The 55,198-nt window shown below is 61.4% G+C and carries 57 protein-coding genes (2 of these 57 running past the window's edge); 17 read left to right on the top strand and 40 right to left on the bottom strand.

What is annotated here, in order from left to right; genetic code table 11:
• The 4 genes in view from hpaD (C6W91_RS13180) to C6W91_RS13165 are tightly spaced (at most 42 nt apart) and all read right to left on the bottom strand, a layout consistent with a single transcriptional unit that may run on beyond the window.
• A protein-coding gene (hpaD, locus tag C6W91_RS13180; protein ID WP_065271610.1) for a 3,4-dihydroxyphenylacetate 2,3-dioxygenase crosses the window boundary here: on the bottom strand, positions 1-157 show its start. It extends 824 nt beyond the left edge of the window; only the first 157 of its 981 coding nucleotides appear in the window; its start codon is at positions 155-157; the stop codon falls past the left edge of the window.
• 25 nt (positions 158-182) lie between these two features.
• Positions 183-1,034: a 3,4-dihydroxyphenylacetate 2,3-dioxygenase gene (hpaD, locus tag C6W91_RS13175; RefSeq protein WP_065271609.1), complete on the bottom strand. Its 852-nt coding sequence runs from the start codon at positions 1,032-1,034 to the stop codon at positions 183-185.
• Positions 1,035-1,076: 42 nt separating this feature from the next.
• The gene (gene hpaE, locus C6W91_RS13170) at positions 1,077-2,585 is read right to left on the bottom strand and encodes a 5-carboxymethyl-2-hydroxymuconate semialdehyde dehydrogenase (protein ID WP_065271608.1); all 1,509 of its coding nucleotides are present in this window, start codon (positions 2,583-2,585) and stop codon (positions 1,077-1,079) included.
• Entirely contained in the window at positions 2,585-2,977 is a 393-nt protein-coding gene (locus C6W91_RS13165; protein WP_065271607.1) for a 5-carboxymethyl-2-hydroxymuconate Delta-isomerase, read from the bottom strand. The genes hpaE and C6W91_RS13165 overlap by 1 nt, the downstream gene beginning before the upstream one ends.
• A 119-nt stretch (positions 2,978-3,096) precedes the next feature.
• Here C6W91_RS13165 and hpaR point away from each other — a divergent pair, with 119 nt between their 5' ends.
• Positions 3,097-3,531, top strand: a complete 435-nt coding sequence (gene hpaR, locus C6W91_RS13160) for a homoprotocatechuate degradation operon regulator HpaR (RefSeq protein ID WP_065271606.1) — start codon at positions 3,097-3,099, stop codon at positions 3,529-3,531.
• Between the two features lie 27 nt (positions 3,532-3,558).
• Here hpaR and C6W91_RS13155 read toward each other — a convergent pair whose 3' ends face one another.
• Both C6W91_RS13155 and C6W91_RS13150 read right to left on the bottom strand, forming a co-directional pair.
• The gene (locus tag C6W91_RS13155; protein ID WP_065273601.1) at positions 3,559-4,815 is read right to left on the bottom strand and encodes a glycerate kinase; all 1,257 of its coding nucleotides are present in this window, start codon (positions 4,813-4,815) and stop codon (positions 3,559-3,561) included.
• Positions 4,816-4,908: 93 nt separating this feature from the next.
• On the bottom strand, positions 4,909-6,459 hold the full coding sequence (locus C6W91_RS13150) for a sulfatase-like hydrolase/transferase (RefSeq protein WP_065271605.1): 1,551 nt from the start codon (positions 6,457-6,459) through the stop codon (positions 4,909-4,911).
• Positions 6,460-6,646: 187 nt separating this feature from the next.
• Between C6W91_RS13150 and C6W91_RS13145 the strand changes: the two genes are divergently transcribed.
• The 8 genes from C6W91_RS13145 (at position 6,647) to C6W91_RS13110 (ending at position 16,050) form a co-directional block, all read left to right on the top strand.
• Entirely contained in the window at positions 6,647-7,447 is an 801-nt protein-coding gene (locus C6W91_RS13145; RefSeq protein ID WP_065271604.1) for a DeoR/GlpR family DNA-binding transcription regulator, read from the top strand.
• 15 nt (positions 7,448-7,462) lie between these two features.
• Positions 7,463-9,139, top strand: coding sequence for a Na/Pi cotransporter family protein (locus C6W91_RS13140; RefSeq protein WP_274839992.1), 1,677 nt, complete (start codon positions 7,463-7,465; stop codon positions 9,137-9,139).
• 58 nt (positions 9,140-9,197) lie between these two features.
• On the top strand, positions 9,198-10,049 hold the full coding sequence (locus tag C6W91_RS13135; RefSeq protein WP_274839991.1) for a DMT family transporter: 852 nt from the start codon (positions 9,198-9,200) through the stop codon (positions 10,047-10,049).
• 290 nt (positions 10,050-10,339) lie between these two features.
• Positions 10,340-11,464, top strand: coding sequence for an extracellular solute-binding protein (locus C6W91_RS13130; protein WP_065271601.1), 1,125 nt, complete (start codon positions 10,340-10,342; stop codon positions 11,462-11,464).
• Positions 11,465-11,615: 151 nt separating this feature from the next.
• On the top strand, positions 11,616-12,728 hold the full coding sequence (locus C6W91_RS13125) for an ABC transporter ATP-binding protein (protein ID WP_065271600.1): 1,113 nt from the start codon (positions 11,616-11,618) through the stop codon (positions 12,726-12,728).
• Between the two features lie 12 nt (positions 12,729-12,740).
• Complete coding sequence (locus C6W91_RS13120) at positions 12,741-13,661, top strand: ABC transporter permease (protein WP_065271599.1); 921 nt, start codon at positions 12,741-12,743, stop codon at positions 13,659-13,661.
• Positions 13,658-14,938: an ABC transporter permease gene (locus C6W91_RS13115; RefSeq protein WP_274839990.1), complete on the top strand. Its 1,281-nt coding sequence runs from the start codon at positions 13,658-13,660 to the stop codon at positions 14,936-14,938. The genes C6W91_RS13120 and C6W91_RS13115 overlap by 4 nt, the downstream gene beginning before the upstream one ends.
• 152 nt (positions 14,939-15,090) lie before the next feature.
• On the top strand, positions 15,091-16,050 hold the full coding sequence (locus C6W91_RS13110; RefSeq protein WP_065271597.1) for a cation transporter: 960 nt from the start codon (positions 15,091-15,093) through the stop codon (positions 16,048-16,050).
• Between the two features lie 73 nt (positions 16,051-16,123).
• Here C6W91_RS13110 and C6W91_RS13105 read toward each other — a convergent pair whose 3' ends face one another.
• From C6W91_RS13105 to dctP, 12 genes are all read right to left on the bottom strand, one after another.
• Positions 16,124-16,897, bottom strand: coding sequence for a DeoR/GlpR family DNA-binding transcription regulator (locus C6W91_RS13105; RefSeq protein WP_065271596.1), 774 nt, complete (start codon positions 16,895-16,897; stop codon positions 16,124-16,126).
• Between the two features lie 48 nt (positions 16,898-16,945).
• Positions 16,946-17,839: a TIGR01459 family HAD-type hydrolase gene (locus tag C6W91_RS13100; protein WP_065271595.1), complete on the bottom strand. Its 894-nt coding sequence runs from the start codon at positions 17,837-17,839 to the stop codon at positions 16,946-16,948.
• Positions 17,836-18,738: a glycerophosphodiester phosphodiesterase family protein gene (locus C6W91_RS13095; RefSeq protein WP_065271594.1), complete on the bottom strand. Its 903-nt coding sequence runs from the start codon at positions 18,736-18,738 to the stop codon at positions 17,836-17,838. Before C6W91_RS13095 ends, C6W91_RS13100 begins: the two co-directional genes overlap by 4 nt.
• A 9-nt stretch (positions 18,739-18,747) precedes the next feature.
• Complete coding sequence (locus tag C6W91_RS13090) at positions 18,748-19,827, bottom strand: sn-glycerol-3-phosphate import ATP-binding protein UgpC (RefSeq protein WP_065271593.1); 1,080 nt, start codon at positions 19,825-19,827, stop codon at positions 18,748-18,750.
• Positions 19,828-20,676 carry a sn-glycerol-3-phosphate ABC transporter permease UgpE gene (gene ugpE, locus C6W91_RS13085; protein WP_274830339.1) on the bottom strand — a complete coding sequence of 283 codons (849 nt, stop codon included), beginning with the start codon at positions 20,674-20,676 and terminating at the stop codon, positions 19,828-19,830. It lies immediately after the preceding gene.
• A complete protein-coding gene (ugpA, locus tag C6W91_RS13080; protein ID WP_065271591.1) occupies positions 20,676-21,557 on the bottom strand; it encodes a sn-glycerol-3-phosphate ABC transporter permease UgpA in 882 nt (293 codons plus the stop codon). The genes ugpE and ugpA overlap by 1 nt, the downstream gene beginning before the upstream one ends.
• An 81-nt stretch (positions 21,558-21,638) precedes the next feature.
• Positions 21,639-22,952 carry a sn-glycerol-3-phosphate ABC transporter substrate-binding protein UgpB gene (ugpB, locus tag C6W91_RS13075; protein WP_065273600.1) on the bottom strand — a complete coding sequence of 438 codons (1,314 nt, stop codon included), beginning with the start codon at positions 22,950-22,952 and terminating at the stop codon, positions 21,639-21,641.
• Positions 22,953-23,398: 446 nt separating this feature from the next.
• Entirely contained in the window at positions 23,399-24,916 is a 1,518-nt protein-coding gene (locus tag C6W91_RS13070) for a malonyl-CoA synthase (RefSeq protein WP_274839989.1), read from the bottom strand.
• Between the two features lie 3 nt (positions 24,917-24,919).
• The gene (locus C6W91_RS13065; RefSeq protein ID WP_065271589.1) at positions 24,920-26,176 is read right to left on the bottom strand and encodes a malonyl-CoA decarboxylase; all 1,257 of its coding nucleotides are present in this window, start codon (positions 26,174-26,176) and stop codon (positions 24,920-24,922) included.
• A complete protein-coding gene (locus C6W91_RS13060) occupies positions 26,173-27,489 on the bottom strand; it encodes a TRAP transporter large permease (protein WP_065271588.1) in 1,317 nt (438 codons plus the stop codon). The genes C6W91_RS13065 and C6W91_RS13060 overlap by 4 nt, the downstream gene beginning before the upstream one ends.
• Before the next feature lie 3 nt (positions 27,490-27,492).
• On the bottom strand, positions 27,493-28,038 hold the full coding sequence (locus tag C6W91_RS13055; protein ID WP_065271587.1) for a TRAP transporter small permease: 546 nt from the start codon (positions 28,036-28,038) through the stop codon (positions 27,493-27,495).
• A 69-nt stretch (positions 28,039-28,107) separates the two neighbouring features.
• Positions 28,108-29,094 carry a TRAP transporter substrate-binding protein DctP gene (gene dctP / locus C6W91_RS13050; RefSeq protein ID WP_065271586.1) on the bottom strand — a complete coding sequence of 329 codons (987 nt, stop codon included), beginning with the start codon at positions 29,092-29,094 and terminating at the stop codon, positions 28,108-28,110.
• 136 nt (positions 29,095-29,230) lie between these two features.
• Here dctP and C6W91_RS13045 point away from each other — a divergent pair, with 136 nt between their 5' ends.
• Complete coding sequence (locus C6W91_RS13045) at positions 29,231-29,887, top strand: GntR family transcriptional regulator (RefSeq protein ID WP_065271585.1); 657 nt, start codon at positions 29,231-29,233, stop codon at positions 29,885-29,887.
• A gap of 16 nt (positions 29,888-29,903) precedes the next feature.
• Here the strand turns inward: C6W91_RS13045 and speB are convergent, their stop codons facing one another.
• The 9 genes from speB to hmgA all read right to left on the bottom strand — a co-directional run bounded on the left by speB (position 29,904) and on the right by hmgA (position 38,204).
• Positions 29,904-30,860, bottom strand: coding sequence for an agmatinase (gene speB / locus C6W91_RS13040; protein WP_065271584.1), 957 nt, complete (start codon positions 30,858-30,860; stop codon positions 29,904-29,906).
• Between the two features lie 52 nt (positions 30,861-30,912).
• Complete coding sequence (maiA, locus tag C6W91_RS13035; RefSeq protein ID WP_274839988.1) at positions 30,913-31,554, bottom strand: maleylacetoacetate isomerase; 642 nt, start codon at positions 31,552-31,554, stop codon at positions 30,913-30,915.
• 81 nt (positions 31,555-31,635) lie between these two features.
• A complete protein-coding gene (locus C6W91_RS13030) occupies positions 31,636-32,178 on the bottom strand; it encodes a VOC family protein (RefSeq protein ID WP_274833316.1) in 543 nt (180 codons plus the stop codon).
• Positions 32,175-32,387, bottom strand: coding sequence for a DUF2783 domain-containing protein (locus C6W91_RS13025; protein WP_065271581.1), 213 nt, complete (start codon positions 32,385-32,387; stop codon positions 32,175-32,177). The genes C6W91_RS13030 and C6W91_RS13025 overlap by 4 nt, the downstream gene beginning before the upstream one ends.
• A 5-nt stretch (positions 32,388-32,392) precedes the next feature.
• Positions 32,393-34,006: an FAD-dependent oxidoreductase gene (locus C6W91_RS13020; RefSeq protein WP_274839987.1), complete on the bottom strand. Its 1,614-nt coding sequence runs from the start codon at positions 34,004-34,006 to the stop codon at positions 32,393-32,395.
• 202 nt (positions 34,007-34,208) lie between these two features.
• Positions 34,209-35,159, bottom strand: a complete 951-nt coding sequence (locus C6W91_RS13015) for an MBL fold metallo-hydrolase (RefSeq protein ID WP_065271579.1) — start codon at positions 35,157-35,159, stop codon at positions 34,209-34,211.
• Positions 35,160-35,163: 4 nt separating this feature from the next.
• Positions 35,164-35,520: a VOC family protein gene (locus C6W91_RS13010; protein ID WP_065271578.1), complete on the bottom strand. Its 357-nt coding sequence runs from the start codon at positions 35,518-35,520 to the stop codon at positions 35,164-35,166.
• A gap of 3 nt (positions 35,521-35,523) precedes the next feature.
• A complete protein-coding gene (fahA, locus tag C6W91_RS13005; RefSeq protein ID WP_065273599.1) occupies positions 35,524-36,780 on the bottom strand; it encodes a fumarylacetoacetase in 1,257 nt (418 codons plus the stop codon).
• Positions 36,781-36,848: 68 nt separating this feature from the next.
• Entirely contained in the window at positions 36,849-38,204 is a 1,356-nt protein-coding gene (gene hmgA, locus C6W91_RS13000; protein WP_065271577.1) for a homogentisate 1,2-dioxygenase, read from the bottom strand.
• Between the two features lie 71 nt (positions 38,205-38,275).
• On the opposite strand from hmgA, the gene C6W91_RS12995 reads away from it, so the two are divergent.
• Positions 38,276-38,716 carry a MarR family winged helix-turn-helix transcriptional regulator gene (locus C6W91_RS12995; RefSeq protein ID WP_065273598.1) on the top strand — a complete coding sequence of 147 codons (441 nt, stop codon included), beginning with the start codon at positions 38,276-38,278 and terminating at the stop codon, positions 38,714-38,716.
• A gap of 89 nt (positions 38,717-38,805) precedes the next feature.
• Positions 38,806-40,032, top strand: a complete 1,227-nt coding sequence (locus C6W91_RS12990; RefSeq protein WP_065271576.1) for an adenylate/guanylate cyclase domain-containing protein — start codon at positions 38,806-38,808, stop codon at positions 40,030-40,032.
• A 42-nt stretch (positions 40,033-40,074) separates the two neighbouring features.
• On the opposite strand, the gene C6W91_RS12985 is transcribed toward C6W91_RS12990, so the two are convergent.
• The 4 genes from C6W91_RS12985 to rplS all read right to left on the bottom strand — a co-directional run bounded on the left by C6W91_RS12985 (position 40,075) and on the right by rplS (position 43,590).
• Positions 40,075-40,884 carry a division plane positioning ATPase MipZ gene (locus tag C6W91_RS12985; RefSeq protein WP_065271575.1) on the bottom strand — a complete coding sequence of 270 codons (810 nt, stop codon included), beginning with the start codon at positions 40,882-40,884 and terminating at the stop codon, positions 40,075-40,077.
• A 193-nt stretch (positions 40,885-41,077) separates the two neighbouring features.
• Positions 41,078-42,796, bottom strand: a complete 1,719-nt coding sequence (locus tag C6W91_RS12980) for a sulfotransferase (RefSeq protein ID WP_370570915.1) — start codon at positions 42,794-42,796, stop codon at positions 41,078-41,080.
• Positions 42,797-42,985: 189 nt separating this feature from the next.
• On the bottom strand, positions 42,986-43,207 hold the full coding sequence (gene rpmE / locus C6W91_RS12975; protein ID WP_065271573.1) for a 50S ribosomal protein L31: 222 nt from the start codon (positions 43,205-43,207) through the stop codon (positions 42,986-42,988).
• A gap of 11 nt (positions 43,208-43,218) precedes the next feature.
• On the bottom strand, positions 43,219-43,590 hold the full coding sequence (gene rplS, locus C6W91_RS12970) for a 50S ribosomal protein L19 (protein ID WP_065273597.1): 372 nt from the start codon (positions 43,588-43,590) through the stop codon (positions 43,219-43,221).
• A gap of 403 nt (positions 43,591-43,993) precedes the next feature.
• Here rplS and C6W91_RS12965 point away from each other — a divergent pair, with 403 nt between their 5' ends.
• On the top strand, positions 43,994-46,081 hold the full coding sequence (locus C6W91_RS12965) for a hypothetical protein (RefSeq protein ID WP_065271572.1): 2,088 nt from the start codon (positions 43,994-43,996) through the stop codon (positions 46,079-46,081).
• Between the two features lie 39 nt (positions 46,082-46,120).
• Here the strand turns inward: C6W91_RS12965 and trmD are convergent, their stop codons facing one another.
• Positions 46,121-46,918 (bottom strand): tRNA (guanosine(37)-N1)-methyltransferase TrmD, encoded by a 798-nt coding sequence (gene trmD / locus C6W91_RS12960; RefSeq protein ID WP_065271571.1) that lies wholly within the window; start codon positions 46,916-46,918, stop codon positions 46,121-46,123.
• A gap of 55 nt (positions 46,919-46,973) precedes the next feature.
• Here trmD and C6W91_RS12955 point away from each other — a divergent pair, with 55 nt between their 5' ends.
• Positions 46,974-48,029: a phosphotransferase family protein gene (locus C6W91_RS12955; protein WP_082996038.1), complete on the top strand. Its 1,056-nt coding sequence runs from the start codon at positions 46,974-46,976 to the stop codon at positions 48,027-48,029.
• 31 nt (positions 48,030-48,060) lie between these two features.
• Here the strand turns inward: C6W91_RS12955 and rimM are convergent, their stop codons facing one another.
• The 7 genes from rimM to ffh all read right to left on the bottom strand — a co-directional run bounded on the left by rimM (position 48,061) and on the right by ffh (position 52,784).
• Positions 48,061-48,564: a ribosome maturation factor RimM gene (gene rimM, locus C6W91_RS12950; protein ID WP_065271570.1), complete on the bottom strand. Its 504-nt coding sequence runs from the start codon at positions 48,562-48,564 to the stop codon at positions 48,061-48,063.
• 129 nt (positions 48,565-48,693) lie between these two features.
• Entirely contained in the window at positions 48,694-49,350 is a 657-nt protein-coding gene (gene bluB / locus C6W91_RS12945; protein ID WP_065271569.1) for a 5,6-dimethylbenzimidazole synthase, read from the bottom strand.
• Between the two features lie 4 nt (positions 49,351-49,354).
• Positions 49,355-49,732, bottom strand: a complete 378-nt coding sequence (gene rpsP / locus C6W91_RS12940; RefSeq protein ID WP_065271568.1) for a 30S ribosomal protein S16 — start codon at positions 49,730-49,732, stop codon at positions 49,355-49,357.
• A gap of 58 nt (positions 49,733-49,790) precedes the next feature.
• Positions 49,791-50,090 carry a chorismate mutase gene (locus C6W91_RS12935; protein WP_065271567.1) on the bottom strand — a complete coding sequence of 100 codons (300 nt, stop codon included), beginning with the start codon at positions 50,088-50,090 and terminating at the stop codon, positions 49,791-49,793.
• A 1-nt stretch (position 50,091) separates the two neighbouring features.
• Positions 50,092-50,694 carry a GNAT family N-acetyltransferase gene (locus C6W91_RS12930; RefSeq protein ID WP_065271566.1) on the bottom strand — a complete coding sequence of 201 codons (603 nt, stop codon included), beginning with the start codon at positions 50,692-50,694 and terminating at the stop codon, positions 50,092-50,094.
• On the bottom strand, positions 50,694-51,239 hold the full coding sequence (locus C6W91_RS12925) for a GNAT family N-acetyltransferase (RefSeq protein ID WP_065271565.1): 546 nt from the start codon (positions 51,237-51,239) through the stop codon (positions 50,694-50,696). The genes C6W91_RS12930 and C6W91_RS12925 overlap by 1 nt, the downstream gene beginning before the upstream one ends.
• 6 nt (positions 51,240-51,245) lie before the next feature.
• Positions 51,246-52,784: a signal recognition particle protein gene (gene ffh, locus C6W91_RS12920; RefSeq protein WP_274839985.1), complete on the bottom strand. Its 1,539-nt coding sequence runs from the start codon at positions 52,782-52,784 to the stop codon at positions 51,246-51,248.
• 314 nt (positions 52,785-53,098) lie between these two features.
• Between ffh and C6W91_RS12915 the strand changes: the two genes are divergently transcribed.
• Positions 53,099-53,638: a prolyl-tRNA synthetase associated domain-containing protein gene (locus C6W91_RS12915; protein WP_274839984.1), complete on the top strand. Its 540-nt coding sequence runs from the start codon at positions 53,099-53,101 to the stop codon at positions 53,636-53,638.
• A 49-nt stretch (positions 53,639-53,687) separates the two neighbouring features.
• Complete coding sequence (gene rpiB, locus C6W91_RS12910) at positions 53,688-54,137, top strand: ribose 5-phosphate isomerase B (protein WP_065271563.1); 450 nt, start codon at positions 53,688-53,690, stop codon at positions 54,135-54,137.
• Between the two features lie 98 nt (positions 54,138-54,235).
• On the opposite strand, the gene C6W91_RS12905 is transcribed toward rpiB, so the two are convergent.
• The gene (locus tag C6W91_RS12905; RefSeq protein WP_065271562.1) at positions 54,236-54,817 is read right to left on the bottom strand and encodes an FMN-dependent NADH-azoreductase; all 582 of its coding nucleotides are present in this window, start codon (positions 54,815-54,817) and stop codon (positions 54,236-54,238) included.
• Between the two features lie 130 nt (positions 54,818-54,947).
• Between C6W91_RS12905 and C6W91_RS12900 the strand changes: the two genes are divergently transcribed.
• Positions 54,948-55,198 carry the beginning of a LysR family transcriptional regulator gene (locus tag C6W91_RS12900; RefSeq protein WP_065271561.1) on the top strand. Its footprint extends 628 nt past the window's final position, so 251 of the gene's 879 nt are visible here — the first part of the coding sequence; it begins with the start codon at positions 54,948-54,950; its stop codon lies off the right edge, out of view.

Here is a 55,198-nt window from a genome sequence, read left to right as displayed (position 1 = left end):
GCAGATAGATACGGGTGTCGTCCTCATGCGTCACCTGAAGGCCCAGCGTGTCCACGTAAAAGGCGCGGCTGGCGGCAAGGTCCGTCACCGCATATTCCACATGGCTGAGGCGGACGATGTTGAAGGGCGGGTATAGAACGGGGGCGGGAACGGGCATCTGTGCCTCCTTGTTGATCCGGCGTTCAAACCGGGAAAATCACGTTTGTCTGGCCAGTGCCGGAGCTGGGGAAATAGGGCGTCACCACCTCGCATTTGCCATCATAGGCATCCCATCCCAGCGCGCCATAGAGCATCGCCGTGTCATGCATCGAGCCTTCGCCGCAGCAGAATTGCGCATATTCGCTGAGCATTTTCAGGAAGGTCGCGTGATCGCCATTCTTCCACATCTCCAGCACATGCAGGTCCATCTGTCGGTTGAACTCCGAACTGATGGTGAAGGTGCCATTGTTGGCGGCGTAATCCTTGTTGGCCCAGATCTTGTGGGACAAGGACCCGGAGGCGACCAGCAGCACCTTGCTGTCCGAGGCCTCGACCGCGGCGCGGATCGCCTCACCTACAATACGGCTTTCGTCATGGCCATGTACCGTGGCCCAGGCCGCGACCGAGACGACTTTCATGTCGTGCTCGCGGCTCATGAACCGCATCGGGACAAGGGTTCCGTATTCCAGCTCCAGACTGTCCAGATGATGCGCCAGCGTATAGGCGCCCCGGTCCGAGGCTTCTTTCGCGATGGCATCACCCAGCTCGGGGTTGCCGTCATAGCCGTAAGGCAGATCCTGGATGAACTGCGGGAACTCGTTCGAGGTAAAAAGCCCCTCAAACCGTGTGTTGGCATTGATGTGAAAGCCCGCGTTGATCACCCAATGGGTGTCGCAGATCACCACCGTATCAGCGCCAAGCGCCTTGGCCCGGCGGGCGATCTCACGGTGCCCGTCGATGGCGGGCTGGCGGGTGCCTTTGATGGGGCCCTCCTGCTCGGACATGAGCATGGTGGGCACGTGGGTCATCTTGGCGGCAAGAACGATCTCTCCCATGGGTCTCCTCCCGAAAGGTTGCGCGCGTTTCCGAAGGGGCGATCAGGCGCCGAGGCGCGCGATCTTGTGCTGGCCAGTGGCGAAGCCGATGTGTTTCTGCTCCATGTAGAACTCGAAACTCCAGTCGCCGCCATCGCGCCCGATGCCGGATGCCTTGACCCCGCCAAAGGGCGTCGGCAGGTGGCGCACGTTTTCGCTGTTCACCCAGATCATCCCAGCTTCGAGCCGGTCGGTAAAGCGCAGCGCGCGCGTCAGGTCATTGGTCCAGACATAGCCGGTCAGCCCGTAGGGCGTGTCATTGGCGATCTCCAGCGCCTCTTCCTCAGTGCTGAACGGGATCGAGGTCAGCACCGGGCCAAAGATCTCCTCGCGCGCGATGCGCATCTGGTTGTCGGCGCCGGTGAACAGGGTGGGGCGCACGAAATAACCCTCATCCCCCACCGTCTCACCCCCCGCAGCGACGGTTGCGCCATCTGCGCGAGCGATGTCAAAATAAGAGGTCACCTTGTCGAAATGCTCCTTGCTGATCAGCGGACCGATTTCGGTGGTGGGGTCGAGCGGATGGCCCACCTTGATGCGATTGACGCGCTCCACCAGCTTGGCCTCGAATTCGTCGCGGATGCTGTCCTGCACCAACAGACGCGAGGAAGAGGTGCAGCGTTCGCCGTTGATCGAATAGATCATGAAGATCACCGCATCCAGCGCGCGGTCCAGATCGGCGTCGTCAAAGACGATGACCGGGTTCTTGCCGCCCAGCTCCAGATGCACCCGCTTCAGCGTGTCGGCACCCTGTTTGGTGATGAGGCTCCCGGTGCGGCTTTCGCCAACAAAGGCGATGGCCTTAATATCGGGATGTTCGGTCAGGCGCTTGCCCGCGTCCTCGCCATAGCCGTTGACGGTGTTAAGGACACCCGGCGGCAGGCCTGCCTCCTCGGCGATCTCGACCAGAAGGCGCGCGGTCAGCGGCGAATCCTCGGCCGGTTTGTGGACCACGGTGCAGCCCGCCGCCAAGGCCGGCGCGATCTTCCATGTGGACAGCATGAAGGGCGTGTTCCAAGGCGTGATCACCCCCACCGGGCCAATCGGCACGCGGGTGGTGATATTCATCAGGGTCGGTGATTTCAGGTGCTGGCCATCGCGGGCCTGCACCACCTGATCGGCGAAATAGCGAAAGTTCTCAGCCCCGCGCAGGGCGGCCTTGGACATGAACCGCAGGGCCTGGCCGGTGTCCCAGCATTCGCAGAGCGCGATTTCCTCGGCGCGGGCCTCGATTGCATCGGCAATGCGCAGGAGGATATTGCGCCGCTCGGTGGCGGGCGTGTCGCGCCAGATGGGGAAAGCCGCCTTGGCAGCGGCAGCGGCTTGGTCAACGTCGGCCTCAGAGCCGCGCGCCACATCGCAGATCACGCTCTTGTCCACCGGGGAGGTCGACTGGAACACACCGCCGGATCCGGTCACGTCCTGCCCGTCGATGCGGTTCTGGATACCGGTGTCCTTGAAACGCGCCAGATAGCCACTGAGTTTCTCGATATTGCTGGCCAGATCGCTCATCACTGCTCTGCCTTCTTCATATGGTCGCGGATGGTGCCGCATTTGGGGGAAAGATCGGGGTCGATGTCGCGCATCTCAAACGACAGCGCGAGGGAGTGGGCCTGCATGGCGGGTTCCAGATAACGCCGCGCGGCCTCAAAAATCTCCGTCGTGGCGCGTTTGCGGGTGTCCAGATCGCGGCCGCCGCGCAGGCGGACTGCAATGTCCACATACCCGTGCTGCGGATCGCCATCGGCAATCGAGAAATGGGTCGCGGCAAAGGCGCGCACCCGGATCCCGGCCAGGGGCAGCACGCCGGTGTCCGCCGCCGCAAGGCGCAGCCGGTTGCACAGACCGGCAATATCCGCATAGCCTGCGACATTCGGGGAATAGTCCACCGTGATATGAGGCATTGATCCGTGCTCCTCCCTAGATCATTAACATGTGTAACAAAATCCGCGCCGGTGGTCAACTGTGTGGGATATCGTCCATTCCAATTGCGTTTTGCCTGATTTTGAGGTGATAAACGCACATGACAAAAGCACTGCCATCCACCGACCGTTCGCTGCCGATTGCCTTGTTGCGGGCGCGTGAGCGGGTCATGGGCCCGATTCGAGCGCTCCTGAGCGACGTGAACCTCACTGAACAGCAGTGGCGGGTGCTGCGCGTGGTGCAGGAAAGCGGGCCTACAGACCCGACCCAGATTTCGGAAGAGGCCTGCCTGCTGCTGCCTAGCCTGACCCGCATTCTGCAAAAGCTTGAGGAAAAACAGCTGATCAGCCGCAGCCGCGACGAGAGCGACCGGCGCCGTCAGGTGATCACGATCACCGCAGCAGGAGAGCAGATCATCGATGACAATATCGGTGCCAGCATGGAACTGGCCGCCCGGACCCGGAACAAGATGGGTGAGGAGCGTTATGAGGCACTGCTCGACTTGCTGAACGATCTGGACAAGATCGACCTCTAGGGCGTCGTTAGGCCTTTGGGCCGAGGCTTAATCGGGCAGGCGCAGGAAGACCTGGACATCGGCGACATTGGTGCCGGTGCCGCCGGTCATCAGCAATGCATCTGCGGACTTGAGCGCGGCGTAGCTGTCGTTATTGGCCAGAAGCGCCTCGGGGTCCTGCCCGGCGTCCCGGATGGCCTGCCAGGTGCCGGGGCCGACAAGGCCGCCTGCTGCATCGGTCGGTCCATCGCGCCCATCGGTGCCGCCCGAGAGGAACAGCCAGTTGCCAGTGAGCTGCGCGGCGCCCAACTGCGCCACCCGCAGCGCGAGTTCTTGGTTGCGCCCGCCCAAGCCGTCACCGGCCAGCCGCACTGTGGTTTCCCCGCCAAGGATCAGCGCGACGGGCAGGTCAGTTGCGGCGTTGCGCGCGACCGCGATCACGGTTTCGGCGGCTTCCGCCACATCTCCGGTCAGATGATCGCTGACGATCTCTGCCTGCCACCCCTCTGCCGCCTGTTTCATGGCAGCTAGGCTATGCCGGTTCGATCCGATCAGGATATTCTCAGCCTCTGGCAGATTGGCAGGCGTTTCGGGGGCTGACAGATGCGCCTGTACCGCTGCAGGGCAATCCTCCCAGATGCCCGCCCGCTCCAGCACCGCGCGAGCGTCACTCCGGGTGCCGATGGGGGACACCGTCGGCCCCGAGGCGATGGCGCGCAGGTCGTCGCCGATGACATCCGACAGAAGATAGGCCGTCACCGGGGCGGGTGCCGCATGGCGCAATAGCCCGCCGCCCTTCAGGTCTGACAGCTGCTGGCGGACCAGGTTCATCTCGTTGATCTCAAGCCCCGAGGCGAGCAGCAGACGCCCGACCTCTGCCTTGTCCGCGAGGGTCAGACCCGGTGCAGGCGCCACCATCAGGGCAGATCCTCCGCCCGACATGAGGGCAATCACCCGATCCTGCGGGCTGGTGTCCGCAAGAAAGTCGATCACCGCGGCGCCCGCTGCGGCGCTGGCCTCATCCGGGACGGGATGGCTGCCCGCCAGCACGCGCGCCCCGGGCAGATCGCAGATGTTTTCCGGGTTGGTCACCACAAGGGCCGCCCGGGGCTGCGGAATATGCTCCAGCGCCTCGCGCATCATCGGGATAGCGGCCTTGCCCACGGCGAGGATCAGGGTGCGCCCGCCCTCGGGGCAGGGCGGCAGCGGATGCGCGGTGATCTGGCGACGCAGGGCGAGCGCTGGATCGGCGCGTTCCACGGCGGCAGAGAACAGTTTCAGGGCGGTGTCACGGAGGTCGGTCATGGGCATCATCCCTGTCAGATCGCGGCATCCGGGCGGCGCCGGGATGTTATCGCTAAATTCGCAAAATCTTCTGCCCGATAGAGGCGTGCAGCGTCAACCGCCGGGGCGCTGGCGCCGGTGCGCGCGCGGCCCGTCGGTGGTGATCTCGTGCAGCGATAGCGTGTGGTCGGCGTTCTTCATCCGGTGGCGCAGCATGGTGCGGGTCAGCCGCGCCAGATCCGCCTGCAGGGCGGGATCCCTGGCCACATTCGCCATTTCCCCCGCGCCCTGGTGATCAAACAGGATGGGCGGCAGGTCGGCCGCAAACTCGACCAGGGTGAACCGCTCATCGCGCAGGATCGCGAGAGAGGCCTCCGATGGCCGGATGCCAAAGGCGCCTGCGCCGGTGGTGGCGGGGTCTGCGAAGTCCAGTTCGGAATAGGAGTAACGGCGCCAGTCCGCAGGTGCCTCACCCCGCAGCAGCGGCAACAGGGAGGTGCCGTCCATCGCATTTGGGATCTCCTGTCCGACCCAGTCCAGAATGGTGGGCGTCAGGTCGATCGACTCGGTGATCTCCTGCACCCCGCTCCCAGCGCGCGCGCCATTGCCCGGCAGGCGCACGATCAGGGGCGTCTGATAGGCTGCGTCATAGACCGAGAACTTGCCCCAACTGTGCCGGTCTCCCAGCATCTCGCCATGGTCGGCGCTTATGATGACAAGGGTGTTGTCCTCCTGGCCGCTGTCCTTCAGGAACTGCAGGACCCGTCCGATATGGGCGTCCACCTCGCTTGCCAGCCCCAGGTAGATCGCGCGCAGTGTCTGTACCACGTCGTCATCGGCGCCCAGATCGGGAAAGCCCAGCACGGTGGAGGCGGGCGTCACCGCATCGATGGCCGGGCCGAAAAACGGATGCAAGGCGCGCTCGGCCTCTGCATCGGCCAGCCGGCTGGGCAGGGGCAGCGCAGCGGGATCGTACATATCGTTATAGGGCGCAGGCGCCACCAGCGGCGGGTGCGGACGGATATAGGTCAGATGCGCGAACCAGCTTTGATCGCCATAGGCGGGCATGGTGGCCAGAAACCGGTCGGTCAGAAAGGCAGTGTCGCTGTCTTCGGCCCGGTAGGGGGCCGGATCGTTGAGGCGGGGCGCACCACCAGTGGGCGAGACGGGTTTGTAGAGATCCCAGTAGTCGTCAAAGGTGTAGCCCTTGTTCATCAGGTGGGAGCGCCACGGGTAGGACATTTCGAGCCGCATCTCCAACATCTCGTGGAAATCGGCCATGTGGTATTCATAGGTCTGCACCGCCGGGTCGTTCGGGTGATGCACACGCGGATCGCGGGAGGTGTCGGTATAGCCGAACAGCATCGGCAGATAGCCTGCCTTGCGCATTTCTCCGGCCAGCGTCGGCGCATCGTGGCGCAGCGGCGTGCCATTGCGGACCGAGCGGTGGTTCATCGCGTATTGCCCGGTCAGGATCGAGGCGCGCGAAGGGCCGCAGGGGTTCACCACCGTGTAATTGCGCTCGAAGGTGACGGCGGTTTCCATGAAGGCGCGCAGATTCGGCAGTTCCACATGCTCGGCCAGGGCGCCGGTCAGGCAATCGGCCCGCAGCTGGTCGATGAGGATGAACAGAACATTCTTCCGGGGTTGATCCGGTTGGGCCATGGCGCGTCTCTTTTCAGGCTGTCTTTTGCCAGATAATCCCGCCCTTCGGGGTTTGGAAAGCCTTTTCTGCACCACACAATTATGTGATTATTGACCGATATTTGTGGATTTTTGTGGATTTAACTTGTGGTTTTGGCCATTTTAAGGTCTAAAACGCGCTCCATCTTGGGTATTGAGGCCGACCAGCATGCCGACTGCTCCGACTTTATCACGCCGCGAAGCCGAACTGATGGACGCCCTGCGCCATCTGGGCGGATCGGGGCGTAACGCTGAACTGGCGCGGGTGCTGGATGTGTCGGAAGAAACCGTGCGTCGCACGATTAAGGCGCTGGCCAAGGCGGGGTTGATCGGACGGGTGCATGGCGGGGCGCATCTGACAGGCGCGCAGGCAGGCGCCAGTTTTTTTCGCCGCATCGGTGAAAACCCGGAAGAAAAGCTCCGCATCGCCGAGGCCGCGGCTGCGGAGATCGGTGATGGCATGACGGTGTTTCTGGATGTCGGATCCACCACTGCCTTTGTGGCGGAGGCGTTGCGGCAGAAGGTGGGGCTGACGGTGGTGACCAATTCCATCGGCGTGGCGCAGGTCCTGTCGAACCACAATGGCAACCGGGTGCATGTTCTGGGCGGCGAAATGCAGGGCGATGAACGGGGCACCTTCGGACCGGTGACAGAGCAGCAGGCCGGTCGGTTTGCGTTCGATGTGGCGGTTCTGTCGGCGGATGCGCTGTCGGCCAAACACGGAGTTTTGTACCAGAACGCCCCCGAGGCACGGCTGGTTCAGGTGGCCGCAGAGGGTGCTGAACGGGTGATCGTGGTGCTGGCGCATCCCAAATTCGGCAAGACGGCCCCCCATCGCGGCCCGGCGCCGGAGGAACTGGACCTTCTCGTGACCGACCTGCCGCCTGGGAAGAAATTGACAAAGGCGCTGGCGGATTGGGGGATCAGCGCCGTCATCGCTGAGCAGGCAGATAATGAAAAAGAAGACTGAGGTACGAAGACAGACATGGCGATACTGACCTTTCTGATCAGCCTGGCCGGGGCGACGATGCTGCTGTTGTTTGCCGTGCGCATGGTGCGCACCGGCATCGAGCGCAGCTATGGCGCTTCTTTTCAACGGCTGCTGACCGGCGCCGACAGTCAGGTGCAGGCCGGGCTGTCCGGGATCGGTTTGGCGCTGGTGCTGCAAAGCTCGGCTGCGGTGGCGCTATTGGTGACGGGATTTGCCGCCAGTGGTTATCTCGCCTTTCCGGCAGGTCTGGCCATCGTGCTGGGCGGCGATCTCGGTTCGGCGCTGATCATTCAGATCCTGTCGTTCCGGCTGGATTGGCTGGTGCCGGTTTTGCTGGCCATCGGTGGCTATCTGTTCGTGAAGACCGAAGCCAAGAAACCCCGCCAGTTGGGGCGGATCTTGCTGGGCGTTGCCTTTATCTTGATCTCTCTGCGGTTCCTGCGCGAGGCGATGGACCCGATCCGCGACAGCGCCTTTCTGCCCGCCATCGCGGGCTATCTGGCGCGCGACTACATCACTGCCTTCCTTGTGGGTGGGGCGCTGGCATTTGTGATGCATTCTTCGGTCGCGGCCATCCTGATGTGCGTCACGCTGGTACAGATCGGAGCGCTGCCCTTTGCCGCCGGTCTGTCGCTGGTGCTGGGGGCGAACTTCGGCTCGGCCTTCATTCCGATCTGGCTGAGCCGGGGCATGGCGATCAAGGCCCGGCGGATCCCCTTTGCCAATCTCGGGCTGCGCGGCAGCTGGGCGGTGATCTGCCTTGTGGCCGCCAACGAAGCCCTGCGCGAGGGGATGTTGGGCGATCTGCAGGGCGGGCAGACGCTGGTATATGCGCATCTCGCCTTCAACGCATCACTCCTCTGCGTGGCCTTGCCGCTGTGCCGTCCCATGCAGGGGCTGATGATCCGGCTGCTACCTGAACCAGCCGCCCCCGAGGATGTGGTGCCGGGCCGTCCGGTCAGCGCGCTGGTGCCGGGCGATTATGCCTCCCCGGCGCAGGCGGTGGCCGACCTCAAGCGTGAGCTGCTGCGCATGTCCGGCCTGATCGAAGCGATGTTCCGCCCGCTGCCCGACCTGTATCGCAGTGGTGACGCCGCGCAGATCAAGGCAGTTCAGGCGCTCGATCATGAGGTCAACGCCTGCCTGTCCGGGATCCGTTCCTATGTGGCGGGCATCCCCGAGGACAGCTTTGACCGGGCCGAGCTGAAAACTGCACGGGAGATGGTCGAATACGCGATCCGTTTGGAAACAGCCGGCGATGTTGCTGCCGCGCGGCTGGCGGCGCTGGCCGGGGATCTGAACCGTAAGGGCCTACGGTTCTCCAGCGACGGTTGGAGCGAAATCACCCGCATGCATGAAGCCATCATGGCCAATCTGCGGCTGGCCTCGAACGTGCTGATCTCGGACGATCTGGAAAGTGCGCGACTGCTCAACCTGGAAAAGACCGAGGTCAAGCGGATGGAACGCGACAGCCGCAAACGGCACCTGAAGCGCCTGCAACGCGGAGTGGCGGACAGTTTTGAATCCTCGGACATCCATCTGGAGACGCTGCGGGCGCTGCGGGAGTTCAACAGTCATATCGCGGCGGTGTCCTATCCGGTGCTTTATCGCAACGGGCAGCTGCTGGAGACGCGTCTGATCGAGGACATGACACCGGAACCGGCGGGCTGACCGTGATCGCCGCCGGAAATGCCCTGAATTCCCCTGTCATGAAAGGTGCCCTGCGGCCGTGACCCTATTCGTCGTATCTATCATCCTGTCTGCCGCCATGCTGCACGCGGTCTGGAACGCAATTGTAAAAACCGCCGCCGACCGTACCACAATGCTCGGGCTTGTGGCGTTGGGTCATGTGATCCCCGGCGCGGCGATGGTGGTGCTTCTGCCCTTGCCCGCGCCGGAAAGCATGCCCTACGTGCTGGCCTCCACGCTGATACATTTTGGCTATTTCTACATGCTTGGGCGGGCCTATGCCCATGGCGATCTGAGCGTCGTCTATCCCATCGCCCGGGGCATTGTTCCGGCGCTGGTGGCGCTTTGGGCGATGATTTTTGCTGGGGAGGTGCTGCCGCTGCAGGCCTGGGCCGGTATTGCGCTGATCGCCCTGGGCATCCAGCTCAGCAGCTGGCAGGCGCTGCGCTCGGGTGTCGAAAACGGTGTGGGGAGGGCGGCGCTTGGCTATGCCGTTGGTACCGGGTTTTGTATTTCGGCCTATTCGCTGACCGATGGTCTGGGGGTGCGCCTGTCTGGCAATACGCTCAGCTACTGGGCCTGGGGCGCCTTTCTGCATCTCTTCGTTGCCGGTTTCATCGGGCTGCGCAAGCGGAACACTCTGGCAGCCCTGCGCCCGCGCACCTGGATCATCGGGATCGGCGGCGGTCTGGTGTCGATGACAGCCTATGGTCTGGTTCTTTATGCCAAGAATTTTGCCCCCCTCGGGGCGGTCTCGGCGCTGCGTGAAACCTCGGTCATCTTTGCCGCGCTGATCGGATTCGTTTTCCTGAAAGAGGGCAACTGGATCCGCCGTCTGGGAGCGGCTGTTCTGATGGCGGGGGGCGTTGCACTGATCGGAACGTCTTTGTGATGGGCATCAAGCCGCGCCGACTGCTCAATCTTCGGGCATGGGCGTTGACGCAACGCCGGGCGGCGCGCAAAGTGTTAGCGGCCACATTTCCAATGCGGCGCATTAAGATCAAGATAAACAGGGGCTTTTGGGCGAATCTGGACCCATTTGGGCGTCGCGCTGCGACATTCTGGCCTTATCAATTTTTGAAACTGTCACTGTCGACTGAGACAGGCCAACCGCAAGCTTTTGTTACTTGAGACAACGAAAATAAAAACACGACCAATAATCCAATAGGGAGTATCCAAACAATGACTGCAAAACACACCGTCACCCGGCGTTCCGTGCTGAAGACAGCAGGCGCAGCCGCGCTGGCCGCACCGCTTTATTCCAAGAGCGCGCTGGCCTCTTCGGGTGAAGTCAACATTCTGATGTGGTCGGATTATCTGCCGCCTTCCTTCCTCGAAGCCTTTGAGGCGGAAACCGGTATCAAGGTGAATTACACCGGTATCGGCTCGAACGAGGAAATCATCAACAAGATGAAGGCGACCAAGGGGCAGGGGTTCGATATCGTCTCTCCCACCAACAACCGCTCGCTGCAGTGGGGCCCGCTGGAGCTGCTGCAACCTTTTGACATGAGCAAGGTGAACATCGACGCGGTGAACCCGGCGATGGCCAAGATCGGTACCGACGCCTGGAACTTTGGCGGCAAGGGCTCGCACTGGCTGCCGCATATCTGGGGCACCGAAGGTATCGCTTACCGTACCGACAAATGGCTGCCTGCGGGCGATGCGCCCTCCTATGGCGATGTCTGGAGCGAAGAGAACGCCGGCAAGACCATGGGCCGTGCACACTCGATGATGCTGGGCGCCGGTCTGTACATGGAAGCTTCGGGTGAGATGGAGCCGGGTTCTGTCTGGGCCGCCTACGAAGACGAAGAGACCATGCGCAAGGTCTGGGGCCAGATCACCGACTGGTGTGTGGCGCGCAAGGACCGGATCAAGCTGATCTGGAACGATGCCGATACCCAGAAGAACGGTCTGCTGAACGAAGGCGTCGTGGTTGGTCAGACCTGGGATGGCCCGCCGCTGGCGCTGAAATCCGCGGGCGAACCGGTGCATTACCAGGCGCCGGTCGAAGGTGCGATGGCATGGGTCGATGGCATGTCGATGCCGGTTGGCGCGCAGAACATCGAACAGATCTATGCCTTCATCGAGTTCGCCTACCGCAAGGAGCCCGCGGGCGTGGCCATCGACAGCCATGGCTACAACTCGCCGGTTCTGGGCGCAGATGCCTACTCGGGCGACACCTACAAGAAGAACTTCGCCGAAGCCTATCCCGGCGACAGCCTGGCCAATCTGAATCCCTGGCCGGCCGAGGCGCCCTGGTACGCCGACGTGCGCACCGAGTTCGTCAACAAGTTCAAGAGCGCCTGATCCGCGCCTGATAAAACTGGCCTTCCGGTGCATCCGGAGGGCCAGCCGCGCGCCAGATGGCGCAAGACGCAATGACAATTGAACGGGTGCATCCTGCGCCGACCGGTGGTCTGCCACCGGACCGGAGGGGTGCAATCTGAGGAGAGGCCATATGAGTGCTGGGGTCGGTGTAGATCTTGAGAACCTCTGGATCCGATTTGGGGATTTCGTCGCGGTCCGCGACGCGAATGTGAACATCAACGGGGGCGATTTCTTCTCCTTCCTCGGACCGTCGGGATGCGGTAAGACCACCATTCTGCGGGCGGTCTCGGGCTTCTTGGAGCCCAGCGATGGCCGGGTGCTGATCGGTGGCAAGGACATGAAGGGGATCGGCCCGAACAAACGCCCCACCGCGCTGATCTTTCAGAACCTGGCGCTGTTTCCGCTGATGAAGGTCTGGGAAAACATCACCTTCTCCATGGAGATCAAGGGCGCCTCCGCCCGCGAGCGTCGCAAGCGCGCCGATGAGCTATTGGACATGATCGCGCTGCCGGGGCAGGGGGATAAGCTGCCCTCGGAACTGTCCGGCGGCCAGCGCCAGCGGGTTGCCATTGCCCGCGCCCTGTGCGCCGAGCCGGACGTGCTGCTGCTCGATGAACCGCTGTCGGCTCTGGACCTGAAACTGCGCCAGCACATGCGCACCGAGCTGCGCGAGATCCAGAAGCGGGTCGGCATCACCTTCATCTACATCACCCACGATCAGGGCGAGGCCCTGACCATGTCCGACAATATCGCGGTGATGCGCGCTGGCGTTATCGACCAGATCGGCGATGGGAAATCGGTTTACAACGACCCCGCCACTGCCTTTGCCGCCTCCTTTGTCGGGGAAAACAATGTCTTTCGCGGCAAGGTGAAACAGGTCTCGGGCGAGACGGCCCTGATCAGCACCAACCGCTCCGGTGATCTGCTGGCCCGCATCTCCACCGCCAATCACGGCAAGATGCAGCCGGGTGACGATGCCATGCTGTTCATCCGCCCCGAAGCCTTTGCCCTCGCGCCTGCGGGCGCCTCTGGTGATCACTTTGTCACCGCCACTGTCACCAACGAGGAATTCGAAGGCAACGTCTTCAACATCTTCATGGAAGGCGACGGCGGCAAGGAGTTGAAGGTCTCCCTGCCCAACCTTGGCCAGTCCTTTGACAGCCACAAGGGCGAGGCAATGACCCTGCAATATGATGTCCAGAACGCCGTGGCTTTGCCTGCTGGCGAACTGGCCACGGAATAGGAGGCGATCGTGATGCCTCGTTTTCTGAGGGAATTCTTCAACCGCAACGGCGTCGGCATGGGGTCTTTGATGCTGGGTCTGGTCCTGTTCTGGACCGTGGGCCTCATCATCCTGCCGCAGCTGTCGATGCTCGACTTCTCGTTCCGGCCCAACCTGCCACCGCCGGAAATCGGCGGACCTAAGGATGTCTATACTGTCGAGAACTACAAATACCTGATCTACGGCCCCGAGGGCGGCAGTCAGGACTATAACGCAGTCGATCTGCGGGTGTTCTACCGGACCCTGATCGCAGCCGTATTCGTGACCCTGTTCAACCTGATCCTGTGCTATCCGATTGCCTATTATCTGGCGCAGACCAAGGGCAATCACATCCGCATCTTTGCGCTGATGCTGATCATTCCCTACTGGATCAATGAGATCCTGCGCGCCTTTGCCCTGCGCATCATCTTTGGCGAAACCGGGGTACTGAACAACGCATTGGTGGGGCTGGGGATTTTCGACACACCCTTTGATTTCATTCGCAACGATATCGCGCTCTATGCCGGGCTTGGCTATGCCTACATCCTGTTGATGATCTTTCCGATCTACAACGTGATCGAAAGCCTTGACCGCAACCAGATCGAGGCGGCGCGGGACATGGGGGCCAGCTGGCCGATGATCCACCGCCGCGTGGTCATCCCCTATGCCAAACCGGGCATTTCCTCGGGCTGCACCATGGTCTTTATGCTGTCGGCAGGGGCGCTGGCGGCGCCGCAAATCCTGGGTGGCCCATCGTCGCTCTGGTTTACGCAGCTGATCTATCAACAGTTCAATGACAACAGTGACTGGCCACAGGGCGCGGCCTATGCGGTGGTGCTGCTGGTGACCTGTATCCTGCTGGTGTTGGCGATCATGCGCCTGTTCAAGGTCAACATGGGGGATATCGGCAAATGAAGTCCTTCTCCTTGATGCGCGCCAGCCTCTGGATCTATCTGGCGATCTTCTTTGCTTATCTGCTGGGCCCCTTGGTGATCATGTCGGTCACCGCCTTCAACAGCCCCGAATTCCCGCGGGCCACGCCCTGGGAATGCCTGACCTTCGAATGGTTCTCGGCCTTGTTTCAGGACGAGCGTATCCTCAACGGGATCAAGAACTCGATTCTGGTAGGGGCGGGCACGGTGGTACTGTCGGTGGCGATGGGGCTTGCCGGGGCACTGATGCTGACCCAGATCTGGCCCAAGCTGCGCGCCACATACTACACCATCATCATCGCGCCGATCCTGATCCCCGGCGTTGTCATCGGTATTTCGACGCTGGTGTTCTGGGACCGGATCAACCGCATGGTGGGTCTTGGCGCCGACAGCTTCCTGTCAAACGGGCTGTTCCTGACGGTGATCGGTCAGTCGACCTTTATCGCCAGCTATTGTATGCTGGTGCTGGTGGCACGCTTGCAACGCTATGACGTGGCCCTGACCGAGGCGGCGCTGGACCTTGGCGCCACCCATGCGCAGGCCTTCCGCAAGGTGCTGCTCCCGTTCATGAAGCCGGCGATTGCCTCGGCTGCGGTTCTGGCCTTTCTCGCCAGTTTCGAGAACTACAACACCACCACCTTCACCTTTGGCGAATATCCGACGCTGACCATCGAACTGGCCCAAAAGGTCCGTTATGGCATCACGCCTGCGATCTCGGCCCTGGCCTTTATCATCGTGGTGCTGACCGTCTTTGCCGCGCTGTTCAACGAGGCGAACATCCGCCACAAGGAACTGGTGGCCACGGCCCGCAAGGGCGCTACGGTCGAAGAGCTGGAAAGCGGCAAGTTCCGCGTTCCGGGTTTTCTCAGCTCGAACTGGGCGGCGGTGGTCCTGGTGGTTCTGGCCTGCGCTACGGTTGTCGTTGTCGGCACCGCCACGGTCTACAGCCCCGCGCAATGTATTGCCGATGTGCAGGAGCAAAAGCGCATCGAGACCGAGCTGCGCATCCAGGAACTACGCCAGCGCCGCGCCGAAGAAGCGGCCCGCAAGGCGGCGGAAGAGGCCGAAACCGCGCCGAAACCTCAGGCAGCGCCCTCTGGTAACAACTCCGGCTTTGGCGGAGTCTTCAGCCCCAATGCCCTGACTGGCGGCGGCGAGGAGGAAGAAAGCAAGGCGCCCGCGACGGAGGACAGCAACAACTCCGGCTTTGGCAATGTCTTTGCTCCGAGCACGCTGAGCGGCGAGGGCAGTGGCGACTGACCTTGGTCTGAAGCGAAAATGAAAAGGCGGCTCTGAGGGGCCGCCTTTTTCTATGGTTGCGCGGAAGGCAGGCATGCCTTGCGGGTGTTGGCAGACATTCGATGGCAGGATAGGGATGCAGCGAAACGGGTGTCACATTGGGAAAGCGCGATATGGCTACGCAGAACGGCGATAACACAAAGCGCCTTGAAAGCCGTTCGCTGGGCGTGGCCATGTGGGGCAACCTGTTCATGGCCGCAGCAGGGTTGGTGGCGGGTGTGCTATCGAACTCCAACGCGATCATGATGGACGGTCTGTTCTCCCTGATCGGATTCGGTTCCGCGCTTCTTGGACGGCGGATCAGCCGCCGCATTGATGCAGGCCCCGACAAGGCGCGCCCCTATGGCTATGCTGCGGACGAAGCGATCTTCTCCACCTTCCGGTCGCTGTCCCTTCTGGGACTGGTCCTGTTCGCCATCACGAATGCGATCAAGAACGTTTACAACTACCTCAGTGGCATGACGCCTGAGCCGCTGAATTTTGCCCCCATGATCATCTACTTTGCAGGGATCGGGCTGGTCTGCGCGATCCTGTGGGGGTTCCATCATTTTACCTGGCGTCGAACGGGGAAGCGCAGCGCGATCCTGCGGCTTGAGGCAAAGGCCGCGATGTTTGACGGGCTGATCACGGCTGCTGCGGGTGCCGGTCTGGGCGCCATCTATATGTTCCGGGATGGCCCGCTGGCACCGGTTGCGCCGGTTGGCGATTCAGTGATTGTACTCTTGCTCTGTCTGCTGGCCATCGGTTCCTATGTGCGTGAATTCCGGGGTGGGCTGGGCGAATTGGCCGGCGCGAGCGCGCGGCCGGAGTATGTCGCGAGCGCCCGGCGCAGCCTGCGGTCCGCGATCGCCGAGGATGGCGGCGAATTGCAGGACATGTCGGTGACCAAACTGGGCCGTACGTTCCTGGTGACTGTCTACTACGATCCTCGCCGTCCCATGTCAGCATCAGACATCGACAAGCTGAACCTGCGCATGATCGAGGATGCGCGCAAGACGCTGAAGGGGGCGGACGTGCTGCTGTTGATTACCGAACATCCCCGGCGCTGGCCCGATGCTCTGAACCCGTTCTGAAATCTGCGGTCCCGGTAGGACGGCCCTGCATGTTCGCCGGGAGGCCTCTCCGACTTGTTGCTGTCCGTTTTCGTCAGCCTGTGCGGCTGTGACCTGTCCCGCTGGCCAGCGTCACGGGCGGCCCGGACCAATCGACGTCCTCGGGCAGGCGGTCGGTGATGAAATGATCCATCGTATCGAACCCCGCAACGCGGTGGGCGGCAGAGCGGCTCCATTTCGTATGGTCGGCCACCAGCAGCATCCGCCGCGCGCTGGCGCGGATCGCGTTGCTGACCTCGGCGTCGAAGTGTTTGAAATCGAGGATACCGTATTCGGGATCCAGCGCCCCGGCGCCGATCACGCCGAAATCCGCGACGAACTTCCGGTAGCCTTCCAACGCCTGTGCTCCAACCAGATCGCGGTCCTCAGGGCGCAGCTGCCCTGCTACCACGTGCACATCGCAGGAGGGCGCGTTGCACATCAGCCGGGCAACTTCCAGATTGTTGGTGACGATGGTGATGTCGGGGGTCTGGGTCAGCGCCTCGGCGACGTATTGGACCGTTGTGCCGATGCCCAGAAGAACGGTCGAGCCTTCGGGGATCAGCGCCGCTGCGGCATTGGCGATGGCGCGTTTGCGGTCCTCGTTCAGCGTGGCGCGGGCGTGAAAGTTGAGGTTCAGCGGATTGGACGGCGGCGCCACGCCGCCATGCACCCGCCGCGCCAGCCCCTGATCGCACAGATCGTTGATATCGCGGCGGATGGTCTGGGTGGCGACACCGAATTCAGCAGCCAGTTCGTTGATGGATTGCTGGCCCGAAGCGCGCAGCTGTTCCATGATCTGGCGTTGACGGTCGTTGAGGTCGCTCATCCGGGCTTCCGTTTCTGTTGCCGCCGTCCGAGGTCTTCCACTGTTGGATCAGATCGACGGCGCGATCCAGTCCGGGACAATTCCGCTGCGCTCGATGTAGCCGGTGACATCGTGACCGGCGAACAGCCCGTGCGCTGTGATCAGGGCGGTGTTCCAGCCCTGCGCCTGCGCCCCTAACACATCGGTGTGCAGGGTGTCGCCAACCATGGTGATCCTCTGCGGCGCTATGTCACCAAGTCGGGCCTGCGCTGCAGCATAGACCGAGGGGAAGGGCTTGCCGTGGAACACCGGCGCAATACCCAGCTGATCCCGCAGGGCGACGGCGTAGAACCCCGGTTCCAGCGTCAGCCCGGTTTCGCGCGGGGCGACCAGATCCGGGTTGGCCACCACCAGCGGGCGCGGATTGCGCGCCAGGCTGGCGCGCAGCATCTCCTGCCGCACGTCGGTCCAGTCCGAGGTGCTGAGCAGCAGGAAGGCATCGGCGGCGTCATAGGTGTCGGGCGTATCCTCCAGCGCCACGGCGGCCACCGGCAATTCGGCGGCTTCGAACCCGGCTGGCGCCATCACGCCCCAGGTGCCGTCCGGGGCGATGTCGGTCAGGCAGGTCTCGCAGACCTCGCGGCTGGAAATGATCTCTTCCGGGGCAAAGTCAAAGCCGAGACGGGCGAATTTCTCAGTTGTCTGGGTGCGGGTAAAGCTCGCTGCATTGGTCAGAACCAGCAGCGATTTCCCGCTATTGCGCAACTGCTGCACCCGTTCATGGGCGCCGGGGATCGGGCTGTCGCCAACGTTGAGCACCCCATAGGCGTCAAAGACGAAGGCGTCGGTCTGATCCATCACCTGGTCAATGCCCGAGACGGGCTTGGCCTGCCCCTTGTGGCTGCTGACGGGCAGGTGGGCGCGGATTTCCTCGTATCTGGCGAAAGCCATTTCGGGGGTCATGATGCCAATTCCCCGGCTTCCGACAGCTCTTTGCGCAGGCGCACGGCTAGTGCAGGATCGTCGGTGATCACCCCGTCCACATCCGCCAGCAGACCTTTGCGGATCGCATCTGCGCCGCGCATGGTCCAGACCATGACCTGCAGGCCAAGGCTCCGGGCCAGCTCCCGATGGGCAGGCGTCAATTCCCAGAACAGCGGGCTCCAGACAGTCGCGCCGGTGTCGGCAAGATGGCGCAGCATCGCCTCTGGATCGGCAGGGGCGCCGTCCAGCCAGGGCGAGCCGTCGTAGAGGTTGCCAGAGGCGTGGATTTCGCGGCTCATCGACAGGTGCGAGCGGCGGAACTGCGGTGCTACGCGTTTAGCCGCCGACAGGATCTGCCAGTCAAACGCATGGATCAGGCAGTGATCCTGGGTTCCCGTGGCGGTGATGACATCGACCGCAGCGCGCACGAAATCCTCGGGCGCGGGTTCTGCGGCGTCTTCGGGGTCGTGCTTCAGCTCGACCAGAACATCGACGGGACGGTCGGCCTTGGCCACCAGATCCAGCACCTCGGACAGGCGGGGCACACGGGCGCCGGGCAGGTCCTGCTGCTGCGGGTGCTTCTTCGCGTACTCCGAACCCGGACGAATACCGCCCACGTCAAAAGCGCAAAGCTCCTCGTAGGTCAGCGCGCCGATGGCCGGGCCTTCCTCTGACAGGAACACACCCGCGCTGTCGCGGGTGGTGTCGGCCAGAAGATGGTGATTGTGGGTGACGACGGGCACGCCGTCGCTGGTCAACAGCACATCCAGCTCGATCCCATCCGCGCCGGAGGCGATGGTATGCGCGAACCCGTCCAGAGAGTTCTCGGGGAGAACATCCGGGGCGCCGCGATGTCCGAATATCTTGGGCAACTGCATGATCCGTCCTCAGGCCAGTCGTTTGCCAGAGGCCAGATCGAACAGGTGTAGCTGATCGGCGCCACAGCCCAGTTCCAGCGTCTCGCCGCTGTCATGCTGCTGCACGCCGGGCAGGCGCACGGCCAGCGGGACCGAGGTGCCGGAGACCTTGCCGTGGACCACGGTATCTGCGCCCAGCTGTTCGACGAAATCGACTTCCAGATGGAACTGCGCTGCGCCCGAGGCATCAAGCGACAGATGCTCGGGGCGGATGCCCATGGCGATCTTGGCGCCTGCCATTGTGGGGATCTCATCGGCAAAGCGGATGTCGCGGCTGCCATCAACCAGCAGGCTGCGGCGATCCTCGGTGACGGTGCCTTCGACCACGTTCATCGCGGGACTGCCGATGAAATCGGCAACAAACCGGCTGGCAGGACGCAGGTAGAGATCCATCGGCGTGCCGATCTGCTCCACCTTGCCCGCGTTCATGATGATGATCCGGTCCGCAAGGCTCATGGCTTCGACTTGATCGTGGGTCACGTAGATGAAGGTGGCGCCAAGGCGCTGGTGCAGGGCCTTCAGCTCGGCGCGCAGCTGGGTGCGCAGCTTGGCATCGAGGTTCGACAGCGGTTCGTCGAACAGGAACACCTTGGGATCGCGCACGATGGCGCGGCCCATGGCGACCCGCTGGCGCTGACCACCCGAGAGCTGCGCCGGTTTGCGGTCGAGATATTCCTCAAGCCGCAGGGTGCGGGCGGCCTCGGCGATGCGTTCGGCGATCTGGTCCTTCGGCAGGCCTTCGTTCTTGAGGCCGTACTCCATGTTGCCGCGCACCGACATATGCGGATAAAGCGCGTAGTTCTGGAACACCATCGCGATGTCACGCTCACCCGGTTCCAGATCGTTCACACGGCGCTCACCGATGCTCAGATCACCTGCGGTGATGCTTTCCAGGCCCGCAATCATCCGCAGGATGGTGGACTTGCCGCAGCCCGACGGGCCGACCAGCACGATGAACTCTCCGTCGGCAATATCCGCGTTCACATCGGATACGGCAGTAACGCCGCCGGGATAGGTCTTGCCCAGGGATTTGATGTTGAGAGTAGCCATTTATTTCTCGCTTTCGACCAGCCCTTTGACAAAGAGCTTTTGCATTAGAACGACGACCAGAACCGGAGGGATCATGGCAAGGACGGCGGTGCCCATGATGTAGTGCCAGACCGGCAGCGACTCGCCCGAGTTGACCATGCGCTGGATGCCCATGACGACGGTGTAGAGGCTTTCGTCGGTGGTGATCAGAAGCGGCCAGAGATACTGGTTCCAGCCGTAGATGAAGAGAATGATGAAGAGCGCCGCGATATTGGTGCGCGACAGCGGTAGCAGAATGTCCTTGAAGAAACGGATCGGACCTGCGCGGTCGATGCGGGCGGCCTCGACCAGCTCATCCGGGATGGTCAGGAAGAACTGGCGGAACAGGAAGGTTGCCGTGGCCGAGGCAATCAGCGGCACGGTGAGGCCCGCGTAGGTGTTCAGAAGACCCATCTTCACCACTACATCGAATGTGGGCAGGATCCGCACTTCGACGGGGAGCATCAGGGTGACGAAGATCATCCAGAAAAAGCCCATGCGGAAGGGGAAGCGGAAATAGACGATGGCATAGGCCGACAGGATCGAGATGAAGATCTTACCGAAGGTGATGACCAGCGCCATGATCAGGCTGTTGAACATCATCATGCCGATTGGCACACCGCCCGCCTCGGGCAGGCCACCGGCCAGAAGCTGGGAATAGTTTTCCCAGGCCTGATCCCCGAACCACAGCGGGATCGGCGATTGCGACAGTGCGCCCGGACCGTGGGTCGAGGCAACCAGCGCCATCCAGACCGGAAAGCAAAGGAACAGGACGCCGGCGATCAGGATGGCATGGGTAAAGAACGTCAGAATGGGGCGATTTTCGACCATCAGTATTGCACCTTGCGCTCGACGTAACGGAATTGGATGAAGGTCATCAGGATCACCATGCCCATCAGGATCACCGACTGAGCAGCCGACGATCCGTAGTCCTGACCAATAAAGCCAGTGTTGTAGACGCGGAACACCAGGATCGAGGTGGCGTCTGCAGGGCCACCTTCGGTGGTGGCGTGGATCAGGGCGAAGGTGTCAAAGAAGGCATAGACGAGGTTGACGACCAGCAGGAAGAAGGTAGTGGGCGTCAAAAGCGGGAAGGTGATCGACCAGAAGCGGCGCACCGGCCCGGCCCGGTCGATGGCGGCTGCCTCGATCAGGGACTTGGGAATGCTTTGCAGCCCGGCAAGGAAGAACAGGAAGTTGTAGCTGACCTGTTTCCAGGCGGCGGCCACCACGACGAGCAACAGGGCCTGATCACCGTTCACATAGTGGTTCCATTCGATCCCGATCCCTTTCAGCCAGTAGGCAACGATGCCAAGCGAGGGGTTCATCAGGAAGTACCAGATCACACCGGCAAGGGCGGGCGCGACGGCGTAGGGCCAGATCAGCAGGGTCCGGTATCCGGTCGCGGCCTTGATCACGCGGTTGGCGGCAACCGCCAGGATCAGCGAGATGGCCATGGCGAGGAAGGCAACCGAGAAACCGAACAGCAGCGTCGTGCGGAAGGACTTCAGGTAGCCGGGATCGCTGAACAGTTCGTAATAGTTGTCCAGCCAGACCCATTCACGGGAAAACCCAAAGGCGTCTTCGATGAAGAACGAACTTTCAAGCGCCTGATAGGAGGGCCAGAAGAAGAAGGCGATGGTGATCGCGATTTGCGGCAGTACCAGCAGGTATGGCAGCAACCGGGAGCGGAAGACGACACGCTTTTGCACGGGCAGGAACCTTTGGGGTGGTCTTTTTCAAAAAGGGGAGGCCCCGCCAGGGACCTCCCTATAGCCAACATGTGGGGATGATCAGTCGTTGGCTTTTTCAAACTTGCGCAGCAGGGCATTGCCGCGCTCTACAGCTTCGTCCAGGGCGGTCTTGGCGTCTTTGTCGCCTGCCCACACGGCTTCCAGCTCTTCGTTGATGATGTCACGCACCTGCACGAAGTTACCGAAACGGACGCCTTTGGAGGCCGGTGTCGGTGCGTTCAGGGACAGCTGCTTGATCGCGGTGTCGGTCAGCGGATCGGATTCATAGAAACCCTGTTCCTTGGACAGATCGTAGGCCGCGGTGGTGATCGGAACATAACCGGTGTTCTGGTGCCAGTAGGCCTGCTGCTCGGGGGCAGAAACGAACTGGAAGAAGTCGGCGACACAGCTGTATTCCGCTTGCTCGTGACCGTTCAGAACCCACAGGGTTGCACCGCCGATGATCGAGTTCTGCGGCTTGTCCGCCACTGCGGTGTCAACCGGCAGCATGGTCTGGCCGAATTCGAAATCGGTGATGTCTTTCTTGAAGCCACCGTAATAGGCCGAGGAGTTGATCCACAGCGCGGTTTCGCCGTTCACGAACTGACCACGGCTGTCACCGCGACGGCCGCCGTATGCGAACAGGCCTTCTTTGCCCATGTCGGCGATACGCTGGATGTGGTTCACAACCGCGTCGTTGTTGAAGCTGAACTCGGTTTTCAACGAGGCAAAGCCGTTTTCCTCGGTACCCATGGGCAGGTTGTGCCATGCCGAGTAGTTTTCGATGTTCGACCAGGACTGCCAGCCAAAGGAGAAGGGCTTTTCAACGCCGTTTGCCTTCAGGGCGCGGGCGGCTTCTTCGACTTCGTCCCAGGTGGTGGGAACGTCAACACCGGCAGCGTCCAGCGCGGTCTTGTTGTACCACAGAACCGGGGTAGAGGAGTTAAACGGCAGCGACAGCAGGTTGTTGTCGGTGTCGGTGTAGTAGGAGATCACGGCAGGCAGGTAGGCAGAGGGATCAAAATCGACGCCTGCGTCTTCCATCAGCTTGTAGACCGGGTAGATCGCGCCCTTGTCACCGGCGGCCATCATGGTGGCGGTGCCAACTTCGAAGACCTGCACAACGTGGGGCTGCTCGCCTGCGCGGAAAGCAGCAATAGCGGCGGTCATGTTCTCGGTGTAGTTGCCTTTGTAGACAGCGTTGATGTGGCAGCTGTCAGAACCGGCGTTGTATTCGGAAGCGAATTTGTCGACGATCTCGCCCAGCTGACCGCCCATGGCGTGCCAGAATTGCACTTCGGCCTTCTCGGCGAATGCGGTTGTGCCGACCATGGCAAATGCGGTGGTCGCCGAAAGAATGGATTTGAGTTTCATGTTCATCTCCTGAGGCCACGGCAGATCAGCCTGTCCGCAGCAATTCCCCGTTATTGATTCCGTATGAGTTCAATCACTCACATGAGGCGCATTATTCTGTCTTTGTAACGCTCATATGAATTCACTTTGCGTTCAGGTGAACATTTCGTCAAGACGGACATAGTCTGCCCAATTAATAATCTTTCACTGCCAACCGGCCTTGCGGCGGTGGTATATGATTGAAGTTTTTAGAATTTTATGTACCAAAATCCGCGGCTGAGGCCGGGCTGACGATGTCGTGAGCAGGCCCGGGAGCCGTTATTTTCTGTTGAAAAGCGCCATCTGAGATCGTCAAAAAGAACAACACCCCGGCGCCGTTGGCGCGGCCGGGGTGCGTTGCAGAAGATCTGATTCTGCCCGACAACCCCGCAAGATTGGGGCGCATATCCGGGCCATCTTCCGTGGCGTCAGGAAGCCTTGAAGGCGTCCTGGTACTGCTCTCTCAGGATGTTTTTCTGCACCTTGCCCATGGTATTTCGGGGCAACTCATCCAGCACCACCAGTTTGCGCGGGTGTTTGAACCGGGCCAGAACGTCACGCACCGCGTCCATGATCGCATCCGTGTCGGGGGTTTCGCCCGGCGCCGGGACCAGAACGCCCAGCACGGTTTCGCCAAAATCCGGGTGCGGTACGCCAATGACCGCGCTTTCCAGCACGCCGGGCTGTTCATCCAGCACCAGTTCGATTTCCTTGGGGTAGATGTTGTAGCCGCCGGAAATGATCAGGTCCTTGTTGCGGCCGACGATATGCACATAGCCGTCCGCGTCCACCATCCCGAGGTCGCCGGTGATGAAGAACCCATCGCTGCGCAATTCGGCTGCTGTCTTCTCTGGCATCTGCCAGTAGCCCTTGAAGACGTTGGGACCGCGCACCTCGATCTGGCCAACCTCGCCTGCGGGCAGGGGGTCGCCCGACGCCGGATCGGTGATCTTCAGCTCCACCCCCGGCAGCGGGAAGCCGACGGTGCCCGCGCGGCGCTCGCCTTCATAGGGGTTGGAGGTGTTCATGTTGGTTTCAGTCATGCCATAGCGTTCAAGAATACGGTGGCCGGTGCGTTCTTCGAATTGCACGTGGGTCTCCGCCAGCAAGGGCGCAGAACCGGACACGAACAGCCGCATATGCCGGGTCAGATCTCCGGTGAACCGCGCATCGCTCAGAAGCCGGGTATAGAAGGTTGGCACCCCCATCATCGTGGTCGCGCGCGGCAGGTTCTCGATCACCGCATCAAGGTCGAATTTCGGCAGGAAGATCATCGCGCCCCCCGCCAGCAGCGTCACATTGCTGGCGACAAACAGCCCGTGGGTATGAAAGATCGGCAGCGCGTGCAGCAGCACATCATCCGGGGTGAACCGCCACTCGGCCGCCAGCGTTTCCGCGTTTGACAGCAGGTTGTTCTGCGTCAGCATCGCCCCTTTGGAACGCCCCGTGGTGCCAGAGGTATAAAGGAAGGCCGCCAGATCCTCGCTTTCCCGGTCGACCGTGTCATAGGAAGTCGGCATCGCCGCCGCCTGGTCCATCAGGGTGCCAGAGCCATCTGCGTTCAGTGTCTCCAGCGCCGCGCCGAGAGGTTTGGTGATGGGGGCGACGGTCGCCTCCTTCCCGGTATCGCAGACCACGACCGAGGCGCCGCTGTTTTCGATGAAATAGGACAGCTCATCCGCCGTATAAGCCGTGTTGAGCGGCAGGAACACCAGACCGGCCTGCGCACAGGCCGCATATAGGGCCAGCGCCTCCGGGGATTTTTCCACCTGAACGGCAACGCGGTCGCCGGGTTGCAGCCCTTTGCCGGTCAGGACATGGGCGATCTGCGCGGCCATCTCAAGAAATGCCTGATGGCTGACCACCTGCCCGTCGGGCAAATACAGAAACGGGGTGGATTTTCCGGCATGGGCACCAAACAGCCCGTCATAAAGAGGATTTGCCATGGGCTAACTTTCTTCTGTTTTTTGCAGCTTTGATGCGGCGGCGAGGGCGCGCACCTCTGCCGTTGCGGCCACCTTTTGGGTGGTGGCGAATTGTTCGTGGTTCTGGGCAACTTTCTTCAGGTCATACAGGTAGTTGACCATCGCGCCGCCGGACTGGGCACGCCCCTTGTCCGAGGTATCCGCATCGGCGTGCACCGCATGGACAATGGCGCCGTTGCCCAGATGAAACCGTGCGACGGGATCAAAGGGCAGGCCACCGCGCCCTTTGGCGTTAAGCAGATAATGGGCGGCGTCCGATTTCATCCGGTCCGCATCGGTTGGATCCCAATCAAAACCTTCCTTTTCGATCCAGCCCGCAAGCCCCGGAATGGGGGAGAGGGTAACAAAGGTTTTGAGCCCCGCCAGTTCCGCCGCCAGATCAGCAGCCACCTGTTTGATCAGGGAGTTGCCAAAGGAAATACTGGCCAGCCCCGACTGGCAGTTGGAGATCGAGTAAAAAACCGCCGTATCAGCTTCGTCCGCCGTCATGGGGGTGCGATCCTCGGCCAAAAGCGCCTGAATGGATCCCGGTGTGCCCTTGGTCAGCGCCACCTCGACAAAGATCAGCGGCTCATCCGGCATCGCAGGGTGGAAAAAGGCAAAACAGCGCCGGTCCGCCGGTTGCAGCCTGCGGCGCAGATCGTCCCAGCTGTGAATGGCGTGCACGGCCTCGTAGGCGATGATCTTCTCCAGAATGTTCGCCGGGCTTTGCCAGTTGATCGGGCGCAGCACCAGAAAGCCTCGGTTAAACCAGGAGGCAAAGAGATGCCGGAAATCCTGATCCAGTGCTTCAAGTTCGGGAATGCCCCGCCCAAGGCGCAACAGATCCGCGCGCATCCGCACCAGCGCACCGGTGGCGCCCGGCACCCGGTTCAGGCGGCGGATCAACTCCTGCCGCCTGGGTTCGACCGCAGCCATGAAGGCGCGGTAGGTCGCCTTTGACGGGCTTTGCTCATAGGCATCCAACCCGCTGCGCACCGCCTCGGGGTCGATGTTCAGCTTGGTGGCGATATGGGTGAAGAACGCCAGTTTGTCCGCGTCCTCCAGTTGCTCGAACCCCGAAATCACCTCGCGCGCCAGCATCAGCTCAGACGTCTCGCCTGCCGATCCAACCAGATCTTCGGCCAGTTCGGCGATGGGCCGGTTGTCCTGTCCCGCCGCGCCCGACCAGCGGTAGCGGCGTTCAAAGACGGTGGAAAGAAGATCTGCGAGAAGGGTCACATTGCACCTCCCATCACAAGGTTGGGCAGCCACGTCGCCAGACCGGGGAACAGGCACAGAAGTACGATGGCCAGCACCATGCAGGCCACGAAGGGCAGCGAGCCGGTGAGGATGGTCTTCAGCGAAATGTCCGGCGCGATGCCGTTGATGACGTAAAGGTTCAGACCCACCGGCGGAGAGATCAGCCCGATCTCCATGTTGATGGTCAGCACCACGGCAAACCAGATCGGGTCGAAACCTGCGGTGGTGATGATCGGCAGCAGGATCGGTGCCGCCATCAGGATCACCGCGACGGGCGGCAGGAAGAATCCCGCGATCAGCAGGAAGACGTTGACCGCCCCCATCAGCACCCAGCGGTTCACATCCAGCGTACCGATCCATTCGGCAATCGACTGGGTGATGAAGAGCGAGCTGAGCATGTAGGAGAACACCCCGGCGGCGGCGATGATGAAGAGGATCATCACCGATTCCTTGGTGCTGTCGCGCAGCACCACCCACAAATCGCGCGGGTTCCACAGCTTGTAGATCACCATCGCTATCAGCAGGCACAACAGCGCTCCGACGGCGGCGGTTTCCGAAGGCGTCGCGATGCCGCCATACATGGCATATAGAACGCCAAGGATGATCAGCAGGAAGGGCACCACGCGGGGCAGGATCTCGAACCGTTCGGCCCAGGTATAGCTGCCCGAGCCAAGACGCTCGGTGTCGCCCGAGCGCCAGGTTGAATAGAGCGACCAGGCCATGAACAGACCCACCAGCATGAGACCTGGAATGACACCGGCCAGGAACAGCCGCCCGATCGAGGTTTCGGTGGCAATGCCATAGACGATCATGGTGACCGAGGGCGGGATCAGGATGCCAAGAGTGCCGCCCGCCGCGATGGAGCCTGCGGCCACGCCTTCGGGGTAGCCGCGTTTGCGCATCTCGGGGATGCCCATCTTGCCGATGGCGGCGCAGGTCGCAGGCGAGGATCCCGACATGGCAGCAAACAGCGCGCAGGCACCAAGGTTCGAAATCACCAGCCCGCCGGGAATGCGGGTCAGCCAGCGTTCCAGCGCCTCATAAAGATCCGCTCCAGCCCGGGTCGAGGCGATGGAGGACCCCATGATGATGAACATCGGGATCGACAACAGGGCGAAATTATCCAGTTTCCCGAACAGGATTTCCGGCATCAGCTCAAGGCTGCGCATCCCGTCAAAGATCATCAAGAAACCGGCCGAAACGATTAGCAGCCCCAGGGCGACCGAGACGCCGGAAAACAGCACGAGGATTGTGGAAAGGGCAACAATGCCCCCAAGAACAAGTGGGTCCATAAGTCAGAGATCCAGGCCAAAGGGTTTGTCGGCGCCGGTCAGAAGCGCCACGAAGTCAGCAATCAGTTGCAGCAGGAACAAGGCAAACCCGACGGGAATGGCCAGATAGGGGATCCACAGGCGCACGCCCCATACGGTGTCCGAGCGCCAGCCGCGATCCCAGGCGAAATGCCAGTACTCGAACCCGTACCACAGCATTATCGCCATGATGCTGATCGACAGGAGTGAGGTCAGAACCGCCAGTCCAAACCGCGCGCGCGGCGGCAACGAAATCGGGATCAGATCGACGTTCACATGGCCGCGCAGCCGCTGCACATAGGGTAGGCCGATCAGGGTTGCCGAGATGACCAGATAGATCACCGCCTCGGTCTGCCAGACAGTGGATCCGTTCAGCACAAACCGGATCACGATCATCTGGCAGGTAATCGCAACCGCTGCCATGATCATGGCAGCCGCGCACCAGCCGGCAAGTGTGGACAGGCCCGCAACGGCCCGCAGGAACGGATTGTTCCCGGTTTTTGCGATCGTGGCCGCACTTTGTCCTGCCATTCCCGCCTCCTGAAGTTCTGAGATATTCAAAAAAGGCGGGGCAGCTTCAGGCCGCCCCGCCGGGTGTTATCACTCGACTGCGAGCGCCAGATCGAGAAGCGCCTGACCGTCCGAAACCTCATCCACAAATTTCTTGTAGGAGGTTTCCATGGCCAGCTTGCGCCATGCGTCGAAGTCATCGGCGCTCATCTGGGCGATTTCCACACCGGCGTCGGCAAAGACCTTGGCCGAGGCGGCGTCCTGTTTCTTGGCTTCTTCCAGGTAATAGGCTTCGGCCTTTTCGGCAGCGGCCAGCAGCGCGTTTTGCTGTGCTTCGCTCAGACCCTCAAAGGTGCTCTTGTTCATCAACAGAGGCTGATACATGAACCACAGGGCTACGTCGCCCGCCGGGGTGTAGCAGCTGACCTGTTCGTAGATCCGGTAGGACACGAAGGACGATGACGAGGTATTAGCAGCCTGCAGAACGCCGGTTTGCATGGCGTTGTAGATTTCCGAGGACGCCATCGAGGCGATGGAGGCACCGGCCCCAGCCAACATCTGTTCGAAGGCTTTGCCGGCCGCGCGGGTCTGCAGTCCTTCGATGTCGGAGGGTTTGGTGATGCACTTGTCCTTGCCTGCGAAACCGCCGGCCAGATAGCCGTGCACCAGAACCATCACGTCGTCGTCGGCCATCTTGGCCTCAAGCGCTTCCATGAAGGGCGAGTTGCTGAGCCGCGCGGCGTGGTCGTGGTTCTTCACCAGGCCGGGCATCAGCGTCAGGTTATAGGCGGGCTGCTGGCCGCCAGCATAGCTGAGCGGTAGAACGGTCATGTCCAGCTGGCCGCGGCTGAGCGGTTTATACTGCTCGCGCGGTTTGAACAGCGATTTGGAGCCGAAGATCTTGATGTCCAGATCGACATCGGCGGCGGCCACCTCATCGGCGACGATCTGCGCGACCTTGTGGCGGATGTCCTTGTTCGACCACTGGTGCGACAGGCGCAGTTCGGTGGCATTGGCCAGCGCGGCCGACGACAAGAGCGCCGCGGCAGCGACCGCAGCTTTCAGCATGGTTTTCATTTTTTCCTCCCAGAAATTCCAACCTTTGATGGCTGGAGATGCCCGAACGTAAACATCAGGTGTTTTTCAAGTCAATATTTTTGTATACAAGAATAGTCATGTTGAATTTTCAAAACCGGAGTGCTACTGACAATCCATGGGGCAACGTCGTGCAGATAGTATCGCTGAAGAGCTGGAAGAGCTGATCTTTGACGGCACATTTGCGGATGGCGACCGCTTGGACGAGGTGCGCCTGGCCGAACAGTTCGGCGTTTCACGCACGCCGCTTCGTGAGGCATTTCAGCGGCTTGCGCTCTCTGGTCTGGTACAGCTGATCCCGCGACGCGGCGCCTTTGTACGTCAGCCCGGCCCGGTCGAACTGATGGAAATGTTCGAAGTCATGGCCGAGCTGGAAGCGGTCTGTGGACGGCTGGCGGCCAAGCGGATTTCGGATCAGGCGCTGGATGAGTTGAACGATGCCAATGCTAAATGCCAGGCAGCGGTCGATGCACAGGATTCGGATGCCTATTACGTGGAGAACGAGCGTTTCCACCGCATCCTCTACCGCGAATCCGGCAATGGGTTTCTGGAGCAGGAAGCCTGCAAGTTGCACAAACGCCTGAAGCCCTTTCGCCGCCAGCAGCTGCGGTTTCGCGGGCGTCTGGCGCAGTCCATGGATGAACACAAGGCCGTGGTGCAGGCGCTGGTCCGGGGCGACGGCGAAGCCGCTGCCAACGCCCTGCGCGATCACGTCGCGGTGCAGGGCGAGAAGTTCCACACTCTGATGGCCAGCCTCAAAAGCGCCGCAGAATAAAGCCGCCGAAGCAGGTTCAATCGCGGTGGTGCAGGATGCGCCCGATGGTGTTCATCAGCAGTTGCGCCGCCAAAATGGATGTGCAGCCGGTGGTATCGTAATCCGGCGCCACCTCCACCAGATCAAGCCCGACGATATCGCCCCGCTGCGCCAGCGCGTCGATGATCTCCAACACCTCGTAATAGAGAAACCCGCCGTGGCTGGGAGTGCCGGTGCCCGGTGCGATTGAGGGGTCGAAGGCGTCGATATCTACCGTCAGATAATAGCGCTCTCCTTGCGGGATGCGGTTGATCAGCGCCTCGGTGCCCATCTTGCGCACATGGCGGACCGACTGGATGTCCGACCCCATTGAGCGGGCGGCATCATAGCCGTCCTTGGCGGTGGAGGAGACGTTGCGGATGCCGATCTGGGTCAGCCCGGTGACATAGGGTTTTTCAGCGGCGCGGCGCATCGGGTTGCCATGGCCATAGCGTACCCCGTGACGCTCGTCGACGAAATCGAGATGCGCGTCGATCTGCACCACGTGGATCGGCTCCTGATCGTCAAAGGCGTTGATGCAGGGGATATTCACCGAGTGATCGCCGCCCAGCACCACCGGCAGGGCACCGGCCTTCAGGATCTTACGCACGCCGTATTCGATATTGGCGTGGCTCTGCAGGGTATCGGTATGGATGATATCCGCATCGCCAATGTCTACGATGGTCACCTTGGCCGGGTCCAGATAGGTGATGTCATCCTCGAAATCATAGGCGCCCGCATGACCAAAGCTGAACAGGGTCGAGGCTTCGCGGATGGCGCGCGGCCCCATGCGTGCACCCGACCGCCACTGGGCACCGAAATCGAACGGCGCCCCCAGAACGGCCGCATCCGCATCGATGGCGTCCCAGTCTTCCACGTAAGGGTATTTGCCAAAGGTGCAGATGCCGACGAAAGGCAGGTTCAGCCGCCCGCTGTCATATCCGTGTTTGCTCATGCTGCGCTCCCCATTGTCGTTGCCGACAGTAAGGGGAAGCGGCGCGCCGGGGTCAAGCGGTGGGTTGCACCGCGTCCGGGTGGGCGGCAGCAAAGGCTGGATGCTGGGCGCAGGCTTCCTCGACCGCCAAAAGGCGTGGCATGTCCGAGATATCCGCTTCCCAGCGGCGGGCATTGTAGACCTGCGGCATCAGGCAGATATCAGCCAGCCCCGGCGCATCACCAGTGCAATAGGGGGCCTGTTCAAACCCCGACAGCAGCGCCTCGAACGCCTGCAATCCGGGGCGGATGAAATGCTGCATCCAGGCCTTGGGCATATCCTCGCGTCCGCCGCTGAGCTGCGTGGCATGGCGGGCAACGGCGAGGTTGCAGACCGGGTGCAGGTCCACCGCGATGGATTGCGCCAGCGCCAGCGCCTGTGCCCGCTTGGCAGGCTCTTTCGGGAGCAGGTTCAACGCGCGGGTCTGGTCCAGATAATCCAGGATTGCCAAGGATTGCGTCAGCCGCAGCCCGTCGATCTCCAGCACCGGCACAAAGCCCTGCGGGTTGCGCGCCAGATGTTCGGGGCTGCGTTGCTCTCCCTTTACCAGATCGACGGGGATGGACTGGTATTCGATTCCGGCAAGGTTCAGCGCGATGCGCAGCCGGTAGCTGGCCGAAGACCGCCAGTAATCAAAAAGCACCACATCCGTCATCAGTCTCTCCCTCTTGTGCCTGCCTGATATGAAACCGCACCCGGGATCCCCGGATGCGGTCTTTGTGTTTCGGTCTGTTGTTCAGACGTTACTCAGTTCCTTGGCGTGCAGCCAGTCTGCGTGTTTGGGGGCCTTCTTGGTCTTGGACCATTCCTCCAGCATCTCCCATTTCACCGCGTCCAGTTTTTCCAGCAGCGCCTCTTCCTTGGGATCTGGGCAGGCCAGTTCCACCCGGTGGCCGTTCGGGTCGAAGAAATAGATCGAGTGGAAGATCGAATGATCCGTCACACCCAGCACCTCGACACCGTTGGCCTCAAGATGGTCCTTGAATTCGATCAGCGTGTCGCGGTCCTTCACCTTGAAGGCGATGTGCTGCACCCATTCCGGGGTGTTCGGATCGCGGCCCATCTCGGGCTTGGTGGGCAGTTCGAAGAACGCCAGGACATTGCCGTCGCCCGCATCCATGAAGACATGCATGTAAGGGTCGGGTTCATGTGTGGACGGGACGTGATCCTCGGCAATGGCCAGGACAAAGTCCATCTTCAGCATCTTGTTGTACCACTCCACCGTTTCCTTGGCGTCCTTGCACCGATAGGCGACGTGGTGGATTTTCTCGATTTTCACTTGCTCTCCTCCGAAGGCTGAAGCGCGGCGGCAGCCAGCGCCTGTTTCAGGATCGCGCGTTTCCCAATGTGGTTGGACAGGACCAGCACCAGCCGCGCATTGAGCGCGTCGCTGTCGGCCTTGGAAAGGCCTTCGTGTGCGGCCAGAAGATCGGCGTAGAAATCGTCTGCGCCGTCGATGTTCGGGGTCAGGATCAGTTGGTCGGACATCCGTGTTACTCCTTGCCCACGGCGCGGCGGATGGCGGCGCGGAACTGGTTGTCGTCATAGGAGGGGCGGCGGGCGGCCACGTGCTGATCCGGGCGGATCAGGTAAACGCCGCTGGCATTGTCGCCGAGGTAACGTTCCTTCAGGGCGAGGGTGCGGTCGTCCTTGACCGACAGCGCCAGCCGGGTGACTTCGATGCCGTCCTCCTCGATCATGTCGGGGGCCTCGGCGTCGATGGTCAGCAGGGTGAACTTGTCCGCCAGTTTCGGCAGCAGGAACTCATCACCAAGCGGCGCATCGGGGCAGGGCGATCCGGGGCGGGTGCGCTCCGGCCCGTCTGGCAGCGCATCGGCGGAATTCAGGTGCGATCCGTCATAGGTGCAAGGCACCGACAGGCGGCCCGAGTTCACCAGCGGGCGGGCGAATTCGAAATGTTCGCTGAGGTCCAGAACCGCATCGCGCAGCACGCGGGACATTTCCGACTTCGGGGTAATGAAATCGGTGGAGCGGCTGGAGTTCAGGATATTCTCATCGGCGCCATAGACCCGTTCCTGATCATAGCTGTCGAGCAGGCTTTCGGGGGCCTTGCCCTCCATCACCAGTTTCAGCTTCCAGCACAGGTTATCGGTGTCCTGCAGACCCGAGTTGGCACCGCGCGCCCCGAAGGGAGAGACCTGATGCGCTGCATCGCCCGCAAACAACACGCGGCCATGGCGGAAGTTCTCCATGCGGCGGCACTGGAAGGTGTAGATCGACACCCATTCCAGTTCGAATTTCACATCCTCGCCCAGCATTTCCTTGAGGCGGGGAATGACGTTCTCGGGGCGCTTTTCGCGCTCCTTGTCGATGTCCCAGCCCAGCTGCAGGTCGATGCGCCAGACGCCATCAGGCTGTTTGTGCAACAGCGCCGACTGGCCCTTGTTGAAGGGCGGGTCGAACCAGAACCAGCGTTCGGTGGGGAAGTCTGCGTCCATGATCACATCGGCGATCAGGAAGTTGTCCTCGAACACGCGGCCCACGAAATCGAGCCCCAGCATCTGCCGGGTCGGAGAGCCGGCGCCATCGCAGGCGATCAGCCAGTCTGCCTCGATATTGTAAGAGCCTTCGGGCGTGTCGATTTCCAGCGTCACGTGATCGGGGTGGGTGCCGATGGCGGAGACCTTGTTGCGACCGCGGATCTCGATCGGGGCGCCTTCGGCTTGCAATTCCTTGACCCGGTTCACCAGGTACTCTTCGAAGTAATACTGTTGCAGGTTGATGAAGGCCGGGCGCTTGTGGCCTTCCTCCGGCAGCAGGTTGAATTCATAGACCTGACGATCATCGAAGAAGACCTTGCCGATGTTCCACTGCACGCCCTTGTCCACCATCGGCTGACCGCAGCCCAACCGGTCGAGGATCTCCAGCGGCCGTTTGGCGAAACAGATCGCGCGCGAGCCGAAGCTGACCTTGTCATTGTCATCCAGGATCACCGCCTCGATGCCCTGCTGGGCCAGGTCGATGGCTGCGGCAAGGCCGACCGGGCCTGCGCCAATGATCACCACCTTGCGCCTCACCGGCGCCGGGGCGTCCTGATCCGCATGACGTTCATACGGGTACAGGGGCACTTCAAAGATCTTGTTCATCTGGTGTCCTCCCAAAGGGTGCCGCTTGGCACAGCTTCTCCGGTTCCCGGCCATGGTGTTGGCCGGGGGGCTGTTGTCATCGTCTCATGTCTTTGTGCGGGGCGGTACGATCTGGATCAAACCGCCCCACAGGTTGGATGGAACCCGGGGCTCCGCCCGTTCGCAGCCCAATCGCTCCACTGGAGCGATTGCGGAATGCCGCTTACCCCTGCAGGGCGTCCCACATTTCCAGATCGCGCTGGGCGGTCCAGATGCGGGGGGTGTCGATACCGCGGGCCTCGTCATAGGCGCGGGCGACGTTGAAGGGCAGGCAGTGCTCGTAGATCGCGTAGTCTTTAAACTTGGGATCGCACTCTTCGCGCACCGCGTCCCAGGCCTCTTTCAGGGTGCCGTTGCGGGCAGCCACGCGGGCGGCGGGGCGATAGGTGCTTTCGACGAAGTCGCGGGTGTTCTCGATGGCCGCGTTGACCATTTCCTTGCCGACCAGCGCATCCCCGCGACCCGGCGCGATGGCGTCGACGTCAAAGGATTTGATCGCATCCAGCGTATCACCCCAGTCGCTGAAGTGACCGTCGCCGCAATAGCAGGCTGAGTGGTATTCCACGATATCGCCAGTGAACATGACGTTCTGATCCGGCACGTGGATCACGATGTCGCCTGCGGTATGGGCGCGGCCCAGGTGCATCAGGTCGACGCGGCGGTTGCCCAGATAGACGGTCATGTCTTCCGAGAATGTGGTGGTGGGATAGGTCAGGCCCGGGATGCTTTCGTGACCTTCGAATAGGCGCGGGAATCGCTGGAATTCGCTGTCCCAGTCTTCCTGTCCGCGTTCAACGACCATGGCGCGGGCAGCATCGCCCATGATGATCTGCTGCGCACCAAAGGCGGAGGCGCCCAGAACCCGCACCGCGTGATAGTGGGTCAGCGCGACATGGGTGATCGGCTTGTCCGTCACTGAACGCACGCATTCGATCACCTTGTTCGCCAGACGCGGGGTGGCCTGCGCCTCGACGATCATCACCGAGTCATCGCCGATGATCACGCCCGAGTTTGGATCGCCCTCGGCGGTGAAGGCATAAAGGCCCTCGCCCACTTCGGTGAAGCTGATCTTCTTTTCCGTCATGTCGCCTTGCGACGCGAATGCCTTTGCCATGTGTTTAGTCCTTTTGCAGAAACTCAAGCCGGTTGCCGAATGGATCTTCGGCGAAGAACCGGCGTCGGCTTTCTATGGTGTCATCCCAGCGCGGTGATTGGCCGGTGGCCGTGATCCGCGCAGCAATGGTGTCTATGTCGTCTACGGCAAAGCCCGGATGAGCTTTGCGCGCAGGGGTGAACCCCTCTTCCACGCCCAGATGCAGTTCGGATCCGGCCAGAGACAGCCACAGGCCGCCGCGCACTTTCAGCGCCTCCGGCTTTTCGATCTCGGCCAGACCAAGGCCCTCACACCAAAAGGCGCGGGCCTTGGCCTCTCCATCCTTGGGGATGGCAATCTGGATATGATCGAGGGCGATCACGGTCTAGCGCTTATAGGGATCGTCCAGCGCGGGCAGGATCTTGCCCGCACATTCGCCGAACCCGATGGTGTAGCCATCCCCCTTGGCCGCGCCTTTCAGCGTCAGCGTGTCGCCATCGACGATAAAGGAGCGTTCCTCGCCGGTTTCCAGCGTGACCGGCTCCTTGCCGCCCCAGCTGAGTTCCAGAAGCGAGCCGCGGCTTTCCTTGGTCTCGCCCGAGATGGTGCCGGAACCTAGCAGGTCACCCGCGTTCATCGGGCAGCCCGAGGTGGTGTGATGGGCCAGCTGCTGCGCGGCGGAATAGTACATTTCCTTGTAGTTGGTGCGCACGATGGTGCTGGCGTCCTTGCCCTCTGGCGCCATGGTCACCTCCAGATCGATGTCATAGAGCATCGGTCCGCAGTCCTTGAGGTGATCGAGGAGCTCAACTTCGCGCGCGGGCGTGTCGCAGCGGAAAGGCTCCAGCGCCGCCTTGGTCACGATCCAGGGGCTGACGGTGGTGGCGGTTGCCTTGGCCTGAAACGGGCCAAGCGGCTGGTATTCCCAGGCCTGGATATCGCGCGCCGACCAGTCGTTCAGCAGCACGTAGCCAAAGATATTGTCGTCCGCTTCCTGCACCGTGATCGGACCTTCGGAGGGGACGCCGACGATGGCACCCATTTCCAGCTCGATGTCGAAACGCGCGCAGGGCGCCCAGCGGGGGGCGTCGTCATTCGGGCCTTTCAGCTGGCCCCAGGGGCGGCGCACATCGGTGCCGGACACCACGACCGAGGAGGCGCGGCCATTATAGCCGATCGGGATGTGCAGCCAGTTCGGCGGCAGCGCGTTTTCCGGGCCGCGGAACATGGTGCCGACGTTCATGGCGTGATGTTTGCCGGCGTAAAAGTCGGTGTATTCGCTGACCATGAAGGGCATATGCATCTGCGCCTCGGCCTGCGGCACCAACAGCGGTTCGACTTTGGCCTGCTCGGCGGCGCCTTCGGACAGGAGCGCGGTCAGACGGTTGCGCAGGGCGGTCCAGACGGCCGGACCTTCTTCCATCAGGTCGTTCCAGAAGGGGACCTCGAACAGGGCGTAATCGGTCAGGTCGACGAGGCCAGCCTCTTCGGCGGCCTGCATATCAAGGATCATGTCGCCGATGGCGACGCCGCAGCGCGGGTCTTCGTCACCGACGGAGAAGACGCCGTAGGGCAGGTTGTTCAGCGGAAAGGGCGTGTCGGCGGAATTGGCCGAGGCGACCCAGGATTTCAAAAGGGGCATGGTGTCTCCCAAAACGTTATGTGCAGGCGCCGGGATCACCCTGGCGCAAAACGGCTGTGGCTACAGGCTTACTTCAGGCCCGGCGTGCCGTCGAATTTCTTTTCGATGTCGGACCAGCAGTCGATGTAATCGTCCTGCAGCGGCGCCTCCTTGGCGGCGAATTCGGTCAGGTGCTGCGGGAAGCGGGTTTCGAACATGAATGACATGGTGTTCTCCAGCTTCTCCGGGCCGAGGTTCGAGTTCGACGCGCCCTCAAAGGCATTCTTGTCCGGCCCATGCGGCAGCATCATGTTATGGAGGCTCATACCGCCGGGGATGAAACCCTGCGGCTTGGCATCATACTGGCCGTAGATGTTGCCCATCAGCTCGGACATGATGTTCTTGTGATACCACGGCGGGCGGAAGGTGTTCTCGGCCACCATCCAGCGTTCGCGGAACAGCACGAAATCGATATTGGCGGTGCCCGGCTGGCCCGAGGGCGCGGTGAGCACGGTGAAGATCGAGGGATCCGGGTGATCGAACAGGATGGCGCCGACCGGGCAATAGGTGCGCAGGTCGTATTTCACTGGCGCATAGTTGCCGTGCCAGGCGACCACGTCCAGCGGCGAATGGCCGATCTTGGTCTCGTGGAACTGGCCGCACCATTTGATGGTCACGGTCGAGGGCACCTCGCGGTCCTCATAGGCGGCCACGGGTGCCTTGAAGTCGCGCGGGTTGGCCATGCAGTTGGCGCCGATCGGGCCACGGCCCGGCAGTTCGAACTTCTGACCGTAGTTTTCGCATACAAAACCGCGTGCGGGGCCTTCCAGAACCTCGACCCGATACAGCAGGCCGCGCGGCAGGATGGCGATTTCCTTCGGCTCCAGATCGATGATGCCCAGTTCGGTGCAGAAGCGCAGACGGCCCTCTTGCGGGACGACCAAGAGCTCACTGTCGGCCGAGAAGAAATAGCTGTCTTTCATCGATTCTGTGACCAGATAGACATGGCTGGCCATGCCGACCTGCGTATTCACATCGCCTGCGGTGGTCATGGTGCGCATGCCGGTCAGCCAGGTCAGCGGCTCGCCGCTGTGGGCCACTGGATCCCAGCGATACTGACCGAGCGAGGTCACATCGGGATCGACACAGGGCGCGGATTTCCAATAGGGCAGGTCGATTTTTTCATAGCGGTGCGAGTGCTTCACCGAAGGGCGGATGCGGTAGCACCAGGTGCGCTCGACGCGCTCGGCGGTGAAAGCGGTGCCGCTCAGCTGCTCACCATAAAGGCCGTAATTGCATTTCTGCGGGCTGTTCATGCCCTGGGGCAGGGCGCCGGGCAGAGCCTCGGTTTCATAGTCGTTGCCAAAGCCGGGCATATAGCCCTCGTGCGGGCCAGCAAGCGAAGGGGCCTGGATCATCTCATGGGGATTTGTGGGTCGATTCATGGCGCGTTCCTCCTTTTCCGCTTGCCGGGGTAATAGTTGATTTTGTAACTAACAAGGGTATGGAGGGGCAAATGACCGAAAAAGATGATTTCGCTTTGCAGGATTTCCTGCCGTTCCTTCTGAACCGTGCGGCCGAGGAAAGCTCGCTTGCCTTTCAGTCCTATTACAAGAACCGTTATGGGATGCTGCGCAACGAATGGCGGGTACTGTTCCACCTTGGCACCTATGGCACCATGACGGCCAAGGAGATCGGTCAGCGCGCCAAGATCCACAAGACCAAGATCAGCCGCGCGGTGGCCAAGCTAACTGAGCGCCGCTTCATCACCCGCAACAGGGATACGGCGGACCGGCGGTCAGAGCACCTGAAGCTGACCCCGGCGGGGGAGGCGGCTTATCGCGACCTGCGCGGGCAGGCGGCAAGCTATGACAAGCAGTTGGCGGCCCGGTTCAGCCCAGAAGAGGAACAGACCCTGCGGCGCATGTTGCGTCAACTGGCTGGAATCGAGGAATAGACATTCGGGCTTCGGCACCCCAGATACTGCCGGACACAGAGAGTGCCGGATACTGGCAAAACACCCGCGCAAACCGAGGACCCTTTCCCGTGGATCAGACAGACAGCCGAGCCCCCGCCCTGATCTCCTGGCTGACCGAGCAAGGGCTGCGCAGCCATGAGCGCGAAGGTTTCCTGCAGGCGTTTTGCGAGCAGATGGTCGCCCTCGGCATGCCCCTGTGGCGGTTTCATCTGGCGCAACGCGCCTTTCACCCGCAGTTCGGCGGGATCGGGTTCAGCTGGACCCGCACTGGTGGGATGTCTCAGGAACGCTACGAGCACCGGCAGGCGCCGCGCGATGCCTGGCTGCAAAGCCCGCTGTTCCATCTTCTGGCTGAGGATCTGGAGGAATTCCGCTCGGATCTGAATGATCAGCATGTCATCCGTTTCCCAATGCTGGGGGATCTGCGGGCGCAGGGCGTGACCGACTATTTCGCCTTTGGCCTGCGTTTTTCCGACGAAAAGGTCCCGCTGGATCCCAGCCGGCCGTCCGAAGGGGTGTTGATTTCCCTGAGCAGCGATCACCCGGACGGTTTCAGCGAACGCGATTTGTCCTTGCTGCGCAGTATCGCGCCGCATCTGGGTCTGGCGCTGAAGTCGATGTCAAACCAGCAGATGGCCAAGGATCTGTTGCAGGTCTATCTGGGGCGCGATGCCGGGCGGCGAGTGCTGTCTGGCGAAATCCAGCGCGGGTCGTCGGACCGGATCAACGCGGTCATCTGCCTGTTCGATCTCAAAGGCTTTACCAGCCTCGCCGAGCAGGTGCCGGGCCCCGAGGTGATCGACATGCTGAACGATTATTTCGGCATTGCCGTGACCGTGATCCAGTCCCACGGGGGCAATATCCTGAAGTTCATGGGCGATGGGATGCTGACGATGTTCAACCTCGGCTCGCTCAGCAAGGACGCCAAGGCGGCTTTGGATGCGGCGAGTGAGCTGCGTCAGAAGATCCGCCTGCGCAATATCGAGCGGGCCGAGGCAGGACTGCCTGCGCCGGGGTTCACCCTGGCGCTGCACGCCGGGGACATTCTTTATGGCAATATCGGTTCGGAAAACCGGCTGGATTTCACCGTGATCGGGCCGATCGTCAACCAGACGGCGCGGATTTCCGGCTTGCACCACTCGGTCGGGCAAAGCGTGATCCTGTCACAGGAGGTGCAGCGCGCCGGGGCAGAGGCGGGGCACGATCTGGTGTCTCTCGGCCGCTACATGCTGCGCAGCGTGGCCGAGCCGATCGAGTTGTTCACCATCTACGAGACGCTGAATCAGCCTCGGTAAGGACTGATCCGGCGCCAAAGAGGGGAGCGAGCCGGGCAGGACTCAGATATTGATCTCGACACCGGGCAGGTTCAGCTCTTTCATCATGTCCCGCAGCTCTTGCCGGGCGGCGATGTTGGAGATGTTCAGCTGTTTGACGCCCACGTCCTTGAGATCCAGCAAGGTCAGGCCGCGCGGGAAGAGCTCGCGGAAAATCACCCGCTCGGAAAAGCCCGGCGCAACGCGAAAGCCGATCCGTTTGGACAGCATGTTGATGGCGCGCTCCATCTTTTCCTTATTGACCATGCGCTGGGTGCCGACGCGATTGCGGATCACAATCCAGTCGATGGGTTTCAGCCCGGCCTGCGCCCGCAACTGGCGCGCATTCCAGACCATTTCCGAATAGACCGACGGGCCGGTGATCTTGTCGCCCTTGTCATCGGTATGGGCCAGCAGGTCGAAATCGACGAAACTGTCGTTCAGCGGCGTGATCAGCGTATCGGCCAGCGAATGCGCCACCTGGCTCAGCCGGGTGTGCGAGCCGGGACAGTCGATCAGAATGAAATCATTGTCCGGCTCAAGGCTGGAGACTGCAGCGGACAGGCGGTGATCATAGATATTTTCGCCCGGTTGCAGGCTGTCGGGGTCAATGTCCGGCAATTCGTGCAGATCCACTATGGGCAATTCCAGCCCGGCCTGTGTCATGAAGGCCTTGCGGTTCTCCAGATACCGACCAAGCGAGCGTTGCCGCAGATCCAGATCCAGCGCCGCCACCTTGTGCCCCAGCCGTGCCAGAGCGGTTGCCACATGCATGGAGACGGTGGATTTCCCCGCACCGCCCTTTTCGTTGCCGACGACAATGATATGCGCCATTCAATGATCCCTTTGGTTCCCCGCGCCGCGGGAGCGATTTTGTGCGGACTATAGACAGTGCCCGAATCAATGAAAAGCGTTGAACTACCCCAATTAGAGCCTGATTTTTGCCGCATCAGGCGGGGGCAGCAGTGCAGCTGATGCACTGCCGCAGGATGCCATGTGTTAATTGGAACACTTCGTTCCGGCGCTGCTACAGCCCCAATTGGTTCAACTGCTCGAATGCTGACGCGAGACGTGCCTCGTGGGGCAGCCAGTCCGGGGTCGAGCGATGATAGATCGGCTGTCGCGCCTGCTGCAACGATGCCGTTTGAATGGCGCTCTCACGGTTTTCTGGATGCAGGCAGTCATCGGACCATTCCAGCCCGCAGAAATCCACCAATGGCCGGATGTGCTCTTCGGGATCTTTCGTGAGCGCGTGATAGTCCAGTTGATGGATCTGGTCCGGAAACAGCCGCATCCAGTGTTGCATCAGGTCCCGCGTTAGAGCCTGATATTGGGCAATGTCGCTGAGATCATAGCTGAACCCATTGCCACTACCCGCCATGCAAACCTGATAAAGAGACCAGAGCTGATCGCGGGGCATGCGCGTGGTGTAGACGATCCGCGCCTCGGGGAAAGCTGCCAGAAGGCCGCCGACCCAACGAAAGTTGAGCGGCATCTTGTCGATTACAACAGGTGCGCCATTGGCGTGACCCTGCATGGCCTGCCCAACTGCGTCTCGCAGGGCCTGTGCGTCGGCTTGTGTGAATTTCGTTTGCTTCTTTGTTGCCATCTGCTGCATCAGCTTGGACATGGCAGTTGTGGAATACTGCAATTCGCCAGCGCCTGTCACACCTTCGCAGCCGCATAGGATGCGTTCCGTTACCGTTGTGCCTGAGCGCGGCAGCCCGACGATGAAAATTGGCCGAAAGCCGAGCTCAGATGTGGCAACCGGTGCCGGTTCAGCAAAGGTATGCTTCAGGTACGCAAATATGCCTTCGTCCTTCTCGATCGAATATCTGATCGTTTGCTTCTTGAGGCTGTTGCCCTGTTCCAGATGCTCAAATGCGGCGTCGTACTGCCTGGTATCATTCAGAGCTTTGTAGAGCGCAAAACGCAGTTCGCTTTCTGCGCTGGGCTGCAGGTCGCCCTCGTTGAGGAGTTGTTGCATGTCTCTCAGGTGGGGATGATCCTTGTCATAGGTGATCACCAGGGACATGTTGCGGTGCACGGGCGTCAGCCGGGGATTTAGGTCCAGAGCGTTCTGGAAATGCTGCTTTGCGGTGTCATTTTTGTTTTCGGATAATGCAATGAGGCCAAGCTGATATTGGGCTTCTCCACCAGCTGGTGAGGTCGGGGTCACCGAATTATAGCAGGCCTTCGCCTCTGTCAGACGGTTAAGGCGGCGTAGTGATAGGCCCAGTACGTTGAGTAATTCATCGGTAACCGGATTGTTCTCGATAAGAGCTGAGATGATATGCACGGCTTCCGCATAGTGGCCTTGTTCGTTCAGGGACATGGCCAGTGCTCTGCTCGCCGCCGGGTTTTTCGGATCTAGGACGACGGCCTTGCTCAGGTGTTTGGTTGCGAGATCGAGGTAATTGAGTTGAAGAAGTATAGCGCCGATATTGAAATGCCCGATGGCGGGATTGCCTCCAGCCTCCAGGCTGCGTTTGAAGAAATCCAGAGCGCCTGACAGGTCGCCTTGGGCCTTCAGGCACGCGCCCTGCAAGTCCAGCAATGGGACCAAGTCGGGGGAGCGTTTCGCCAGAGCTTGTGCTGTGGACAGGGCGTCTGAGATTCTGCCTTCTCGGAAAAGAGTAACAGCCGCAGTGACTTCCGATTGGCTCACGGGGGTTCCATGCCCTCGATTCTCCGCCAAAGCCTCGGGGAGGTTTTTGATGCGGGAAGGGCTGGCTTGGGAGAGCATTGGCTGCGGCCTTTCGTTTCAGTGTATCCACGATTTCGAAAAACTGTGCCTCAAAAAGCTTGTCAATTTGAAAAGATTTTACAATTTTTGCTCGGGCTATGCATGGCCTCTATCTAATTTGTGCTTGCGCCAAAATAAAAAAAACCGCCCCGAATGGAGCGGTTTTCGTTTCGAAACCGATAGTTGGTCTTAGAAGCCCAGACCTTCGTATTTCTTTTTGAACTTGGACACGCGGCCACCGGCGTCCATCAGGCGGGTCGAACCGCCGGTCCATGCGGGGTGCACGGAGGGGTCGATGTCCAGCGACAGCTGGTCGCCTTCTTTGCCCCAGGTGGAACGCATCTTGATGATGGTGCCATCGGTCATTTTGACGTCGATGAAGTGGTAGTCGGGATGGGTGTCGGCTTTCATGATACCACTCCTTACGCTTTAGCTTTGTAGTTTGCGTCTTCAGCGATACGGGCGGATTTGCCGCGACGCGAACGCAGGTAGTACAGCTTGGAACGACGCACGCGGCCACGGCGTACGACGGTGATGCTGTCGATGTTGGTCGAATGCAGCGGGAACACACGCTCCACGCCTTCGCCAAACGAAATCTTGCGGACGGTGAAGGAACCGGCGATGCCAGAACCGTTCTTACGGCTGATGCAGACGCCTTCATAGTTCTGAACACGGCTACGCGAGCCTTCGGTCACTTTGTAGCCGACGCGGATGGTGTCACCGGCTTTGAAATCGGGGATCTCTTTCCCCAGGGCGGCAACTTGTTCCGCCTCCAGCTGTGCGATCAGGTCCATCTGATCTTCTCCTATTTTGCTCGTGGTTGTTCCACGAAGTTTTGCGCGGATATGAGAGCTCTTGGTCTTCACCGGGTCCCGCTTGTGCAGCCCGCCAGAGATCACACCGATCGTTCCTGAGTGCCGATCCGCGCCCTGTCAGATGACCGAAGAAAGTCAGGCAGGATATGCGCACATAGGCAGAACGCCCGGAACCGAATCCGGTACCAGACGAGCGGCTTTTAGGCCTGTGGCGCCAATGTTTCAAGGGAATTGTGCCGTAACCCCACTTCTTCGCAACGCTTTTGTTTTGCTCGCCGGGGCTTATGGGGCTACCGTTTGGGGGAATTGATAGATCAAGTTGTTGCGCCGGCTCTTTCTGGCCGTGCTGTTTAAATGTGCCTCATGGGTAGGAGGAGTGACCATGCCTTTCAAAAAGCTGGATATTTTCAATAGTGAGCAAAGCTACAAGGCGGAGCTGAAGAAGGAACTCAAAAAGCTCGACGCGAACCTGAGCGAGTTTCATTACTACGATCAGGTGGCGCTCAATGGCGCGCCGCAGACTATTCTGGTGGTCGGAGAGACCGCCGCGCCGTTGCTGAAAGAGCTGAAAGCCAAGGCCAAGACGCACGCCGTCGGCCGCTGTTTTGTCGAGGATGGCACCCTGAAGCTGAGCCCGGTCAAGGGCAAGATTCTGGAAAAGAATCTGAAGCCGGTCATGAAGGGCACGCAATTCGCCTACAAGATCGTGGACGCCGATGTGGACGCAGGCGGGGCGGACAGCGCCGATGGTAAGTTCGAAAAACGGCTGCAGGCGGTGGTGTCGCGGTTTGACAAGATCAAGGGCAAGATCACCGACGAGGAACGCAAGGAGCTGCGCATCCTGTTCGGCCAGATTGAGGAGCAGAAGGACAGCGCGGTGGACAAGGCAGCCGCGATCTTGAGCAAACTCAACACCCGGATGGAAGAGCTGATTGGCCTGATCGGCGGCGGATCAGAGGCGTCGCGTGAAGAGGTCAACGCCAAGACCCGGCTGAAGGCGACCACGGCCCGCTTTGACAAGGTCAAAGGCAAGATCATGGATGATGAGCGCAAGGCGCTGCGTCAGCATTTTGCCGCCGTCGTCGAGCATTTCAAGAAGGGTGAATGGGCCGAGGGACAGAAACGGCTGGAACTGCTGGATAAGGAAATGGTCGGCTATGTGAAGGAGGCGCTGGCCTCCGAAGAGCAGAGCGTCGAGAAGCGGAGCGCGGATTTTGACAAGTCGGATGCGGGCCAGGCCGCCAAGATGCTCGCGTCGCGCATCAAATCCGAGGCTGAAAAGCTGAAGAAACTGGAGGCTGCCGTGACCCGCGAGGCAGGTGTGCTGAAGGATCTGCAGGACACTCTGTCGGGGCTGACCAAGCCAAAGGATATCGCCTCCAAGCAGCGACAGGTCGAGGCCAGTTCGAAGCGGCTCGACACGGCAAGCAAAGTGCTTGAGACCTCGCGCAGCGAGCTGCTGGACAACATCGAGAAAATGAAAAGCGAGAAGCTGGAGAAGGAAAAGGCATTCGTCACCGCGCTGGGCAATATCAAATCACGCATCTCGGCGCTGGATGAGATGCTGGACAGCGTGCCGGTGGATCAGGCCCGCTCCCAGATCGAGGCGCTGATCAAGAAACAGGCCGAGGCGCAGGCCTGGCAGGAGGAGAGGCTAAAGGCCGAAGAGGGTGGCGAGGGACATGGCACCGGCCGCCACGGCGCACAGACCGGGATGGAGCGGCAGGCGATGCGCGCTTCAACGCAGGATGGCGTCACGCCGGATCAGGATGGTAATACTTCGGGCGTCAGCCGCCAGGAAAAGGGGGTGACACAGACGGAAACCTGGAACCAGGTCAAGGTCACCTACACCGAAGAGGACGGCAAACGCGTGATCGCTGACATCGACAAGACCGCGCAGAATATCGTCAACAAGTTCGACAGGACCCAGTACAGCGGCGGCAAAGGGTCTATGTGGGCCACGCCGGTTCTGGAAAAAGAAGCGGTAGAGGCAGCGCTGGACGTGGCCAACAAGCTCAAGGATTTCACCCATTGGGCCGAGGGCAACACCTCGGACCACACGGCGGTCACCACCGAGTTCAAGAATCTGACCGTGCTCTTGGGCAAGCCATCCAGTTCGGTTGGCTGGGGCTACGCGGTTGAGCGTGATGGTGACGCTGTCGATGTGTCCACCGTGAAGAGCGAACTGGAGAAATTCGAAACCGGCGCACAGACCATGGATCAGCTGTTCAAGGCGCTGAACGTCAAGTTCATCGAACGCGATGGCGGGGTGAAGATGATCCCGCATTGCCGGGTGGTGCTGGAGCGCAGCGCAGGCGGCGGCGCCTGGAAGCTGAAGACGCATTATCCCGACGATAGCATTTCCTCGGGGCAGCTGGGCTGGGAGACCGAGCGCAAGCAGTCCAAGGGGGACATCACCTTCCGCAAGGGGACGGACCTGACCGTCAAGAAGAACAACGCCGCGCCCTGACGCAGTAGGGCCGGGGGCTGTATAGGCGCCGCCCCCGGATCAGTCCTGCTTGGTCTCGCAATAGGCGTCCCACAGGTCCGGGCGGCGCGCCTTGGTGATCTCTTCGCTCATCTGGTGACGCCACTCGGCGATCTTGCCGTGGTGGCCGGACATCAGGACCTCGGGGATCTCGCGACCCTTCCATTCGGCGGGGCGGGTGTATTGCGGATGTTCCAGCAGCCCGGAGGAAAAGCTTTCCTCCTCGGTTGAGGCTTGGTTGCCCAGGACGCCGGGGATCAGTCGCACGGTGGCGTCGATCAGGGCCTGCGCCGCGATTTCGCCGCCGGTCATCACGAAATCGCCGAGGCTGACCTCCTGAATGCCATAGTGTTCCAGCACGCGTTCATCGACGCCTTCGAACCGCCCGCACAGCAGGGTCATGCCGTCGCAACGCGCGAGGTTCTGCATCATCTTCTGATCCATGCGCCGCCCGCGCGGCGACAGGTAGATCAGCGGCCAGTTGCCCTGCACCCCATCCATGGCATGGTCGATCGCCTCGCCCAGCACATCGGGGCGCAGCACCATCCCGGCGCCGCCGCCTGCGGGGGTATCATCCACGTTGCGATGCTTGCCGACGCCGAACTGGCGCAGGTCGATGGTCTCCATCTGCCACAGCCCTTCCTGCAGGGCCTTGCCGGTCAGGCTTTCGCCCAGCACACCGGGAAAGGCGGTGGGAAACAGGGTCATGATCTTGACCTTCCACACCCCGGCCAAATCCGGAGTCGGTGTCATCAGTTCACGCGGTTTCAGCGTTGGGCGGATCGCCTTGCGGCCATGGGATTTTGTCGGGTTGCTCATATCCCGTTGTTTAGTTGAAACTGGGCCGGTCGCAACAGAAAGCTTTGCCCCTGCCATGCCCGATGAAATGATGAACCGGCTGCCTGCCTTCCACCAGAAGCCATCCGTGGCAGAGGTGGAGCAGCGTGCGATGGCCCTTTGGCCGGGGATTGCCGCAGACGCGGGCCTGCCGCCGGATGGGGCCGCTTTCAGCATGATGCAGGTGAATTCGTCCCGGCGGGACAGCCGCGCGGTTCTGGGGATCCGGACGGCTGACGAACGGCGTTTCGTGCTGCGGGCGGATTTTGCTGAGGGCAATCTGGCGGCCTTGCGCGCCCACCACGACCGCCATCGTGCGGCGGCGCAGGCGCTCCGGGAGGTTCTGGGCGTCAATGTGCCGGAGCTGGTCTGGCTGGATCCGGAGCGTCCCATCGCGCTTTTTGAGTTTGCGCCCGGGGAAACCGCCTATCGCGAGTTGTCCTTTGCGGACCACGGTCTGGGCAATAGGGAGGTTCTGCTGCGCCGGATTGGCGGTGCCGTGGCGCAGTTGCATGCGGCCGGAGCGGTGGAGCAGCGCCGGTTTTGGCCAAAACCGCATCTGGCGCGGGTGCAGGGCCGGGCCGCCAAGGTGCGGGCGGGCGATTTGCAGATCCGCAGGTCAAATAGGTTTTTAGGCCTCTGTGCGATGCTGCACCGCTTCGCGCGGGAGGCGCGAGGGCTGCCCTATCAGGCGGCGCTGCAGCATGGGGATCTGCATTTTAGGAACATCCTGATCACCGAGGATCTGGTCTCATTCATCGATTTTTCCAACGCCCGGTTTTCCCTGCCGCATTCGGATATTGCCAATCTCTGGTTGGCGAACTTGCCCGACCATCTGGCCACAGGGGGCGGCGCGCAGGGGAAGGCGGTTGGATTTGGCAGCGTCGCGTGCAGCGACTGGGCCGCCTTTGAGCAAGGCTACGGGCAGGCCGTGACGCAAGATCCGGTTTTCCGGTTCCTGTTTCTGCATCGCCTCTACCGCTCATGGCTGCGCCTGCCCGCGCCGGGCGCAGATCTGCAGGCGCGGGACAGCACCCTTCTGAGCGGGGTGGAGATGGTTTTTGACTGGTTTCAGAAAAACGATCGTGGCTGAAACATAAGGGTCGGGGAGCGTACAGCCCGGCTCAGAACAGCCCTTCGGGTGGGTCGGCGATGATCCGGCCCTGTTCCAGATCCACTGTCGGGACCGCCGCAAGGGTAAAGGGCAGCAGAACCGTGTTCTTCATCCCCGGGCCGTGCAGTTCCAACAGATCGGCAGCGCCGTGGTTCTGTACCGATTTCACCTGCCCCAGCAGGGTGCCGCCGGTATCATAGACATCAAGACCGATCAGGTCGGCATGATAATACTCATCATCCGGCAGGCTTGGCAGGCGATCGCGCGGGGCAAAAAGGCGCAGCCCCTTCAGCGCATCGGCCTGTTCCTTGGTCTCCACCCCGCCAAGGCGCGCAGCAAAGCCGTTTTTGACTACCGATGTCAGTGACACGGTATAGCTCTGGCTGCCGTCCTCGGAACTGAGCGGGCCATACGTCGCAATGTCCTCGGGATTGGCGCAAAAGCTTTTCAGGCGGACTTCGCCTCGTACCCCAAAGGCGCCGGCCACCGCGCCGATGCAAATCAGATCGCTCATGGCTGTATCCTGTGTAACTGTTGATCGCAGACCGGTTTCATCCAACCCTATCTGAGCCATTGGGGTGTTCATGACAAGGCGAAGTTTCGCTGGCCGCCTCCAAGAGGTCGGCAGATGCCGGCTTGGGGATCAGCGGGTTTCGACCGGCAGGCCGTCCCGGCGGCTTTCCCAGCCTTGCTGTTCCAGTTCCGGGGTCTCGTCCTCGGTGACTTCGGGGTGGCCAATGCAGAAATAGCCGATCAGCTGCCAACCTTCCGGGGCCTTCAGATCGCGGTTCAGCTGCTCGGGATCCAGCACCGAGACCCAGCCAAGGCCCAACCCTTCGGCGCGCAGCGACAGCCAGAACAGGGTGATGGCGCAGACCACGGAATAACGCCGCATTTCCGGCATGCTGCCTGCGCCCAGACCGTGCCCCTTGCTGGTGGCATCGTCGCAATAGATCGCCAGTTGCACCGGCGCCTCCTGCATGCCCGAGAGTTTCAGCCCGGCGTAACGTTCGGCTTGTGCGCCAGAGTAGCCTTGCAACGCTTCGGCGTTGGCGGCCTTGAAATTCTCAAGGGCTGCGGCGCGGGCGGTATCGCTTTCGATACGTAGAACGCGCCAGGGTTCGCTGAGCCCCACCGAAGGCGCCAGCAGAAACGCAGAGAGGCAGCGCGCAAGCACTGCCTCGTCCACAGGGTCCCTGCGGAAACGGCGCACATCGCGCCGAAGCCGCATCAACCGGTCCAATTCGCTGCGAAAGCCCTCAGGGAAGGCGCCCTGATCACGGGTCTTTCGCAGCGTCATGGTCTTATTCCGCGTCTGCGGGTGCTTCAGCGGCTTCAGCAGCTTCGGCGGCCTTGGCGGCTTTCTCTTCAGCGCGCTCCTGAGCTTTCTTGCCGGGAACAGCTTTCTTGGGGTTGTTGCGTTCGGTTTTGGCGCGCACACCGGCGGCTTCCAGCATCCGGGCGATACGGTCGGTGGGCTGGGCGCCCTTGTCGAGCCATGCCTGAACGCGCTCCATGTCCATTTTCACGCGCTCTTCGCTGTCTTTCGGCAGCAGCGGGTTGTAGGTGCCGAGCTTCTCGATGAAGCGACCGTCACGGGGCATGCGGCTGTCAGCAGCCACGATGCGGTAGAAGGGACGCTTTTTAGAGCCGCCGCGGGCCAGACGAATTTTCATTGCCATGGTTTCATTCTCCTTTGATGGCGTTGAACGGGATTTCCGGTTGTCGGATCAATCCCGCTTATTCTTGGTGTTTCTTATGGTGGCGAATGACCTCATCAATGATGAAGTTCAGGAACGCCTTGGCAAATTCAGGGTCGAGGTCCGCCTGAGTTGCCAGGTCTTCAAGCCGTGCGATCTGCTTTGCCTCGCGGGCCGGATCGGACGGGGGAAGGTCGTGTTCGGCTTTCAGCTTGCCCACTGCCTGGGTGTGCTTGAAGCGCTCGCCGAGGGTATAGACAAGGATCGCGTCCAGCCGGTCGATGCTTTCGCGGTGCCCTTTCAGGATTTCGGCGGCGCGTGCAACAGGATCATTGCTCATGTCAGTCAATGGCCCATCCTTTCGGTTTGAACAGCGGGTCGGCGTAGTGGCTGATTTCCATCTCGATGCCATGGGCAATCTGGCTGCCCTTCAGCACCTCGGGCGAGGGATGCCGGTAGACCGCGTCGCTGCCGTCGATGGTCTCGGCATCATTGTCCTTCTTGGCGCCAAGGCGTTCGGCCAGGCGGATGGAATCGAGGTTCTTGGGGTCGATGTAGCTGACCGCCCCATCCCAGCCCAAGGTGTCGTAGAAATATCTCCGCGCGGCGCTGGTCGCCTCCAGCGCGTAGCCCTTTCCAGCCTTTTCAGGCCAGATGATCCAGGCGATTTCACGCTCGGGCCAGCCTGCGGGTTTCCAGCCGCCCGCCATGCCGTAGGTCTCGTCCGTGACCTTGTCGTGGATCATCCACATGCCAAAGCCGCGGATCTGCCAGTGGCCGATTTCAGCGGCATACAGCATCCAGGATTCATACGGGTTCAGCGGCCCGCCCATGAAACGCGCGCGATAAGACGAAAATGTCGCCTTAAAGTTCGGATAATCCTCGGGCTCGGGGCCGCGCAGGATCAAACGCTTGGTTTCAATGGTCGGGATGGTGGCTGGCATCAGGCATAAGCCTCCATGCCGCCGTCGGTGACCTCTGCCGGGGACAGGTGACGCCAAAGCTCCAGCGTGCCAAGGCGCGGATGGGTGTAATCACCATCGCGGCGCGCACCCAGGCGTTTTGCCACCGCGCGCGAGGCGTGGTTTTCCGGGTTCACCAGGCTGATCACGGTGTCCCACCCCAGAACGTCATAAGCAAAAGAGCGCGCAGCTGTTGCCGCCTCGGTGGCGTAGCCTTTGCCGCCGAAACCTTCGAACAGGTCCCAGCCGATTTCCGGCTCGGGCCAGCCATGCGGGTTCCACAGGCCAATGTTGCCCGCAACCTTGCCGGTGGATTTTTCATCCACCATCCAGCGGCCGTAGCCCAGCATGTGCCAGTGACCGATCTCGCAGGCGAGGTGGCGCCAGACCTGCTCGGGCTTCATCTGGCCGCCGACGTAGGTGGCGCGTTCGGACGCATAGAATTCGCACATCACGTCGAAGTCCGACAGTTCCGGCGCGCGCAGGATCAGGCGTTCGGTTTCGATGGTGGGAATAGTCACGGTCATGAGCTGTTACTTCTTCTTGCCAAAACCGGAGAGACCACCGGGCAGTCCGCCCATGCCGCCAAGACCTGGCAGACCGCCGGGCAGGCCACCCTTGCCGCCCATCGCCTTGGCTGCGGCTTCCAGCGCCTTGGGGTCCATCTGGCTGGGATCCATGCCGCCGGGCAGACCACCTGCCATATCGGGCATACCGCCGCCTTTGCCAAACATGCCCTTCATGGCCTGTTTCAGCATCTTGCCTTTGCCCATCTTGCCCATCTTCTTCATCACATCCGCCATTTGGCGGTGCATCTTCAGAAGCTTGTTGAGGTCGGAGACCTCCATGCCGGAGCCGGCCGCGATGCGTTTCTTGCGCGAGGCCTGCAACAAGGCAGGGTTGGCACGTTCTTTCTTGGTCATCGACTGGATCATGGCGATCTGGCGCTTCAGCACCTTGTCGTCCATGCCGGAATCCTCGACCTGTTTGGCCATCTTTGCCATGCCGGGCATCATCTGCATCATGCCCTGCATGCCGCCCATCTGGAGCATCTGTTCCAGCTGCATCTTCAGGTCATTCATATTGAAATGACCCTTCATCATGCGCTTCATCATACGCTCGGCCTGTTCGGCCTCGATGGTTTCCTGGGCCTTTTCTACCAGCGCAACGATGTCGCCCATGCCCAAAATCCGGCCCGCGATCCGGTCCGGCTCAAAGGTCTCGATGGCGTCCATCTTTTCGCCCAGGCCGACAAAGCGGATCGGCTTGCCGGTGACGGCGCGCATAGAAAGTGCCGCACCGCCGCGCCCGTCGCCGTCCATCCGGGTGAGGACCACGCCGGAGATGCCGATCTTGGCGTCGAACTCCTCGGCGACCTCGACCGCGACCTGACCGGTCAGACCATCGACCACCAGCAGGGTTTCGCGCGGGGAAACCACATCGCGCACGTCCTCGACTTCCTGCATGAGGACTTCGTCGATCTGCAGACGACCGGCGGTGTCGAGCATGTAGACGTCATAGCCGCCCAAGGCCGCCTGCTGCTTGGCACGTTTGGCGATGTCGACGGGTTTCTGGCCCTTGACGATGGGAAGGGTGTCGACGCCGATCTGGGTGCCAAGGACGGCCAGCTGATCCATCGCCGCCGGGCGATAGACGTCAAGCGAGGCCATCAGGACCTTCTTGCCCTCTTTTTCCTTCAGCCGCTTGGCCAGCTTACCGGTGGTGGTGGTCTTACCCGAGCCCTGCAGGCCGACCATCAGGATCGGCGCGGGTGGGTTGTCGATCTTCAACTCGCCCGGATCGCCTTCACCGCGCAGGGTGTCCACAAGGGCGTCGTGCACGATCTTGACGACCTGCTGGCCCGGCGTCACTGATTTGGTCACGGCCTGACCGGTCGCCTGTTCCTGCACCTTTTTGACGAAATCGCGCGCCACGGGCAGCGAAACGTCGGCCTCCAGCAGGGCAACACGCACTTCGCGCAGGGCGGTCTTGACGTCTTCCTCGGACAGGGCGCCCTGTTTCGTCAGCCGGTCGAAAACACCGGAAAGGCGTTCGGATAGATTTTCAAACATGCCTTGCGGCCTCCTGAGCCGGTTACGGTTTCCTGCCCCCGTATGTAGGGACCATGACGCCCATGCACAAATGCCCCCACGGGCGTAACACGCTGGTGGAGGGCGATCCCCGGCGAATGCACGGGGACCGGAAGACTCGGGCGATCTTCCGGAAAGTTGGCTGTCGATACGCCGGATGGGGGCAGGAGTCAACCGCGCGGACCAGAGCAGACCGGTGCAGAGCGCGCCTGCGATGGGGCCGCATTGTGCCTGCGGCCGATTTGCGGCAATAGAGGTGCCAACTGGACAGTTCAGATAGAGCGGAATGCGAGCCTATGGAAGCGAAAGTGGACGCCACAGTCGATCAACATGATGACATGCCTGTTTCCTCGGACGCGCTCTTGGCGCGGCTGGAGGATTGGGGGCTGACCTACAGGCTGCATGAACATGTGCCGCTGCGCACCGTGGAAGAGGCCAAGACGGTCGAGGCCGACATGGCCGAGCCGGGTGTCTCGGCGCTGAAGATCAAGAACCTCTATTTGCGTGACCGCAAGAAGCGGAATTATCTGATCTCGGTCGAGCAGGACCGCGAGGTTGACCTCAAGGCACTGGGCAAGGAGATCGGCGCGCCCGGGCTCAGCTTTGGATCGGCAGACCGGTTGATGGAGCATCTGGGCATCCGGCCCGGCGCTGTCAGCCCGCTGGCGATGATCACCGGCGTCGAAAAGAACGTGACATTCTATCTGGATCGCGCCGCGCAGGACGTGGATGTGATCAACATGCATCCGCTGGTCAACGACCGCACCGTGGTCATGCCGCGCGGCGATCTTCTGGCATTCTTCGACCGCATCGGGGTTGCGGTAAACTGGATCTGAGGCACAGCCGCCGTCTGATCCGCAACATCATCAAGGGAACACCTTTATCATGGCAGACACCAAACGTATCGTTCTTTCCAGCGATCATGCCGCGATCGACATGCGGCAGGCCATCGCCAAGCATATCGAGGCACAGGGCTGGGAGGTGGTTGACATCGGCCCGACCACGCCGGAAAGCACTCATTACCCCAAGCACGGCGAAGCAGCGGCGCAGAAAGTGGCTTCGGGCGATTGCGACCTGGGCATCATCCTTTGTGGCACCGGGCAGGGCATCATGATGGCCGCGAACAAAGTCAAAGGCATCCGCTGCGGCGTTTGCTCTGACCCGTTTTCGGCCCGGATGATCCGCGAACACAACGATGCCAATATCCTGTCGATCGGTGCCCGCGTGGTGGGTGAAGGTCTGGCGCTGGAGATCGCTGACGCTTTTCTGTCTGCCGAATTCGAAGGTGGCCGCCACGCAACACGCGTCGACATGATCAAAGAGATCGAGGCCTGATCGCCCGGCCTGTTGCCATTCAGGCAGCATTTTAAACGCAAAGAGCCCCCGATGCGGGGGCTCTTTTGTTTTTTGTGTGTCCCGAGAAGGGCCGGGGATCAGGCCGCCAGCGACTCGATCTGGGTGTTGGCGCGCGCCAGGGCTGCATCCGCATCGACGGCCAGCGTGTCAGCTGCCACGATTTCGACGTCGGTGATGCCCATGAAGCCCAGCATGTAGCGCAGGTACCCGGAGGCAAAGTCGATGGAGGAGCCAATTTCGGTGCCGCCAGAGGCGAGGGCGATGATCGCGCGCTTGCCCTCCAGCAGGCCAACCGGGCCTTGATCGGTGTATTTGAAGGTCACGCCGACGCGGGCAACCAGATCGATCCAGGCCTTGAGGCTGGAGGCAACGGCAAAGTTGTAGATCGGCGCGCCGATGACCAGTGTGTCAGCGGCTTTCAGTTCTTCCACCAAGGCATCGGACTGGGCCAGAAGCTGTTTCTGCTCGTCGCTGCGCTGATCGGCCGGTGTGAAGTTGGCGTTGATCCAGTCCTCGCTCAGCATCGGCAGCGGCGTGGCCAGATCGCGGCGGACAACTGTGTCTGCTGCCAGGCGGTCAACGATCTTGGCGCTGAGGTCACGGGACACCGAACCTTCGCGGCGGGCCGAGGAGTCGATATGCAATACGGTCTTGGTCATTGTCTTTTTCCTGTTCACGAGTGAAGCTCTGCTATTGAGATGTACGATTGCAAAACTGAACACAATCGCTGATAAATCACAGCTCGTGTGCGTGCGTGCGCAGCTGGGTAATTTGCAGACGGAGACCGGAATGGAAAACTGGGATGAGGTGCGTACGGCCTATCAGGTGGCTCGCATGGGAACGGTCAGCGGCGCGGCAGAGGTTCTGGGGGTCCACCACGCCACGGTCATCCGCCATATCGACGCAATCGAAGCCCGGATGGGGGTGAAACTGTTCCAGCGTCACGCGCGCGGCTATACCCCGACCGAAGCGGGGCAGGATCTGCTGCGGGTGGCGCAGACCACGGATGATCAGTTCAGCCAGCTGGCTGGGCGGCTCAA

This window comes from Phaeobacter sp. SYSU ZJ3003, from assembly GCF_041300735.1.
Taxonomy (GTDB): Bacteria; Pseudomonadota; Alphaproteobacteria; order Rhodobacterales; family Rhodobacteraceae; genus Phycobacter; species Phycobacter gallaeciensis_A.
Note: the sequence above shows the minus strand (reverse complement) of the source record. Positions and strands in the feature narration are given on the sequence as shown.

Excerpts from the sequence above, each read along its gene's own strand:
- C6W91_RS13120 (WP_065271599.1), top strand. The coding sequence starts at position 12,741 with ATGCCTCGTTTTCTGAGGGAATTCTTCAACCGCAACGGCGTCGGCATG.
- C6W91_RS13155 (WP_065273601.1), bottom strand. The coding sequence starts at position 4,815 with ATGACCGACCTCCGTGACACCGCCCTGAAACTGTTCTCTGCCGCCGTG.
- ugpE (WP_274830339.1), bottom strand. The coding sequence starts at position 20,676 with ATGGTCGAAAATCGCCCCATTCTGACGTTCTTTACCCATGCCATCCTG.
- rimM (WP_065271570.1), bottom strand. The coding sequence starts at position 48,564 with ATGAGCGATCTGATTTGCATCGGCGCGGTGGCCGGCGCCTTTGGGGTA.
- rpsP (WP_065271568.1), bottom strand. The coding sequence starts at position 49,732 with ATGGCAATGAAAATTCGTCTGGCCCGCGGCGGCTCTAAAAAGCGTCCC.
- C6W91_RS12915 (WP_274839984.1), top strand. The coding sequence starts at position 53,099 with ATGGAAGCGAAAGTGGACGCCACAGTCGATCAACATGATGACATGCCT.
- C6W91_RS13055 (WP_065271587.1), bottom strand. The coding sequence starts at position 28,038 with ATGGCAGGACAAAGTGCGGCCACGATCGCAAAAACCGGGAACAATCCG.
- C6W91_RS12980 (WP_370570915.1), bottom strand. The coding sequence starts at position 42,796 with ATGCTCTCCCAAGCCAGCCCTTCCCGCATCAAAAACCTCCCCGAGGCT.
- rpiB (WP_065271563.1), top strand. The coding sequence starts at position 53,688 with ATGGCAGACACCAAACGTATCGTTCTTTCCAGCGATCATGCCGCGATC.
- hpaE (WP_065271608.1), bottom strand. The coding sequence starts at position 2,585 with ATGAGCGATCTGGCCAGCAATATCGAGAAACTCAGTGGCTATCTGGCG.
- C6W91_RS13165 (WP_065271607.1), bottom strand. The coding sequence starts at position 2,977 with ATGCCTCATATCACGGTGGACTATTCCCCGAATGTCGCAGGCTATGCG.
- ugpB (WP_065273600.1), bottom strand. The coding sequence starts at position 22,952 with ATGAAACTCAAATCCATTCTTTCGGCGACCACCGCATTTGCCATGGTC.
- C6W91_RS13105 (WP_065271596.1), bottom strand. The coding sequence starts at position 16,897 with ATGAGCGACCTCAACGACCGTCAACGCCAGATCATGGAACAGCTGCGC.
- C6W91_RS13130 (WP_065271601.1), top strand. The coding sequence starts at position 10,340 with ATGACTGCAAAACACACCGTCACCCGGCGTTCCGTGCTGAAGACAGCA.
- C6W91_RS12930 (WP_065271566.1), bottom strand. The coding sequence starts at position 50,694 with ATGCCAGCCACCATCCCGACCATTGAAACCAAGCGTTTGATCCTGCGC.
- C6W91_RS12995 (WP_065273598.1), top strand. The coding sequence starts at position 38,276 with ATGACCGAAAAAGATGATTTCGCTTTGCAGGATTTCCTGCCGTTCCTT.
- hpaD (WP_065271609.1), bottom strand. The coding sequence starts at position 1,034 with ATGGGAGAGATCGTTCTTGCCGCCAAGATGACCCACGTGCCCACCATG.
- C6W91_RS12925 (WP_065271565.1), bottom strand. The coding sequence starts at position 51,239 with ATGACCGTGACTATTCCCACCATCGAAACCGAACGCCTGATCCTGCGC.
- C6W91_RS13015 (WP_065271579.1), bottom strand. The coding sequence starts at position 35,159 with ATGGCAAAGGCATTCGCGTCGCAAGGCGACATGACGGAAAAGAAGATC.
- C6W91_RS12905 (WP_065271562.1), bottom strand. The coding sequence starts at position 54,817 with ATGACCAAGACCGTATTGCATATCGACTCCTCGGCCCGCCGCGAAGGT.
- C6W91_RS12955 (WP_082996038.1), top strand. The coding sequence starts at position 46,974 with ATGCCCGATGAAATGATGAACCGGCTGCCTGCCTTCCACCAGAAGCCA.
- dctP (WP_065271586.1), bottom strand. The coding sequence starts at position 29,094 with ATGAAAACCATGCTGAAAGCTGCGGTCGCTGCCGCGGCGCTCTTGTCG.
- C6W91_RS12985 (WP_065271575.1), bottom strand. The coding sequence starts at position 40,884 with ATGGCGCATATCATTGTCGTCGGCAACGAAAAGGGCGGTGCGGGGAAA.
- bluB (WP_065271569.1), bottom strand. The coding sequence starts at position 49,350 with ATGACGCTGCGAAAGACCCGTGATCAGGGCGCCTTCCCTGAGGGCTTT.
- trmD (WP_065271571.1), bottom strand. The coding sequence starts at position 46,918 with ATGAGCAACCCGACAAAATCCCATGGCCGCAAGGCGATCCGCCCAACG.
- C6W91_RS13045 (WP_065271585.1), top strand. The coding sequence starts at position 29,231 with ATGGGGCAACGTCGTGCAGATAGTATCGCTGAAGAGCTGGAAGAGCTG.
- C6W91_RS13110 (WP_065271597.1), top strand. The coding sequence starts at position 15,091 with ATGGCTACGCAGAACGGCGATAACACAAAGCGCCTTGAAAGCCGTTCG.
- C6W91_RS13020 (WP_274839987.1), bottom strand. The coding sequence starts at position 34,006 with ATGAACAAGATCTTTGAAGTGCCCCTGTACCCGTATGAACGTCATGCG.
- speB (WP_065271584.1), bottom strand. The coding sequence starts at position 30,860 with ATGAGCAAACACGGATATGACAGCGGGCGGCTGAACCTGCCTTTCGTC.
- fahA (WP_065273599.1), bottom strand. The coding sequence starts at position 36,780 with ATGCCCCTTTTGAAATCCTGGGTCGCCTCGGCCAATTCCGCCGACACG.
- C6W91_RS12935 (WP_065271567.1), bottom strand. The coding sequence starts at position 50,090 with ATGAGCAATGATCCTGTTGCACGCGCCGCCGAAATCCTGAAAGGGCAC.
- C6W91_RS12965 (WP_065271572.1), top strand. The coding sequence starts at position 43,994 with ATGCCTTTCAAAAAGCTGGATATTTTCAATAGTGAGCAAAGCTACAAG.
- hmgA (WP_065271577.1), bottom strand. The coding sequence starts at position 38,204 with ATGAATCGACCCACAAATCCCCATGAGATGATCCAGGCCCCTTCGCTT.
- C6W91_RS13025 (WP_065271581.1), bottom strand. The coding sequence starts at position 32,387 with ATGTCCGACCAACTGATCCTGACCCCGAACATCGACGGCGCAGACGAT.
- ffh (WP_274839985.1), bottom strand. The coding sequence starts at position 52,784 with ATGTTTGAAAATCTATCCGAACGCCTTTCCGGTGTTTTCGACCGGCTG.
- C6W91_RS13125 (WP_065271600.1), top strand. The coding sequence starts at position 11,616 with ATGAGTGCTGGGGTCGGTGTAGATCTTGAGAACCTCTGGATCCGATTT.
- C6W91_RS13145 (WP_065271604.1), top strand. The coding sequence starts at position 6,647 with ATGCCGACTGCTCCGACTTTATCACGCCGCGAAGCCGAACTGATGGAC.
- rpmE (WP_065271573.1), bottom strand. The coding sequence starts at position 43,207 with ATGAAAGCCGACACCCATCCCGACTACCACTTCATCGACGTCAAAATG.
- C6W91_RS13115 (WP_274839990.1), top strand. The coding sequence starts at position 13,658 with ATGAAGTCCTTCTCCTTGATGCGCGCCAGCCTCTGGATCTATCTGGCG.
- maiA (WP_274839988.1), bottom strand. The coding sequence starts at position 31,554 with ATGACGGATGTGGTGCTTTTTGATTACTGGCGGTCTTCGGCCAGCTAC.
- C6W91_RS13070 (WP_274839989.1), bottom strand. The coding sequence starts at position 24,916 with ATGGCAAATCCTCTTTATGACGGGCTGTTTGGTGCCCATGCCGGAAAA.
- C6W91_RS13100 (WP_065271595.1), bottom strand. The coding sequence starts at position 17,839 with ATGACCCCCGAAATGGCTTTCGCCAGATACGAGGAAATCCGCGCCCAC.
- C6W91_RS13090 (WP_065271593.1), bottom strand. The coding sequence starts at position 19,827 with ATGGCTACTCTCAACATCAAATCCCTGGGCAAGACCTATCCCGGCGGC.
- rplS (WP_065273597.1), bottom strand. The coding sequence starts at position 43,590 with ATGGACCTGATCGCACAGCTGGAGGCGGAACAAGTTGCCGCCCTGGGG.
- C6W91_RS13095 (WP_065271594.1), bottom strand. The coding sequence starts at position 18,738 with ATGCAGTTGCCCAAGATATTCGGACATCGCGGCGCCCCGGATGTTCTC.
- hpaR (WP_065271606.1), top strand. The coding sequence starts at position 3,097 with ATGACAAAAGCACTGCCATCCACCGACCGTTCGCTGCCGATTGCCTTG.
- C6W91_RS13150 (WP_065271605.1), bottom strand. The coding sequence starts at position 6,459 with ATGGCCCAACCGGATCAACCCCGGAAGAATGTTCTGTTCATCCTCATC.
- C6W91_RS13060 (WP_065271588.1), bottom strand. The coding sequence starts at position 27,489 with ATGGACCCACTTGTTCTTGGGGGCATTGTTGCCCTTTCCACAATCCTC.
- C6W91_RS13140 (WP_274839992.1), top strand. The coding sequence starts at position 7,463 with ATGGCGATACTGACCTTTCTGATCAGCCTGGCCGGGGCGACGATGCTG.